Annotated in this window: 38 protein-coding genes and 1 pseudogene; 26 read left to right on the forward strand and 13 right to left on the reverse strand. The window is 60.0% G+C overall.

What is annotated here, in order from left to right:
* The 3 genes from lysS to RIFP1SYM_RS04355 all read right to left on the reverse strand — a co-directional run.
* Positions 1–1,495: lysine--tRNA ligase (gene lysS, locus RIFP1SYM_RS04345; protein ID WP_006473855.1), on the reverse strand; the 1,495-nt coding region annotated here is incomplete at its 3' end.
* A gap of 140 nt (positions 1,496–1,635) precedes the next feature.
* Positions 1,636–2,734 (reverse strand): peptide chain release factor 2 gene (gene prfB, locus RIFP1SYM_RS04350; RefSeq protein WP_138921726.1). Its coding sequence is split into 2 segments (ribosomal slippage): positions 1,636–2,658 and positions 2,660–2,734, totalling 1,098 coding nucleotides; the frame shifts between segments, so codons are not numbered across the junction.
* A 170-nt stretch (positions 2,735–2,904) separates the two neighbouring features.
* A complete protein-coding gene (locus RIFP1SYM_RS04355; protein WP_006473854.1) occupies positions 2,905–3,636 on the reverse strand; it encodes an RNA polymerase sigma factor in 732 nt (243 codons plus the stop codon).
* A 287-nt stretch (positions 3,637–3,923) separates the two neighbouring features.
* Here RIFP1SYM_RS04355 and RIFP1SYM_RS18725 point away from each other — a divergent pair, with 287 nt between their 5' ends.
* From RIFP1SYM_RS18725 to RIFP1SYM_RS04445, 19 genes and pseudogenes are all read left to right on the forward strand, one after another.
* A complete protein-coding gene (locus RIFP1SYM_RS18725) occupies positions 3,924–4,460 on the forward strand; it encodes a glycosyltransferase family 2 protein (RefSeq protein WP_005959914.1) in 537 nt (178 codons plus the stop codon).
* Positions 4,406–4,762: a glycosyltransferase family protein gene (locus tag RIFP1SYM_RS18730; RefSeq protein ID WP_338063165.1), complete on the forward strand. Its 357-nt coding sequence runs from the start codon at positions 4,406–4,408 to the stop codon at positions 4,760–4,762. Before RIFP1SYM_RS18725 ends, RIFP1SYM_RS18730 begins: the two co-directional genes overlap by 55 nt.
* Positions 4,759–5,379 (forward strand): nucleoside phosphorylase-I family protein, encoded by a 621-nt coding sequence (locus tag RIFP1SYM_RS04365; protein ID WP_005959916.1) that lies wholly within the window; start codon positions 4,759–4,761, stop codon positions 5,377–5,379. Before RIFP1SYM_RS18730 ends, RIFP1SYM_RS04365 begins: the two co-directional genes overlap by 4 nt.
* Positions 5,369–6,085, forward strand: a complete 717-nt coding sequence (locus tag RIFP1SYM_RS04370; protein WP_005959917.1) for an SDR family oxidoreductase — start codon at positions 5,369–5,371, stop codon at positions 6,083–6,085. The genes RIFP1SYM_RS04365 and RIFP1SYM_RS04370 overlap by 11 nt, the downstream gene beginning before the upstream one ends.
* Entirely contained in the window at positions 6,082–6,804 is a 723-nt protein-coding gene (gene tsaA, locus RIFP1SYM_RS04375; protein ID WP_005959918.1) for a tRNA (N6-threonylcarbamoyladenosine(37)-N6)-methyltransferase TrmO, read from the forward strand. Before RIFP1SYM_RS04370 ends, tsaA begins: the two co-directional genes overlap by 4 nt.
* Positions 6,805–6,880: 76 nt before the next feature.
* On the forward strand, positions 6,881–7,294 hold the full coding sequence (locus RIFP1SYM_RS04380) for a SirB2 family protein (protein WP_005959919.1): 414 nt from the start codon (positions 6,881–6,883) through the stop codon (positions 7,292–7,294).
* A 315-nt stretch (positions 7,295–7,609) separates the two neighbouring features.
* Positions 7,610–7,834 (forward strand): hypothetical protein, encoded by a 225-nt coding sequence (locus tag RIFP1SYM_RS04385; RefSeq protein WP_005959920.1) that lies wholly within the window; start codon positions 7,610–7,612, stop codon positions 7,832–7,834.
* 109 nt (positions 7,835–7,943) lie between these two features.
* On the forward strand, positions 7,944–8,996 hold the full coding sequence (locus RIFP1SYM_RS04390) for a V-type ATPase subunit (protein WP_005959921.1): 1,053 nt from the start codon (positions 7,944–7,946) through the stop codon (positions 8,994–8,996).
* Between the two features lie 27 nt (positions 8,997–9,023).
* Positions 9,024–10,901, forward strand: coding sequence for a V-type ATP synthase subunit I (locus RIFP1SYM_RS04395; RefSeq protein WP_005959922.1), 1,878 nt, complete (start codon positions 9,024–9,026; stop codon positions 10,899–10,901).
* A 93-nt stretch (positions 10,902–10,994) separates the two neighbouring features.
* The gene (locus RIFP1SYM_RS04400; RefSeq protein ID WP_005959923.1) at positions 10,995–11,432 is read left to right on the forward strand and encodes an ATP synthase subunit C; all 438 of its coding nucleotides are present in this window, start codon (positions 10,995–10,997) and stop codon (positions 11,430–11,432) included.
* Positions 11,432–11,680, forward strand: a complete 249-nt coding sequence (locus tag RIFP1SYM_RS04405; RefSeq protein ID WP_050798704.1) for a V-type ATP synthase subunit F — start codon at positions 11,432–11,434, stop codon at positions 11,678–11,680. Before RIFP1SYM_RS04400 ends, RIFP1SYM_RS04405 begins: the two co-directional genes overlap by 1 nt.
* Positions 11,681–11,772: 92 nt before the next feature.
* On the forward strand, positions 11,773–12,405 hold the full coding sequence (locus RIFP1SYM_RS04410) for a V-type ATP synthase subunit E (RefSeq protein ID WP_039959711.1): 633 nt from the start codon (positions 11,773–11,775) through the stop codon (positions 12,403–12,405).
* 13 nt (positions 12,406–12,418) lie between these two features.
* Positions 12,419–14,214 (forward strand): annotated as a pseudogene (locus tag RIFP1SYM_RS04415) (V-type ATP synthase subunit A).
* Positions 14,211–15,590: a V-type ATP synthase subunit B gene (locus RIFP1SYM_RS04420; protein WP_005959926.1), complete on the forward strand. Its 1,380-nt coding sequence runs from the start codon at positions 14,211–14,213 to the stop codon at positions 15,588–15,590. The pseudogene RIFP1SYM_RS04415 and the gene RIFP1SYM_RS04420 overlap by 4 nt, the downstream one beginning before the upstream one ends.
* A complete protein-coding gene (locus RIFP1SYM_RS04425; protein ID WP_005959927.1) occupies positions 15,587–16,210 on the forward strand; it encodes a V-type ATP synthase subunit D in 624 nt (207 codons plus the stop codon). Before RIFP1SYM_RS04420 ends, RIFP1SYM_RS04425 begins: the two co-directional genes overlap by 4 nt.
* Before the next feature lie 169 nt (positions 16,211–16,379).
* The gene (locus tag RIFP1SYM_RS04430) at positions 16,380–18,899 is read left to right on the forward strand and encodes a GGDEF/EAL domain-containing response regulator (protein ID WP_240992011.1); all 2,520 of its coding nucleotides are present in this window, start codon (positions 16,380–16,382) and stop codon (positions 18,897–18,899) included.
* 49 nt (positions 18,900–18,948) lie between these two features.
* Positions 18,949–19,332, forward strand: a complete 384-nt coding sequence (locus RIFP1SYM_RS04435) for a hypothetical protein (protein WP_005959929.1) — start codon at positions 18,949–18,951, stop codon at positions 19,330–19,332.
* 6 nt (positions 19,333–19,338) lie between these two features.
* Entirely contained in the window at positions 19,339–21,144 is a 1,806-nt protein-coding gene (locus RIFP1SYM_RS04440) for an ABC transporter ATP-binding protein (RefSeq protein ID WP_005959930.1), read from the forward strand.
* Positions 21,145–21,312: 168 nt separating this feature from the next.
* A complete protein-coding gene (locus RIFP1SYM_RS04445) occupies positions 21,313–23,910 on the forward strand; it encodes a methyl-accepting chemotaxis protein (RefSeq protein ID WP_039959713.1) in 2,598 nt (865 codons plus the stop codon).
* A gap of 41 nt (positions 23,911–23,951) precedes the next feature.
* Here RIFP1SYM_RS04445 and RIFP1SYM_RS04450 read toward each other — a convergent pair whose 3' ends face one another.
* The 4 genes from RIFP1SYM_RS04450 to lptF all read right to left on the reverse strand — a co-directional run bounded on the left by RIFP1SYM_RS04450 (position 23,952) and on the right by lptF (position 27,635).
* Positions 23,952–24,374, reverse strand: coding sequence for a hypothetical protein (locus tag RIFP1SYM_RS04450; RefSeq protein ID WP_006473842.1), 423 nt, complete (start codon positions 24,372–24,374; stop codon positions 23,952–23,954).
* Between the two features lie 81 nt (positions 24,375–24,455).
* Positions 24,456–25,343, reverse strand: coding sequence for a MotY family protein (locus tag RIFP1SYM_RS04455; RefSeq protein WP_039959714.1), 888 nt, complete (start codon positions 25,341–25,343; stop codon positions 24,456–24,458).
* A 121-nt stretch (positions 25,344–25,464) separates the two neighbouring features.
* A complete protein-coding gene (lptG, locus tag RIFP1SYM_RS04460; RefSeq protein WP_005959934.1) occupies positions 25,465–26,529 on the reverse strand; it encodes an LPS export ABC transporter permease LptG in 1,065 nt (354 codons plus the stop codon).
* Positions 26,526–27,635, reverse strand: a complete 1,110-nt coding sequence (gene lptF / locus RIFP1SYM_RS04465; protein ID WP_005959935.1) for an LPS export ABC transporter permease LptF — start codon at positions 27,633–27,635, stop codon at positions 26,526–26,528. The genes lptG and lptF overlap by 4 nt, the downstream gene beginning before the upstream one ends.
* Before the next feature lie 176 nt (positions 27,636–27,811).
* Between lptF and RIFP1SYM_RS04470 the strand changes: the two genes are divergently transcribed.
* Genes RIFP1SYM_RS04470 through RIFP1SYM_RS04485 form a run of 4 tightly spaced genes read left to right on the forward strand, consistent with a single transcriptional unit; the run spans position 27,812 to position 30,646 of the window.
* Positions 27,812–29,311: a leucyl aminopeptidase gene (locus RIFP1SYM_RS04470; protein WP_039959715.1), complete on the forward strand. Its 1,500-nt coding sequence runs from the start codon at positions 27,812–27,814 to the stop codon at positions 29,309–29,311.
* A gap of 32 nt (positions 29,312–29,343) precedes the next feature.
* The gene (locus tag RIFP1SYM_RS04475; protein WP_039959716.1) at positions 29,344–29,775 is read left to right on the forward strand and encodes a DNA polymerase III subunit chi; all 432 of its coding nucleotides are present in this window, start codon (positions 29,344–29,346) and stop codon (positions 29,773–29,775) included.
* Positions 29,772–30,134 carry a permease gene (locus tag RIFP1SYM_RS04480; RefSeq protein WP_005959938.1) on the forward strand — a complete coding sequence of 121 codons (363 nt, stop codon included), beginning with the start codon at positions 29,772–29,774 and terminating at the stop codon, positions 30,132–30,134. Before RIFP1SYM_RS04475 ends, RIFP1SYM_RS04480 begins: the two co-directional genes overlap by 4 nt.
* Positions 30,135–30,163: 29 nt before the next feature.
* Positions 30,164–30,646: a cupin domain-containing protein gene (locus RIFP1SYM_RS04485; RefSeq protein WP_005959939.1), complete on the forward strand. Its 483-nt coding sequence runs from the start codon at positions 30,164–30,166 to the stop codon at positions 30,644–30,646.
* Positions 30,647–30,732: 86 nt separating this feature from the next.
* Here RIFP1SYM_RS04485 and RIFP1SYM_RS04490 read toward each other — a convergent pair whose 3' ends face one another.
* Genes RIFP1SYM_RS04490 through RIFP1SYM_RS04500 form a run of 4 tightly spaced genes read right to left on the reverse strand, consistent with a single transcriptional unit; the run spans position 30,733 to position 34,141 of the window.
* Positions 30,733–31,632 carry a polysaccharide deacetylase family protein gene (locus RIFP1SYM_RS04490; protein ID WP_005959940.1) on the reverse strand — a complete coding sequence of 300 codons (900 nt, stop codon included), beginning with the start codon at positions 31,630–31,632 and terminating at the stop codon, positions 30,733–30,735.
* Positions 31,629–32,978 carry a prephenate-dependent tRNA uridine(34) hydroxylase TrhP gene (gene trhP, locus RIFP1SYM_RS04495; protein WP_005959941.1) on the reverse strand — a complete coding sequence of 450 codons (1,350 nt, stop codon included), beginning with the start codon at positions 32,976–32,978 and terminating at the stop codon, positions 31,629–31,631. Before trhP ends, RIFP1SYM_RS04490 begins: the two co-directional genes overlap by 4 nt.
* A gap of 31 nt (positions 32,979–33,009) precedes the next feature.
* The gene (locus RIFP1SYM_RS17330; RefSeq protein ID WP_050798705.1) at positions 33,010–33,282 is read right to left on the reverse strand and encodes a PDZ domain-containing protein; all 273 of its coding nucleotides are present in this window, start codon (positions 33,280–33,282) and stop codon (positions 33,010–33,012) included.
* Positions 33,248–34,141, reverse strand: coding sequence for a ChaN family lipoprotein (locus RIFP1SYM_RS04500; protein ID WP_240992013.1), 894 nt, complete (start codon positions 34,139–34,141; stop codon positions 33,248–33,250). The genes RIFP1SYM_RS17330 and RIFP1SYM_RS04500 overlap by 35 nt, the downstream gene beginning before the upstream one ends.
* A 267-nt stretch (positions 34,142–34,408) precedes the next feature.
* Here RIFP1SYM_RS04500 and RIFP1SYM_RS17335 point away from each other — a divergent pair, with 267 nt between their 5' ends.
* From RIFP1SYM_RS17335 to RIFP1SYM_RS04510, 3 genes are all read left to right on the forward strand, one after another.
* Complete coding sequence (locus tag RIFP1SYM_RS17335; protein ID WP_139042060.1) at positions 34,409–35,353, forward strand: M1 aminopeptidase family protein; 945 nt, start codon at positions 34,409–34,411, stop codon at positions 35,351–35,353.
* The gene (locus tag RIFP1SYM_RS17340; RefSeq protein WP_005959946.1) at positions 35,319–36,158 is read left to right on the forward strand and encodes a M1 aminopeptidase family protein; all 840 of its coding nucleotides are present in this window, start codon (positions 35,319–35,321) and stop codon (positions 36,156–36,158) included. The genes RIFP1SYM_RS17335 and RIFP1SYM_RS17340 overlap by 35 nt, the downstream gene beginning before the upstream one ends.
* A gap of 239 nt (positions 36,159–36,397) precedes the next feature.
* Entirely contained in the window at positions 36,398–37,387 is a 990-nt protein-coding gene (locus tag RIFP1SYM_RS04510) for an endonuclease/exonuclease/phosphatase family protein (protein WP_039959717.1), read from the forward strand.
* 121 nt (positions 37,388–37,508) lie between these two features.
* On the opposite strand, the gene RIFP1SYM_RS04515 is transcribed toward RIFP1SYM_RS04510, so the two are convergent.
* Both RIFP1SYM_RS04515 and RIFP1SYM_RS04520 read right to left on the reverse strand, forming a co-directional pair.
* Positions 37,509–39,368, reverse strand: a complete 1,860-nt coding sequence (locus tag RIFP1SYM_RS04515; protein WP_005959948.1) for a 3'-5' exonuclease — start codon at positions 39,366–39,368, stop codon at positions 37,509–37,511.
* Between the two features lie 68 nt (positions 39,369–39,436).
* On the reverse strand, positions 39,437–41,883 hold a 2,447-nt coding region (locus tag RIFP1SYM_RS04520), incomplete at its 5' end, for a DEAD/DEAH box helicase family protein (protein ID WP_039959718.1).

The raw sequence follows: 41,883 nt of genomic DNA on the forward strand, positions 1-41,883 counted from the left end.
AACCCTCCGGGCGCATGTGCGGAAACAGCAGCACGTCGCGGATCGAGGGGGAGTCGGTGAGCAGCATCACCAGCCGATCGATGCCGATGCCCTCGCCGGCAGTGGGCGGCATGCCGTGCTCCAGAGCACGCACATAGTCCTCGTCGAAGTGCATCGCCTCGTCATCGCCGGCATCCTTCTCCTCCACCTGTTTGCGGAAGCGCTCGGCCTGGTCCTCGGCGTCGTTGAGCTCGGAGAAGCCGTTGGCGATCTCGCGGCCGCCGACGAAGAACTCGAAGCGGTCGGTGACGAAGGGGTCGTCGTCGTTGCGCCGCGCCAGGGGTGAGACCTCGGTTGGATAGGCGGTAATGAAGGTCGGGTCCATCAGCTGGTGCTCCACGGTCTTCTCGAAGATCTCGATCTGTACCTTACCCAGGCCGTAGGACGCCTTCAGCGGGATCTCCAGCCGTTCGGCGATGGCCCGGGCTCTATCCAGGTCATCCAGCTCTTCTGCGCTGATATCATCGTTGAAGTGGAGAATAGAGTCCTTCACCGTCATGCGGCGGAAGGGGCTGCCGAAGTCGTAACTCTCGCCCTGGTAGGTCACGCTAGTGGAGCCGAGCACCTCCTCGCAGAGGTGGCGCAGCATATCTTCGGTGAGGTCCATCAGGCCGTGGTAATCAGTGTAAGCCTCGTAGAACTCCAGCATGGTGAATTCGGGATTGTGGCGGGTGGAGAGCCCCTCGTTGCGGAAGTTGCGGTTGATCTCGTAGACTCGCTCGAAACCGCCCACCACCAGGCGTTTGAGATAGAGTTCCGGCGCGATGCGCAGGAACAGTTCCATGTTGAGGGCATTGTGCTGGGTGGTGAAGGGGCGTGCCGTGGCACCGCCGGGGATCACCTGCATCATTGGCGTCTCCACCTCCATGAAGCCGCGGCCGTTGAGGTAGTTGCGGATGAACTGCACCACCTGGGTACGGATACGGAAGGTCCGCCGCGAATCCTCGTTCATGATCAGGTCGACATAACGCTGGCGGTAGCGCAACTCCTGATCCGTAATGCCGTGAAACTTCTCCGGCAGGGGCCGCAGCGACTTGGTCAGCAGGCGAATACTCTCGACCTTGACCGAGAGTTCTCCAGTCTTGGTTTTGAACAGCACCCCCTCGGCGCCGATGATGTCACCGATGTCCCACTTCTTGAACTGGGTGTTGTAGAACCCCTCTTCCAAGGCGTCGCGCTGCACGAAGAGCTGCATCCGACCGGTCATGTCCTGGACGTGGGCGAAGCTGGCTTTGCCCATCACCCGGCGGCTCATCAAGCGGCCGGCGATGCGCACCCGCAGGCCCATCGACTCCAGCTCTTCCTCGCTCTTGTCGTCATACTCGGCATGGAGTTCACCAGCCATGCCGTCGCGCCGGAAGTCGTTGGGAAAGGCGATGCCGTTCTCCCGCAGTTTGGCCAGTTTTTCCCGCCGCTGGGCAATGAGCTTGTTTTCGTCCTGTACCTGATCGTTCATCGTTTTATTCAAACTTTTTACTTGTAACTACTAAGGTCACAAAGAGTACGAAGTATCTACTACCTTATCAGCCAAAGCTTGCCCCGCCACCAAAGACTCAAGACAACCTTTGTGAACTTCGTGTTCTATGTGGTGAAAAATCACAAACCGCTCTTCAGACTCGCCTCGATAAATATGTCGAGTCCGCCGTCGAGTACCGCCTGAGTGTTGCCAGTCTCGACGTTGGTGCGCAGATCCTTGATCCGTGAGGCGTCGAGCACATAGGAGCGGATCTGGCTGCCCCAACCGATGTCGGATTTGGTATCTTCCACCGCCTGCTGGGTCTCACGCTGCTTCTGGATCTCCAGCTCATAGAGCTTCGCCTTGAGCTGCTTCATCGCTTGATCCTTGTTCTTGTGCTGGGAACGGTCGTTTTGGCACTGCACCACGATGCCGGTGGGGTTGTGTGTGATGCGCACTGCTGATTCAGTACGGTTGACGTGCTGACCGCCAGCACCAGAGGCACGGTAGACGTCGATCCGCAGATCCGCAGGGTTGATCTCGATCTCGATCGAGTCGTCGATTTCCGGCGAGACAAACACTGCCGAGAAGGAGGTATGGCGCCGATTGCCTGAGTCAAACGGCGACTTGCGCACCAGCCGGTGCACGCCGGTCTCGGTACGCAGCCAGCCAAAGGCGTACTCCCCTTCAAACCGGATGGTGGCCGACTTGATACCGGCTACCTCTCCTGGCGAGGCCTCCATCAGCTCGGTCTTAAAGCCGTGCGCCTCACCCCACCGCAGATACATGCGCAGTAGCATCTCGGCCCAATCCTGCGCCTCGGTACCGCCTGAGCCGGCCTGGATATCGAGAAAGGCGTTGCTCGGGTCCATCTCACCGGAGAACATGCGGCGAAACTCCAGCTCTGCGATGCGCTGCTCGAACGCGTCCAGATCGGCGACCACCGCATCGAGCGCCTCATCATCCGCCTCTTCAACCGCCATCTCCAACAGATCGACAGCGTCTGCGAGACCAACATCCAGGGCATCGATAGTCTCCACCACTGCCTCCAGGCTGGCGCGCTCCCGGCCCAGCGCCTGGGCCCGCGCCTGGTCGCTCCAGACCCCCGGATCTTCCAGCTCTCGCAGTACCTCGACTAACCGTTCCTGCTTCTCGGCATAGTCAAAGATACCCCCTAAGGGACTCACAACGCCCCTTCAGCTCATTGATTTTATTGGTGATCGGGTTGATTTCTTGCATTGCCTGGGCGCTCGCGGAAAAACCCATCATGTTACACGAGCCGTGCAGCGCAATAAACCCGGAGAGGAAGTCGGGCGATCAGGTGGGATAAGCTGGGGAGGGCGCGCCATCCTTGGCGCTAGGAGAAGGGACTCTTCAAACAAACTCCACTGAAGAGCCCCCCTCAGGCATTAGTTCCGGTATTCGATGACGTTGTAGAAGAGCTCGTGCCGGTGCATCGATTTACGGGTTGTCGAGAGGGAGCTGGCGATCTGTTTCATCCCGGAGACTCCGGGTGGCGAGATCGTTGGCTGCGCCATCGTGTACTCCCCACCCCATTCGAGCCACTCTGGCACGGAGCCAAGCACCGCCATATCCCACAGCGCCGGCGGCTTGATCTGACGGGTTAACTGATAGACCGCCTTCAACTCCAGATGTTTAGAGAACCCACTCACCTCCAGCGAGGTCAGCAGATCTTCCTCGGCCTGCGCCAGCTGATCGCTGACCTGCGCCGTCGGCTTGCCCAGTACCGCACCGATCGCGGTGGGGGTCAGGCCGATCTCGTAACGAAACAGAAAACACTCCCGCAGATGCTTTGGCAGGCAGCGCACCTCTTCCAGCAACAACACACCCCATTTGGTATCGTCATCGACCTTCAATATCAGCTCCGGACTGGTGTAGAGCATGCCGTCACAGCCACCACCGAACTCCCACAGTGCCTCATGCAACTCCCGGTAGAGCTCCACCTTATACTGCCGGATGGTCGAGCAGCGTCGGCGGGCCGCGATGAAACGGCTCCAGACTGCCCGATAGACCTGGCTTCCATAGTTGTCGGCACCACATTGGCGTGCGATAAACCGGTAGATGCGCCCCCGGTAGCGCTCATAGAAGGACTGGATCGCCTCCTCACTACCTGCAAGCATTTGTTCTAGTAAGACTTCTGTGTCAAATCGGCGCTTTGTCATATTCATCCCTTTTTATTTTGATCTACGATTGCCAACCAAAAAACAGCCGCTTAGTGTCGAATTTTCTTACAGCTGATGTCGGATTATTTTACACATTCTGTCGGGTAACTTTACACCCACCAATGAGAAATAATTCTCATTTTCCAAGACTAAAACGATTTTTTCGCCGCTGAGGAGCCTCATCTTTCTCCACCAATACCTCCTCGCTGGTTTGCCGTCTGTTACCAAACCGCTATGCTTCGCCGATGCAGGTCTCCGTCATCATTCCCACTCACAATCGTGCAGCCACCCTGCCCAGGGCGATCGAATCTGTGCTGCAGCAGAGCCATCCGGCCGACGAGATCCTCATCGTCGACGACGGCTCCGACGACGATAGCCGCGCTTTAGTCACCCAACAGTTCCCCCAGTGCCGCTATCTGCATCAGCAGAACCGGGGGGTCAGCAGCGCCCGTAACCTGGGGATCAGCGCCAGTAAAGGAGAGTGGATCGCCCTGCTCGACTCCGACGACGCCTGGCTGCCGCAGAAACTCGAGCAGCAACTGGCACGGGTGGAGGCGCAGGAGGGAAAACGCCTCTGCCATACAGAGGAGGTCTGGATACGCAATGGCGTGCGGGTCAATGCCATGAAAAAACACCAAAAACAGGGAGGGCGATCTTTGGCAACTGTCTGCCGATGTGCGTCATCTCCCCCTCATCGGCACTGCTGCACCGCTCCCTATTCGATGAGGTGGGACTGTTCGACGAAACACTGCCCGCCTGCGAAGACTACGATCTCTGGCTGAGAATCTGCGCCCGCGAAGCGGTGCTGTTTCTCGAACAGCCGCTAATCATCAAGTATGGTGGCCATGCGGACCAGCTCTCACGCCGACACTGGGGTATGGACCGCTTCCGCATCCAGGCGCTGCAGAAGATCATCGACTCGGGCCAGCTCTCGGCAGAGGATCGCCAGGCCGCGGTGGAGATCCTCGTGCAAAAGGCGCTCATTTTCGCCCATGGTGCGGAAAAACGCGGCCATCACGAACGCGCCGAACACTATCGAGGAATAGCACGACACCACCAGAAGATGGGAATCTATTCCCAATGAGTCCAGTCCGAATCAACCTGCTGGTCGCCCTGCCAGCCGAAGCCAAGCCGCTGATCCGCGGCCTCGGCCTGAAGCGCCAGCAGCCCGATGCGGGCCCCTGTCCCATCTATATAGATGGTGGTATCAGCCTGGCAATCAGCGGCCCAGGCCACGCCGCGATACAGGTAGCCTGCCGCTGGCTACTGCACAACCACCCGGCCGATCAATGGATCAACATCGGCATCGCCGGCCACCCCAGCCACAGTCGGGGGAGCCTGTTCTGCGCCGAAAGCGTCATCGAACGCAACAGCGGCCGCAGCTGGCAACTCAGCCCCGCCAGCCGCCTGATCGACTACTGCCCGCTGGAGAGCGTCGCCCAGCCGGAGTTCCACTACCCCGCAACACGTCTCTACGAGATGGAGGCAGCGGCCCTGCTGGATGTGCTCACCCCGAGCCTCCCCCTCGACCGGATTCAGATCCTCAAGGTGGTTTCCGACAACCACAGCCAGCCTGCGCAACAGATCAATGGCAAGATGGTCTCGAGCCTGATCGAGCAGAACTTGCCGTTGATCCGCAATCTGCTGCAGCAGCTACAATGCCAGCAGGAGAGACAGAGAGCGGAGTCCTATGCCGAGTAGACGAAGAATTCTGGTAACCGGCGCCAGCCGCGGCATCGGCGCAGCGATCAGCCGGCGCTTGCTAACGGAGGGCTGCGAGGTGGTCGGCATCGCCCGGGACTTCGCCGACTGGGATGCAACAGAAGAACGCTTCATGCCGATCGCCCTCGACCTGGCCGATCTCGACAAGCTGCCCCATCAACTCGGCGAGATCGCCCGCCTCCACCCGGCCATCGACGGCCTGGTGCTGAACGCCGGCTACGGCCGCTTCGGCTCCCTGGAGGAGTTCTCCTATCGGCAGATCGTGGAGATGGTCAATATGAATCTGCTGCAACACCTGTTTGTCGCCCGCGCCTTTCTGCCGCATATCAAACAGCATGGTTTTGGCGACCTAGTGATCATCGGCTCCGAGGCGGCGCTGGCAGGCGGACGGCGCGGTGCAGTCTACTCCGCCTGCAAGTTCGCACTGCGCGGCTTCGCCCAGTCGTTACGCCAAGAGACGGCCAACAGTGGCCTGAGGGTCAGCCTGATTAATCCCGGCATGGTCGATACCGGCTTCTTCGATGAACTGGAGTTCGCACCGGGGCAGGAGCCCTCCCAACACCTGCGCCCCAGCGATATCGCCGACGCCCTCTGGACCGTACTCAGCGCCCCCGCCGGCACGGTGTTCGACGAGATCGTGCTCAACCCACTGCATAAGGTCATCCAGTTCAAAAAGCGACCATGAGTTTCACCTTCGAGCCGATCGGCATCATCCATAGTTGTTTCAAAGAGAAATTCGGTATTCCACGCCAGTCCGGGTTGATCCCGGAGGCAGAGGGACAACTAGAGATACTCCCCCCCTACAACCGGCCCGAGGCATTTGTCGAGCTGCAGAGCTACTCCCACCTCTGGATCAGCTTCATCTTCCACCAGGCGATGCGCGACGCGTGGCGCCCCAGCGTGCGCCCACCGCGGCTGGGGGGCAACCGGCGAGTCGGAGTATTCGCCAGCCGCAGCCCGTTTCGCCCTAATCCACTGGGACTCTCAGTGGTGGAGCTGCAGGGGGTCGAACAGCAGGGGGAACAGATCGTACTGCAGCTGGGCGGCATCGATCTGCTTGACGGCACCCCGGTGATCGATATCAAACCCTACGTTCCCTACTGCGACGCCATCCCCGGGGCCCGCAGTGGTTTCGCCCCGGAGCCACCCGGCGCCCCCATTGAGCTGACATTCGCCCCCCAGGCTGAGGCCACCCTGGCTCAGCTGCCGCCACAGCAGGCTGAACAGCTGCGCCGGCTGATCCAGCGCATCCTGGAGATCGACCCCCGCCCCGCCTACCATCGCAACAGCGTCAAACGACGCGACTACGGCATGCGCCTCTACGACTTCAACATCCGTTGGCAGGTAGATGCAGAGACTGTCACCTTGACCCGGATCGAAGCATTTCAGGAAGAGCCAGTTTGATCTGCGACAAGGCAACATCCGGACGCCTTCAGACAAGCTATGCCAGCCGACCCGAAATGACCACAACCACCCACCCATGAGCGACCTCTACCCCTACATCAAACATATTCACCTGACCACGGTGACCATCACCGGCCTGCTGTTTCTGCTGCGCTTCATCTGGATGATCCAGGGCAGGCTGCAGCAACGCGGCCGCTGGGTGCGCACCCTGCCCCACATCAACGATAGCCTGCTTCTGGCCAGCGGGCTGACCATGGCCACCATCCTCGGTCAGTACCCCTTCAGCGCCAACTGGCTCACCGCCAAGCTGCTGGCGCTGCTCGCCTACATCGTGATCGGCAGCATCGCCCTGAAGCGCGGCCCGAGTCGCACCATCCGCATCCTCGCCGGCCCCATCGCCATCGCCTGCTACCTCTATATCATCGCTGTCGGCCTGACCCGCCAGCCGCTGCCGGAACCGGCACTGCTGCTACAGATCCTTAGCCACTGAATGGCCCGCCCGGGTCAGCTGACCTGGCTCAATGGATCGCTCGGCTAGCCCCGAAAGGGCGTGAGCATTGGCTACACTAAGGCTGAACAAGGGAGCCTCTGATTAAGTCTGGACGAAGTCGATTGTGATTCAGAATATTCAGATTCAAGGCAAAAATCGCACGTAATAGTTGGCTATTGCGAACGACTGCATGGATGCAGGAGATAGAGCAACGCATGGAGCGCTTGCCAAGATTTACAACGCAGAAGCTGGATATTCTGGGCGCAAGATACGCGTTCATGACTTAATCAGAGGCTCCCCAAAAGAGGCCCGTGAATGGACAAGACCCTGCAACGCCTGCTGGATGCCGAGATGGAAGCGGAGCACATCCATCAGCAGGCCAACCAGCGACGCGAGCAGGCAATTCAGGATGCGCTGCAGGAGGCACAGGCCCGTGAGAGCCGCTTCGAGGCCCGCATCCCGGAGCTGCATGCCGCCTTTCTGGAGAAGGCGGAGGCCCGCGCCGAGCAGACCGTCGCCGAGCTTCAAGCGGCGTTTTGAAGAGCGCCATGCGCAACTCTGGGAGTATGCCGACTCCCGCGAAGAGAAGGCATTGGACGCCGCGTTTGCACTGTTGATCAACCCAGAGATCGACGAGTAGCGGCCCTCCATGCAAGCAGCCACCCAAACCTACCTCAAGACCCGGGTGAGCATTCTGGCGAGTCGCCTGCTCGATCCACAGCAGGCTACAGAGCTGATCGACCTAACCGCAGAAGAGCTGGATCAACGCCTTGCCCTGAATGGCATCCTCAGCCAGAACCTCCGCACACAGCAGCTCAACCGCACCCTCGAACGCAGCCTCATCAACAATCTAATGCTGGAACTCGCGGTACTGACCCGGCCGCTCACCGGCAGCGCCCGTACCCTGCTGCTGTTCTGGTCACGCAAGTTCGAGCTGTTCAACCTGAAGGCGCTGATCCGCAGCAAGCTCAAAGGCCTGCCGATCGAGCAGATCCAGGAGACACTCCACCAGCTGCCGGAGAGCATCAGCCTGCCCCACGAGGCACTCCTGCAAACTGAGAATATTCGCGAGATGCTGCGCCTGCTGGAACACGGCCCTTACGCCCCTATCGCCCACCAGGCGCGCCAGGTCTATGCCGAGAAGAACGAACCCTTCTCCCTCGACGCCGCCATCGATCGCAGCTACTTCTCCGGGCTGGTGCACCAGGCGCAGCGCACCGAGCCGCTGCATCGCGACAGTCTGCGACCACTGATCGGCAGCCTAATCGACCGGCAGAACATTCTCTGGCTGTTCCGTTACCGCTTCAGCTATCGCCTCTCCCCCAGCGAAACCTACTACCTGCTGATCCCGGCGGGTCGCCAGATCGGCCGCCAGCAGCTGATGCAGCTAGCCAATCTCAGCAGCTTCGGCGAGATCATCGAGAACCTCCCAGCACGCATCCGCGCACTGTTGGCCGAATCCATCAACCCGATGCAGGTGCGACAGCAGCTCGACCGGCAGATGAGCACAGAGGCACAGCGCTTGATCCGCTTCAGCCCCTCGGTGCTGACCCGTGCACTGGCCTATCTGGTGGCGCGCCATTTCGATCTGGAGCGGCTGCAGGCGATCCTCCAGGGACGGGCACTGGGGCTGAACGGCGACCTGATCCGGCAGGCGATCGGCGTCCCTCCGTTGGCCACACGTCAGGAGACCCTGTCATGAGACATCGCCGGTCTGGGAGTCAACGCGATGTTTAGCCCGCTGCCGATGAAGCACCTGCGCATCCATCTGCTCACCGAGGATCTGCCGCTGGCATCGCTGATCCTCGCCGATAGCGCCTGTTTCAGCCCCGACTCACGTGACAGCGATGCCGAGGCGATCAGTGAGATCCCTGGCGAAAGCTACCGTCAGCTCTATCGACGCGCCCGCAGCCGCCTCGACAAGATCAGCCAGCAACTGCCGGTGGAGCCTGTCACAGTCGATTCACACAGCTTCTTTGTCGACCAGTCGATGCTCTCTGAGAGCAACGACTGGCTGGGGGAGACCTGGCAGCACTGCTCAGCCATCGAAGAGGAACGACACCGCCTGCGTGAGGCGCTGCAGAAGATCGATCAGCTGAAAGAGACCCTGGCAGACTTCCACGATCTACAGATCGACCTCGGCCTGCTGCAGCAGCGCGAGCGCTTTCTCGACATCCAGATCGGCCGAGTGCCAATCGACAACCTGAACCAGCTAGAGGACGCGGTGAGCCTGGCCGGCTATCTGCTCTACCGTTTTAGCCATAGCCAGAGCACTGCCAGCGTGGTGGTGATCGGCCTCGACACCAACCAGACCTCACAGCTCAAGCCGCTACTCGATACCGCCGGCTTTCAGCCACTCGATCTGCCCCCCGAGTTCCACTCTGAACCGGAACAGGTACAGGCAGACCTGCAGCGGCGTCGTGAGCAGCTCGCCACCGAGTCACAGCAGCTCGAACAGCGCTGCCAGAACCTGCAGGCAGAATGTCATCAGCGCCTTCAGCAGGCTGCCCACACCCTGCGGCTGGCCGCCCCCTATGTGGCGCTCGGCGCTGCCGCCCACAGCCGCGGCAGCCTGTCACTGATCCAGGGCTGGGTGCCGAATCACCAACTTGAAGAGCTACAGGCCCTGCTGGAGAAACACCTTACAAACCCGTTCATCATCGAAGCACGCGACCCACTGCCACAGGAGCAGGCCCATGTGCCAACCTTGATGGTGCAAAACCGCCTGCTGCGGCCGTTCGCCCTGCTGGTACGCCAGTACGGCACCCCCCGCTATGGCGAGGTCAATCCCACCGGGCTGTTCAGCATCAGCTTCATGCTGATGTTCGGCATGATGTTTGGCGATGTGGGCCACGGCGCAGTATTCATCGCCGCCGCACTGCTGGCGCACCGCAGGCTCGGTGAGTTCACCCCCTTCGTCGTCATCGCCGGGCTCTCCTCGATCCTGTTCGGCTTTCTCTACGGCAGCCTGTTCGGCTACGAACATATCCTGCACGCCATCTGGATCGCACCGCTCAGCGATCCACTCTACATGCTCTCGGTGGCGCTCGGCTGGGGCATCGGTTTTCTGCTGGTCATGAACCTGATCAACATCACCAATCGCTTGAAGCTGAACGACCGCAACGGCGCCCTGTTCGGCACAAACGGTCTCACCAGTCTGCTGCTCTACATCAGCCTGATCGGTCTCAGCTACCGTTACTATCAGGATGGCAGCGTCAGCACCGCTTGGTCGATCCTCGCCATCGCCTCGCTGTTCAGCCTGTTTGGCTACCAGCTGATCGAGAGTCAGGCACCGGTAGGCGAACGCATTCTGGTGGCCGCCATCGAGACCTTCGAGGCAGTCACCGGCTATCTGTCGAACACCCTCTCATTCCTGCGGGTCGCCGCCTTCAGCCTCAACCATGTGGCGCTGGCACTGGCGGTGTTTACCCTGGCGGGGATGAGCAACGGTGCTGGCCACTGGCTGACGGTGGTTCTCGGCAACCTGTTCATCCTGATCCTGGAGGGGGCGATCGTCACCATCCAGGTTTTGAGACTCGAATACTACGAGGGTTTTTCACGCTTTTTCGTGGGGGACGGGAGGGCATTTAAGCCGCTTACGCTTTGAATTTTGAATAGTAGATTTCGGTGCTCGCAGCGCAATCATTCAATTCAAAATTCATAATTTTTCTGCCATCAGATAGTAGAGAGGAGCCTGCATATGTACCTGCTGATCGGAGTGATGACCCTAGGGATCGTTGGCCTCATCGTCGCCGGCATCCTGATGGAGATGCGGCCAGCCCGGACCGGGCAACGCTGGTTCAAGCCAACCATCGTCGGCAACCTGCTGCTGTTTGTGGTGGCGCAGGCGGCGCTCATTTTCATCGGCGCGCAGGAGGTGATGGCGGCCCCGGCAGTCGCGGAGAGCGGCGGCGAGATCTCTATCGGCATGGGCCTGGCGATCATCGGCATCGGTATCCCCACCGCGCTCAGCACCATCGCCGCCGGCATCGCCGTGGGGCCCATCGGCGCCGCCTCACTGGCAGTGCTGGCGGAGAAGCCGGAGATCTTCGGCCGCACCCTGGTCTATCTCGGCCTGGCCGAGGGCATCGCCATCTACGGCCTGGTGATGAGTATCCTGCTGTTGGACAAGATCTGATGGCCGAACAGACATTCCACACCACCCGCCTGATCTTTATGGGAGAGGCCGCACTCTGCGACGGCTTTCGGCTGATCGGCTTCGAGACCCACAGCGATCCCGACCTGGAGGCCACACAACGTCTGTTGGGCGAGTTGGTTAAGCAACGTCAGCACGCCTTCGTGGTGATCGATCAGCACATCAGCCGTAGCGGTGCCTCGGTGCTGCAACAGATCCGCCACGAGGGGGGGACGCATCGTGCTCGCTGAAGTCCCCTCGCTCAACAACGCGACGGAGTTCCACAGCCCGCTCGACGAGCAGCTCAGACGCCTGATTGGCGGCNCCGCTATGGAGCGACAGCATGAATCAGGTTGAAGCCCTGGAACAGGCGATACTCGATCGCGCCAAAGAGATGGCCGCCGAGTGCAAACTGCGTGCCGAGCACGGCCGCGCCAACATCCTGCGCGAGGCGAGCGATCGGCTGCAGCTGCGCGAAGAGAAGGAGACCCTGCTGGCCAAGGCGCAGGCGGAGCGCGCCTACCGGCGCAGAGTGCAGGCGGATGAGCTGAAGCTGCAGAGCCGCATGGACCATCTGCGCTGGAATCTGGTGCAGACAGTGCTGCAACGCATCCCGGAGCGCATCCAGGCACTGCGCCAGGAGGAACCGCTCTATCTGGAACTGATGGGACGTTTGCTGGCCAGGGGGGCGACGATGATCGAGCACGACGAACTGATCGTCGAGGTCAACGAGGAGGACCATCGGCTGCTGCAGCCGATCTGGGAGACCTTCAGCCACAACGCCACCGCCGACAAACAGCTCCGGCTGGCGTCAGAACCGATCAGAATCCAGGGCGGTCTGCGTCTGCACACACCCAACAACCGCATCCGCCTCGACCAGAGTTTTGAAGGCCGGCTGGAGCGCCTGCAACGCAAGATCTATCAGGTGATCGAAGAGAACCTGCTGCCCCAGACCAGCAGCGGCATCAGGCCCTGACTCGGAAACCACGATGAAGCAGACAACCACAGGCCACATCAAAGAGATCAACGGCCCGATCGTCACCATCCATCTGCCGGGGGTCAGCGCCAGCGAGCAAGTGCGGGTCGGCAAGTTGAAGCTCTACGGCGAGGTGATCGCCCTGCAGGGTGACGAGGCGACCGTACAGGTCTATGAATCGACCGAGATGGTGCGCCCGGGGGAACCCGCCGAACGGCTCGGCCAGCCACTCTCGGTGGAACTTGGCCCAGGACTGATAGGCAGTATCTTCGATGGCGTACAGCGGCCGCTGGAGAAGATCTTCCTGCAGGCCGGCGATATGATCCCGCGCGGCATCAGCCCCCCCGCCCTCGATCGGGAGCGGTGCTGGCGCTTCACGCCGGAGAAAAACCTCGAATCCAACAACCTGATCAGCGGCGGCACCCGCCTCGGCAGTGTGCAGGAGAGCGAGACGGTGGAGCACCGCATCCTGGTGCCGCCGGAGGTCAGCGGCAAGCTGATCGAGATCGCCCCGGAGGGGGAGTACACTCTGGAAGAGACCATTGCCCGGCTGCGCACCGAGAGTGGCGAGATCAAACATCTCAAGCTCTACCACCGCTGGCCAGTGCGCCGCCCCCGTCCCTACACCCAACGGCTGCACGGCTCCGAGCCGTTGATCACCGGTCAGCGCATCCTCGACACCTTCTTCCCCCTGCTCAAGGGCGGAAAAGGCGCGGTGCCCGGCCCGTTTGGCGCCGGCAAGACGGTGGTACAACAACAGATCGCGCGCTGGTCGAATGCCGATATCGTGATCTATGTAGGCTGCGGCGAGCGCGGCAACGAACTGGTCGATGTGCTCGACAGCTTCCCCAAGCTGCAGGACCCCTACTCCGGCCGGCCGCTGATGGAGCGCACCCTGCTGGTGGCCAATACCTCCAACATGCCGGTGGTGGCCCGCGAGGCATCGATCTATGTCGGCATCACCATCGCCGAGTACTACCGCGACATGGGCTACGACGTGGTGCTGCTGGCCGACTCCACCAGCCGCTGGGCCGAGGCGCTGCGCGAGGTGGCGGGCCGGCTTGCTCAGATGCCGGTGGAAGAGGGCTACCCCGCCTATCTCGCCTCTCGCCTGGCGGCCTTTTATGAGCGCGCCGGACAAGTCGAAACCGCCGACTGCGGGCAGGGCTCGGTGACCCTAATCGGCACCGTCTCACCTCCTGGCGGCGACTTCTCCGAACCTGTCACCAGCCACACCAAGGAGATCATCCAGACCTTCTGGGCGCTCTCCAAGGAGTTGGCTGACGCCCGCCACTACCCGGCCATCGACTGGGTCGACAGCTTCTCCGCCGACGTGGCGTGGCCGCCGAGTGGTGGCACCGAGAGGTCGACCGCGGCTGGCAGAAACGCCGCGCCCAGGCGCTGGCGATTCTGGCGCGGGATGCGGAGCTGTCACGCATCGTCAATCTGGTCGGACCGGAGGCGCTCTCCTCCGCCCAACGCTGGGTGTTGGAGGGGGCCTCGCTGATCAAGGATGGGGTGCTGCAGCAGAGCGCACTCGACCCGGTGGACACCTTCTGCTCGCCAAAGAAACAGTTTCTGCTGCTCGAGCTGATCCTCAGCGTCTACGACCAGGGCGCCGAACTGATCGAACTGGGCGTACCGGTGGAGGAGTTGAGAGAGATGCCGGTGCTCTCCAGACTACGCCGTTGCAAGGCGCTCTACGATTCACAGCAGATTGATGAGCTGATGGCATTCCGCCAGCAGGCGCTAGAGGCCTTCAGCGCGATCCGTTCCGAATACGCACAACGGGAGAAGAGCGCGCCATGAGTGCCAAGGAATACCGTTCCACCACCTCCGCCCAAGGCGGGCTGCTACGCGTCAGCGGGGTGCCGGAAGTGGCCTTCGGCGACCGAGTTCAGATCACCGACCGCCAAGGCCGTCGGCGTAACGGCCAGGTAATCCGTAGCTCGATGGATGAGGTGCTGATCCAAGTCTTCGAGGGCACCGACGATATCGATATGCAGAACACCTGGGTGCGCTTTCTCGACGAGCCGATGGAGATCAGCCTCTCACCGGATATCCTCGGGCGCATCTTCAATGGCCTGGGCGAACCCCGCGACAAGCGCCCGGCGATCGTCTCTGAGCTGCGCCGCGGCATCAACGCCTCGGTCTTCAACCCGGCGGCGCGCACCTATCCGCGGGAGTTCATCCAGACCGGCATCTCCACCATCGACGGGCTCAACTCCCTGGTGCGCGGGCAGAAGCTGCCGATCTTCTCCGCCTCCGGGCTGCCGCATAACCGGCTGGCGGCGCAGATCGTGCGCCAGGCCAGGCTGCCCGATGAGGAGAGCCGCTTCTCCATCGTCTTCGCCGCGATGGGGGTCTCATTCAGCGATGCACGCTTTTTCCAGGAGGAGTTCGCCTCTTCCGGAGTGCTCGGCAACGTGGTGATGTTCGTCAACATGGCCGACGATCCGCCGGTGGAGCGCCTCACCCTGCCGCGCATGGCGCTCACCGCCGCCGAGTACCTGGCCTTCGATCTCGACCGTCACGTGCTGGTGGTGATGACCGACATGACCCACTACGCCGAGGCGCTGCGCGAGGTGGCCACCGCCAAGGGCGACGTACCGGCGCGCAAGGGCTATCCGGGCTATCTCTACTCCGATCTAGCGGAGATCTACGAGCGCTCTGGGCGCATCAAGGAGCGTCACGGCTCGATCACCCTGGTGCCGATCCTGAGCATGCCATCGGACGACATCACCCACCCGATCCCAGACTTGACCGGCTATATTACCGAGGGGCAGATCGTGCTCAGCCGCGAGCTGCACAACCAGGGTATCTATCCACCAGTGCATATCTCGCCATCACTGTCACGCCTGATGAAAGACGGGGTCGGCAAGGAGTTCACCCGCGAAGACCACCCTCATGTGGCCAGTCAACTCTATGCCCTCTACGCCAAGGCGCTGGAGACCCGCAATCTGGCCTCGATCATCGGCGCCGACGAGCTCTCCTCCCACGATCGCCGCTATCTGGAGCTGGCCGATGCCTTCGAGCGGCGCTTTGTCAGCCAGGGTGAGGAGGAGGACCGCAGCATCATCGAGACCCTCAACCTCGCCTGGGAGCTGCTCTCGATGTTTCCCCAAGAGGCCCTCACACGGGTCAGCGAGACCGAGATGGCGAAGTACCATCGGAGCCCGGTATGAACCAGCCACTGATCAAAGTGCCACCCACCAAAAGCACACTGTTAAACCTGAAACAGCGGCTGCGGCTGTTGGAAGAGGGCCACAGCCTGCTGGAGCGCAAGCGCGAGCTGTTGACACGCCTGGTCTATCAGCGGATCGGTGACTACCGGGATATCAAACGCTCCGCCCAGCGGCGGGTACAGCAGGCCTACCAGTGGCTTAGCCTGGCTCAGCTGCGCATGGGCGCACGCGCTTTGCGCCAGGCAGCGCTTGGTGTGGAAGCAGGCATCGAGCTGAAGATCCTGCCGCGTCGCAACATCGGTGTCGAATACCCTTCAGTCAGCGGGGAAATCAGGCCGATCAATCCGGTCGGCCTGTTCGGCACCGATCCCTCGTTTGACGAGACCCGCAAGCAGTTTGCCGAGCTGGCCCTGCTACTCGCCCGCCTTGGTGAGGCCGAGCTGTCGCTGGGACGGCTAATCAGCGAACAGCGCAAGGCGCAGAGGCGCGTCAATGCGCTGCGCTACAACATTATCCCCCGCTACCAAAACACCATCGCCTACATCGAAAACCTGTTGGAAGAGGAGGAGCGCAACACCCTGTTTCAGCTCAAAGTATTGCGTGAGCAACAAAAAATCTGAGCCCAACTTTTTGACGGATTTCACCCTCCCCCCCGGCTGAAGCCGGTAGACTGTGTTACCGATTTTTGCAATGCTCCCCCTTCCGCCTGACGCACCAAGTGGTTATCATCCACGGCTCAAGGGAACAGAGCGGATGACCATACTCCGCAAACGGAAAACAAGCTATTGCATGACCATCGCCAATAACGCTGCCGTCAAAGCCCGCAAGGCCGAACTTTTGCAAGCCTTCCTGCGCCAAGTGCCGGGACGAGTCGCTGCGATCCTAGAAAACTGGCACCGTCTGGTGCAGAGTGACTGGGATAGCAGCACCCTGGCCAACCTGCGTGAACGCATCTATACCCTGGCCGAAGCCGGCGGCAAGTTTGGTGTACGCCAGATAAAACAGAGCGCCCAGTCGCTGGAAACCCACCTTGGCGAGTATGCCGAGACCAACAGCAAGCCTCATCACGACGACATCGTCGCACTTGATGGGCTGATCCACGCATTCAAACAAGCTGCGCTGCAGGCATGTGATCTTTCACAAAATCATGACCTGAGCAGCAGCTCGGAATTAAACGAGATGGAGCGGATGGTCGATACCCAGAAAGCCTATCTTCTTGGGATCGACAGCAACTTGGTCCCTGGCCTGGAGAAAGCACTGACTAGTCACCAGTTCAATGTGCAGTCCCTGATCGACGCCAGAAGCGCCATCGAGCGCTACCATCGCCACGAACCTTGCGTCCTGATCAGTCACATCGACTGGCTCGACGAGCTCTACCCGGAGACCAAAAGTGGCGGCCTGTGGAAGCAGGAGGACGGCTCCCGCCAGCTGCCGGTAGCGTTTATTGCAGAATCGAGTGACCTGCAGACCCGCCTCAAGGCGATGCGCACTGAAGCCAGCGCGTTCTGGTCGACCCCGGTAGAACCCCTTGCGGTGGCCAACCGCATGCAGCAATTGGCCGCTCCCAAACGGAGCAACGCCGACCGCGTGATGATTGTCGATGACGATCCGGCACAGGCCGACTTCGCTGTTGCCATCCTCAGAAAAGCGGGCTTTGAAACCCACGCCGTCACCGATCCACTGCGGGTCATGGAGGCACTGCAGACCTTCAAGCCGGACCTGATCTTGATGGATCTCTACATGCCCGGCGCCAGCGGCACCGAGTTGACCACTGTGATCCGTGAACAACCGGAGTATGTCGACACCCCTATCGTGTTCCTCTCCGGTGAGCAGGATCTGGATAAACAACTGATGGCGCTGAGCTTTGGCGGCGAAGATTTTCTTGCCAAGCCGATCGGCCCCAAACACCTCATCTCTACCGTGCGAAACCGCATCAAGCGGGCACGTGCGATCCTGCGCAAAAGCGGCACCCCCAGCCGCCGCGACATTGCCACCGATCTCTACTCGCGCTCATATCTTTTTGAACGTATCGCCGCGCTGCAATCCTCAGGAAAAGATTCGAACGAGGTGCCGGCGGCCTTCTATCTCGAGATCGATTCTCCAGAAGAGATCCTCGACGCCGTCGGCATCGGCGGCATGGATGCGGTGCTTACAGACACTGGAAAAACCATCTCCATTGAGCTGCAACCCCACGATGTGCTGGCCCGTTTCGGCGATGCCAGCCTCGCTCTGGTGGCCAGTCGCTCTTCGATAGACGAGCTGAAGCAACTGGCCGAACAGCTCGGCCGCAAGGTCGAAGAGCAGATCATCGAGGTCGACAACAAATCGCTCGGGGTCACCCTGAGCACTGGCATCTGTCCCATCAACAATTTTAAAATGGACCCAGAAACCATCATCTCCAGGGCGTTGGGGGCCAGCCGGAAGGCGCTCAAAAAGGGGGGCAATCAGGTCCATCTCTACACCCCCTCCAAATCTGAACTGGACGCCCAGGACAAGAACGACTCAATCGCCGTTCTCATCCAGGAGGCGATGAAGAATCGCTATTTCCAGGTCTACTATCAACCCATGGTGGCACTGCAGGGCAGCGCCGCGCCCCACTACCAGACGTTGATCCGTCTGCAGGCCCCCGATGGTGAGCTGCTTACCGCCGCCGCATTCATTCCCACTGCGGAACGCATAGGGGTGATCAGCAAACTCGACCACTGGACCACCCAGCAGGCGCTGGGGATGATTCACGAACACCGCCGCAAAAATATGGCTATCCACCTGTTTGTCTCGCAATCGGTGGAGCTGATGACAAATATGGAGCGGATGGCATGGCTGCAGGATCAGCACCGCATCGGCAATCTGCATGAAGGGGATCTGACCTTTGAATTCCCTGTTTCAGCAGTGGTGCAGAATATCAAACCCGCCCAGATTTGCATCGATACCCTGGCCAAGATGGGCATCAGCGTATTGCTGACTGGTGTGCGTGGCACCCCGGATTGTCAGCGAGTGATGAAGCACGTCAACATCCGCTATATCAAACTCGACCGCCGCATGCTCGACGGCTCAGCCGAGAATCTCAAGGAGTTGATCAGCCTGGCGCACGAACTGAAGATAAAAGTAATCGCTCCACAGGTGGAAGATCCACGTAGTATCGCGCAGCTCTGGAGCAGCGATGCGGACTTTGTCCAAGGGCAACTTTGTGCAGCGCCCGGAAAACAATCTGAGCTACGACTTCAACGAATCAGTGCTCCACTAATCCGACAGCTGCGCCCCAGACTGCCACTTGGTTGGACTCTTCTCCCACAGGCAACAGGCTGTTGACAGGAGCAGGCGACACAAGTTTAGCTGAAACCACCCTGGGACACCCACCATGAGAGTCAGGCTACAACCGATCGTCCTGCTGCTACTGCTTAACCTCTCGCCCCTGCTGGCCGAGGAGAGTAAGCCAGGCTACTACTACCGTCCTGAGGGTTTCATCTTCAGGCCAGGGGACGAACAACTCAGCTGCACCGATCTCGACCGGGAGATCGCTCTGTTCGAGCCCCACACCTACTCCTACAAGCCAAAGTTCTACGAAGATCCGCTACATGGTGGCTCACTGCTGGGTGGCAGCATCTTCCATCCTGCGCTCTACGCCTATCTACCCTACTCCGCTCATGTCGAATACCAGGAACACGAACGGATTCTGCAAGCGCGCCGCCGCATTGCCGTATTGCGGCAACTGAAGGCCTATCAGCGCTGTTACGAAGATTGATCCCGGATGTCCATGCCGCCCCGGTTACGCAGTAACGACTACAGCTGGAATGAACTGACGAGCATGGTGCTTCGCCACCGGCGTGAGCTGCTGGCCGCCAATCTGATCGCCATCCTTGGCGCAATCGTCGCGGTGCCAATTCCGCTGCTGATCCCGCTGCTGGTGGATGAGGTACTGCTAGACCAGCCCGGCCGGGCAGTGGCAATCATGGATCAGCTCTTCCCCAGCGCATGGCATGGGCCGTTCCTCTACATCGGCGCCGTTCTGCTGCTGACCATCCTGCTGCGGCTGATCGCCCTGCTGTTGGGAGTCTGGCAGACTCGCCAGTTTACCTGTATCGCCAAGGATGTGGTGTTCCATATCCGCCGCGATCTGCTCTGCCGGCTGGAGCGCATCTCCATGTCTGCCTACGAAACCCTGGGCAGCGGCACCGTCGCCTCGCATCTGGTGACCGATCTGGATGCGGTAGACAACTTTGTCAGCATCACCACCAGCAAATTTCTGGTGGCGGTGCTAAGCATCCTCGGCACCGCGGTGGTGCTGCTCTGGATGAACTGGCAGCTGGCGCTGTTTATCCTGTTACTCAACCCCCTGGTGATCTGGTTCACCACCCTGTTCGCGCACAAAGTGAAGCGGCTGAAGAAGCAGGAGAACTCCGCCTACCAGCTGTTCCAGGAATCACTCCAGGAGACCCTCGATGCAATTCAGGAGATCCGCGCCAGCAACCGCGAGCACCACTACATCCAGCGCATCATCGATAAGGCCGACCAGATCCGCCACCACTCAGCGGCCTTCACTTGGAAAAGCGACGCCGCCGGGCGACTCTCCTTCGTCATCTTCCTGTTTGGCTTCGACGTTTTTCGCGCCCTGAGCATGTTGATGGTGCTCTACTCCGATCTCAGCATCGGCCAGATGCTGGCAGTGTTCGCCTATCTCTGGTTCATGATGGGACCGGTGCAGGAGGTATTGAGTGTGCAATACGCCTTCCAGAGCGCCCAGGCGGCGCTGACCCGGATCAATCGCCTGTTACAGGTCGAACTTGAACCCCGCTTCCCCCACCAGCAAGATCCGTTCACAGGCAAGCAAACCGTCTCGGTGGAACTTCAACAAATCGGCTTTGCCTACGGTGATGGCCCACAGGTGCTGCATGATGTCTCGCTGAAGATCGCTGCCGGTGAGAAGGTCGCCTTCGTCGGCGCCAGTGGTGGCGGCAAGACCACCCTGGTGCAGATCCTGCTCGGGCTCTATCCCAGCTCTTCCGGCCAGATCCTATTTGACGGCATACCCGTCGAGCAGATTGGTATGGATCGGGTGCGCGACAATGTCGCCACCGTGCTGCAACACCCGGCGCTGCTTAACGACAGCGTGCGACTCAACCTGACCCTGGGCAGGGAGATATCGGACCCAGCACTCTGGCAGGCCCTCAAGGTAGCCCAGCTGGATCAGACCATCGCTGCCATGCATGAGGGGCTCGACACCCTGATTGGCCGCTTCGGGGTGCGCCTCTCCGGCGGCCAGCGCCAGCGCTTGGCGATCGCCCGCATGGTGCTCAGCGACCCTAAGGTGGTGATCCTCGACGAGGCGACCTCGGCACTGGATACCACCACCGAGGGCAAGTTGCACGCTGCTCTGCAGGCATTTCTACAGGGCCGCACCACCATCATCATCGCCCACCGTCTGAGTGCGGTTCGCCAGGCCGACCGGGTACTGGTATTCGAAGATGGATGCATCGTAGAACAGGGCCGCCACGAGGAGCTTATCGCGAACGACGGCCTCTACTACTCGCTCTATGGACGCCAGGAAAACACCTGACACCGCACCGACCATCCAACGCCCACCTTCTCCAGCCCAAGCAAAAAAACCAAAAAACGCCAATTAAAGAATCATCAAGGGGAGTCGATACACGGCAAGAGCGTCATTCTTATATACTCAAACCGCATGGAGTCTGGCGGTGATAACACTGCGGGGAAAACCATGTTAATGGTGATCAACAACCTCTCCATTCGACACAAACTCTTCAGTGCCTTTGGCCTTGTCCTTATCGTTCTGGTAATCCAGGGAAGCAGTGCGATCAGCAGCCTTTCGGGCGTGCACGATCAGGTCAACCAGGTAGTCAACCATGCCCAGCCCGCCGTGCTACGCTCGATGGAGATCGCCACCAGCCTGCAGCGCACCAGCTCAGCTCTAGGCTTCTACCTGCTGAGCAAAGAGCCCCAACACAAGGCCGCCTATCAGGAGGGGCTGACCAAGGTCACTGAGTTATTGCAGGCACTGCGAAAGCTTCCGGCCATCCAGAACGACCCAGCCAGCATCCAGCTGGTCGCTGCGATCACATCGGATATCGTCAAATTCAAAGGGTTTCGCGAAAGAATGCTCACCCTGGCCCAGAGTGATAACGAAAACATCCCGGCCATCGCCTACGCCAGCGAACACATCAACCCCATATTTCGTGAAATGATCCAGCAACTCGGCCAGATGATCCTTGCCGAAGAGTCGGAGGATGCCAGCGAAGAGCGCAAGGCATTCCTGGCCGAAATCAATGCCCTCAGATTCAGCTGGGCCAACCTGAATAACGAACTGCGCCTCTATCTTGCGTTCCGCACCTCGTCCGCCCTCGATAACCTGAAGATCTATACCGAAAGGGTGCTCCAACAGACCGAGGCCCTCGCTGAGGCAGGAGATCTGCTCAATTTTGAGCAGGAGGAAGCCTACGCAAACTTCAGCGCTAGTCTGCCAATGTTCCTGAAAAACCTGGAGCAACTGGTGGAACTCCACGGCAGTGACCGCTGGCGTTCCGATGCCTACCTGATCCGTTCCAAACTGACCCCCCTGCTGAACCACATCAACAGCTCGATCGAGCAGCTGATCACCCACCAGCGCCAGGCGATCGACACGGCCCAGCAGGAGACCACCACGATCTACGAAGAGAGCCGACTTAGCTTTCTGCTGCTCGGCCTGCTGGTAGTAATCTTGGTAGCGCTACTTGCCTGGTTGCTTGCCAACAACATCACCCGCCCACTAATGCGCGCTGTCGGGATCGCCAACGGCATCGCCAAAGGCAATCTCGATAACCGCATCGATACCAGCCGGCAGGATGAGACCGGTGCTCTGCTCAAATCCCTCAATACCATGCAGGCCGATCTGCGCAAGCGGATCGAACAAGAGCAGCAGATCGCCGCGGAGAATCTGCGCATCCGCTACGCGCTGGACCACGTCTCCAGCCCGGTCACCGTCTCCAATGACCAGAACAAGCTGATCTACATCAATCAAGCCGCAATCAGTCTATTTGAAACCATGGCGCCTCAGCTGCAAGAGCAAGTGCCTGAATTTGACCATCGACAGATGATCGGCAGCTCACTCAGCAGTCTGTTTACCGACTCCGCCCTGGTGAAGGCCTATCAATCCCGCCTCGACACTCAACAGCAGTACGACACCGAAATCACCGGCCACAAGCTGCACCTGATCGCCTCGCCAGTCTACGATGATCAGGGCGAATATCGCGGCCGGGTCACCCAGTGGGTGAACCGAACCGATCAAATCCTGGTCGAAGAGCAGATCGACGCCCTGGTGGAGGCCGCCGGTCGCGGCGATCTGCAGCAGCGCATCGACCTGACCGGCAAAAACGGTTTCCTGCTGCAACTCGGCACCGGTTTCAACAAACTGATGGAGCAGCTCTCCAACGTTTTCAGCGACATCGAGCTCGCAATGAGCAAGATGGCCAAGGGCGATCTCACCCACTCGATCAACGGCGAATACCAGGGCACATTCGGCACCGTCAAAGAGGACGTAAACCAGACCCTGGACAATCTGCAACAGGTGATCAGGGAACTCCACACCTCCACCGACATGATCGCCGCGCAGTCGGCTGATATCACCCGTGACAACTCGGCACTTTCGAGCCGCACCGAACAGCAGGCCTCCTCCCTGGAAGAGACCGCCTCCAGCATGGAGGAGCTCACCAGCACCGTGCGCAACAACGCCAACAATGCACAACAGGCCAACCAGCTGGCTGCCAGCGCCCGGCAACACGCTGAAGAGGGAGGAAAGGTTGTCAGCGAGGCGATTCAGGCGATGCAGGAGATCAACATCGCCTCCAACCGCATTGCAGAGATTATCGGCGTGATCGACGAGATCGCCTTTCAGACTAACCTGCTGGCACTCAACGCCTCGGTGGAGGCGGCCCGCGCTGGAGAACAGGGCCGAGGATTTGCCGTTGTCGCTATGGAGGTGCGCAACCTTGCCTCCCGCTCTGCTACCGCGGCAAAGGAGATCAAGACGCTGATCCAAGATTCAGTCGAAAAAGTACAGAGTGGTTCTGAACTGGTAAACCGCTCAGGCTCCACGCTGGAAGATATCCTTGGCGGGGTAAAAAAGGTTGGCGACATCATTGCGGAGATCGCCGCCGCCAGCCAGCAACAGGCATCGGGAATCGATCAGATTAACCATGCTGTCACCAACATGGACGCCATGACCCAACAGAACGCCTCGCTAGCGGAACAGACATCCAGCGCCTCTGCCGCCATGAAGCAGAAGGCCCTGGATATGCAGCAGCGGATCGGATTCTTCCGCATCCAGTAATCCTGAGGGGGCCGGGTTACACAGGCAAAGGTCGGCGAACCTCACTCGTCAGGGTCCAGCCGTTCCAGGCGTCTGCGATGGAACAGGGAATAGTAGCGAACATCGCCAGTCGCATGGGAGATCCAACCTGACAGAATCACAACCAGGACCACCAGCCAGGGTGCCCACTCAGGCCAGAGCGTCGCCCCATAGAGCAACAACAGCTTCAGCATGATCACATGACCACGCAACTGCAGCAGCCAGATGCCGTTGGCATAGATGAAGAGCAGACTGAGCAACAGGCCGCTGACCAGGGTCAGCCAGAGAAAGGATTTCCATAGATCCCCCTCGGCAGCATAGAAAAAGCCACCGCCGATACCGGCAATGCCAACCAGATGCAGGGTACGCAGCGTGATATTGATCCAGCGATGTCCCGGCAGATAACGCGACTGCGCAGGAAACAGCCAAAATAACCGACTCCCCATGCCAACCTCCCAGAAAAGGGAGCATTGTGCTTGAGCACACGGCAGATGCAAACCGTCCGGCAAGGTTATCCTGCCGCGCCCCTATTTGCTCAGGAGAATCTCCACCCGGCGGTTTTTCGCGCGGGCCTTTTGGCTGCGGCTACGGACCTTAGGACGGGACTCCCCGTAGTGGAAGGTTGCCAGTCTTGCTTGCTCCACCCCCTGTTCGACCAGATAGGCTTTGACCGCCATGGCACGACGCTCAGAGAGCTTCAAATTATATTTTCTGCGCCCCTGATCATCGGCATGGCCTTCAATGCGCACCGATTTCACCCGCTCATCCCGATTAAGGTAATCGGCCAGCTCCTTGAGTAGTGCCTTGGCGGACGCATCCAGATCGTGCAAGTTAAACGCAAACCGAACCTCGCTATAGCGATAGTCAGCAAACCCCTTCTCCGGCAACGCCTTCAAGCACTTGCGAAACTCCAGATAGGGACGTTGAAAATTGACCGGTGAGAGCCGTAGCTGCACCTGCTTGCGTTTATCATCCCAATCGGTGAAACCAATGCTGCCAATCTGCCCTTTTGCAAGGGATGCAAGCAACCAGGAAGCTGGCTGTCGCTGTAGTAGCACCGGTCTCAATCCAGGCTCAATCTGCAGTGTCTGCACCAGAGGATCAGGCGTGCCCGGCTCCCAGCTGGGGGAGATCTCCCACATCTCTGCACTCCCCTTTCTCGGAACCGGCTGATAGCTGTCGATCAAAAAATGGAACTTCTCACCGGCAATCTGTAGAAAGCGTGCAACTCCAAACCCAGGGATCTCATGTTTCAGTTCACAACTGATCTGGCTGCTGACAAACGCCCACTCCGCATAGTTCACCTCCGCCATATAGATGACATCATCTACCGGCGCGGCATGCGGCCTGCTGACCACAGCAACCAGCAGGATCAGGAGAAACAATCTGTAGAGTGAATTTAGTCGTTGTTGCATCAACTGATGGTGACCTTACATGCATTCCAACCCTGCTAACCTATATCGGTTAGGGATGCACTTTCTTTATCCGGGCACCAACTCGCACGAAGGGATGAAAGAAACAGCCAGTACGCCAGACTCAGGTGACGCGGCGGAAAAACAACAGCGCCACCAACAGGAACAACAGCGTGGGAAAGGCCGCGGTAAACAGGGCATTGAACTCGTAGACTACGCCAAGGTAAGTGAAGACTCGGTTAAACATGAAGAACAGCGTACCGACCACCGCGCCAGTAAAAACCCGCTGACCAATCCCGACACTGCGCAGCGGGCCAAACACGAACGGGATGCTGAGAAACAGCATCACCAGCGTCACTAGCGGCACCACCAGCTTGCTCCAGAACGCCACCTCATACTGGGCCGCACTCAGGCCGTTCTGCTTGAGAAACGCCACATAGGCCCAGAGATCCCAGGCCGGCAGCATATGGGGTTGCACCGTCACCACATCCAACAACTCCGGCTCCAACAGCCCGGGCCAGCGCAGCCCCGCCAGCTTCCGGCTGAAGATCTTCTGCTCCCAGAAGTCACTCTGCGCCAGATCCTGCAACTCCCACTCTCCATCGATCAGCACCGCCCGTCTGGCATGGGTGATGCGCCGCATCGAGTGGTCCGGGTCGTACTCATAAATATAGACATCAGCGAGACTCGAATCTGGCAGAAAAGCGCGGATATTGATATAAGTATCCCCATCCCGGGACCAGAAACCATAGCGCGTCTGCAGCGCGACCTGGCTCGACAACGCTTCCATCTTCATGCGCTGGGCTCGTTGCTCGCTCAACGGTGCCAGCATCTCGCCCACCGCCACCACCACCACCAGCAACACCAGACCGGTCTTCAGCACCGAGCCGACGATACGCGACACTGATACCCCAGCCGCCCGCATCGCGACCAGTTCAGAACTGCTGGCCAGTGACCCCAACCCGATCAGACTGCCAAGCAGGGTGGCAACCGGAAATACCTCATAGGCAAAACGCGGCAGGATCAGCCCCACATAGCTGAACGCCATGGCGGTGGTATAGGCTCCCTTGCCCACCTCCTCGAGCTCATTGACCAAGGAGAAGAAGGCGATCAGCACCAACACCAGGCTGAGTGTCAGCAGCATACCGAAAGCGACCGCACGGCCGATGTAGCGATCGAGCAGATTCATCCTGTCTTACGTCCCCTGAGACGCCGCCACCAACGTCGATACCAAACCTGCTCCGGCAGCATCAGTGCCAGCGCCAGCAGCGCGGTGCAGACGTGCACCCACCACATGCCGAGCCAGCTAGGGATCTTGCCATCCACCATCCAGTTTTGTGAGGCTCCCTGCAGGCTCAGGTAGAGCGCATAGATCAGAAATGCCAGCAGGATCCGTCCGGACGGACCTTGCCTGGGCAGAGAACGGCTCAGCGGCAGACTCAGTAGAGTAAATACCAACACCGCCAGCACCGGCGCCAGTCGCTTTTGGAATTCGGCACGAAAACGAATCTCATCTGCTGCCAGCAACATCAGCGTTGGCAGACTGCTGCGGGAGCGGACGCCCACCGCCGGCGGTGCCTCACCGATACGCAGAGCATAAGAGGCAAATTCACTCACGGTGTAATCGGCCTGCCCAGGCTCTCCCTGGTAGCGAAAGCCCTTCTCCAGCACCAGATAGCGGAAACCGCTCTCTGGATCCACCCGTTGATAGCCTTCAGCCGCGCTGATCACATCAAGATTGCCGTTATGGCGGTGCTGCGCAAAGATCTTGTGCATGCGGCGACCATCTGCAGAAAATGACTCCACATAGAACACCAGGTTGCCACGACTGTACTCATTGAAACGCCCCGGAGAGACCCCCGCCAGGGCGCTCGTCTGCCCTTTTTGGGCCGCAATAATCTCCGCCTTCAGACGAGTCCCCCAAGGTTCCACCACCATCGACAACCAAGCCACCAGCAGCGCCATCGGCACCGCCGCCATCAGGATCGGTCGAAACACCCGCCAGCCACCCACACCGCAGGCCTGCAGCGCGATCATCTCGCTATCCCGATGCATGCGTCCCACCGCATAGAGCACAGCAAAGAAAAAGGCCGGTGGAATCAGCCGTGCCTGAAAACGCACCATCTGCAGACCGAGCAGCTTAAACACCACATCCTGATTAAACTCGCCCACTGCCACCTGCTTGAGAAAGGCGACAAAACTCTGGCTGAGCATAATCAACAGCAGCACCAGCAGGATCGCAAACAGCGCCTTGAACACCTCCAGCAGCAGATAGCGGTCGATTCGGGAAATCACAGGGCGATGGTAAAACGGTAATGATTCGGTAGACTACGCGTCATATTGGCTTTCCGGGATTGGCCCCGCGGGCAATATGCTCAAGGGGGTAGACCAGAGGCTCCCCAAGCCGCCTATCCTACCGGATTCCTCCGCAGGATATGAGCAGAAGACGAACAAATAGAGGCCTGATCCGAATGGAATACAGCATTAAATCGGGAGACCCCACCAAACAGCGTACCGCCTGCCTGGTGATCGGGGTGCACTCACGGCGCCAACTCACCCCACCGGCGAAGCTGATCGACAAAGCCAGCAAAGGCTATCTCAGCCAGCTGCTGAAACGGGGCGAGATGGATGGCGACGCCAGCCAGCAACTGATGCTGTTTGATGTACCCGGTATCCAAGCGGAGCGTCTGCTGTTGGTGGGACTCGGCAAGGCTCGGGAGTTCGACCTGAAGGCCTACCGCAAGACGATCAGCGGTGTGGTCAAAACCCTCGACAAGGGACAGGCCAGCAACGCCATCTGCTGCCTGAGCGACCTGACACTCAACGACGCCTCGCTCTACCAGGCGGTGCGCGATGGGGTGATCGCTGCAGAGGAGGCCCTCTACCACTTCGACCAACTCAAAAGCGACGCCAAAAAGAACCCCCGCCCGCTGAAACGCCTCACCCTCTTCCTCAACGACCGGCGCTACACCAAAAAAGCCCAGCGGGCCCTGGCCCACGGCCAAGCCATCGCCAACGGCATGACCCTTGCCAAAGATCTGGCGAACCTCCCCGGCAACATCTGCACCCCCAGCCACCTCGCCGCGCAGGCCCAAAAACTGGGGCGCGGCAATACCAAGCTGAAGGTGCAGATCCTCGAAGAGAAACGCATGGAAGCGCTCGGCATGGGAGCGCTGCTCTCGGTCAGCCGCGGCAGCCGCCAGCCAGCCAAGCTGATCATCATCGAATATAAGGGCGGCAAGAGCGGCAGCAAGCCGGTGGTGCTGGTCGGCAAAGGGCTCACCTTCGACGCCGGCGGCATCTCCCTCAAGCCTGCCGCCGCGATGGATGAGATGAAGTACGACATGTGCGGCGGCGCCAGCGTCATCGGCACCCTGCAAGCCTGTGCTGAGATGGAGCTGCCGCTGAACGTAATCGGCGTGGTGCCGGCCTCCGAGAACCTGCCCGACGGCGACGCCAACAAACCCGGCGACATCGTCACCAGCATGTCGGGCCAGACCATCGAGGTGCTCAATACCGACGCTGAGGGAAGACTGATCCTGTGCGACGCCCTCACTTACTGCGAACGCTTCAAGCCGGCGGTGATTATCGACATCGCCACCCTCACCGGCGCCTGCATCGTTGCCCTGGGCAAACACACCTCAGGACTGCTGGCCAACAACGATGCCCTGGCCGACGAGGTGCTGGCCGCCGGCACCCATAGCGGTGACCGCGCTTGGCGGCTGCCACTGTGGGACGACTACCAGCCACAGCTCGACAGCAACTTTGCCGACATGGCCAATATCGGCGGAAAAGAGGCGGGCACCATCACCGCCGCCTGCTTTCTCTCGCGCTTCACCAAAAAACTCAAGTGGGCCCACCTCGACATCGCCGGAACTGCCTGGCTGAGCGGCGCCAAAAAAGGCGCCACCGGTCGCCCGGTCCCCCTGTTGAGCCAGTTTCTGCTCAACCGGTGTAAACTGAGTGACTGACAACAGCAGCATTGCCCAATCCGGCCACGCCCATGACCCAGGTTGACTTCTACATCCTCGACGACAAGGCGCGCATCAACCGCTACAGCCTCGCCTGCCGGCTAACCGAGAAGATCTACCATCAGGGGCGCCGGGTTTTTATCCACACCGTTTCAGCCGACGAGGCACGCCACATGGAACGCCTGCTTTGGACCTTCCGCCAAGGCAGCTTCATCCCCCACGGCCTGCTCGGCAGCGCCGATGCCACCACCACGCCGGTAATCATCGGCAGCAGCGGCGATGCCGGCGAAGAGCAGGATGTGCTGATTAACCTGGCACCCGAGGTGCCCAACTTCTTCAGCCGCTTTTCACGGGTTGCCGAGCTGATCGACCGCGAACCCGAAGTAAAACGCAGTGGCCGGGAGCGATTTCGCTTCTACCGCGATCGGGGCTACCCCATGAACACCCATAATATCGACTTATGAACGACCAGAACCAGGATATTCCCCTGCTGAGCGATGTGGTGGAGCCGGAGACACTCCCCACCGAGCCGCCCCGGCTGGAGCAGAAAGCTACCGCCGCCGAAGAGGCGGGGCCGCTGGGGCTGCCCGGCAACCCCACCCTGGTCGCTATCATTCGCGAGGGAGTCACATCACAGCTGATCCGGGAGTTGCGCCCGATTGTGCAGAATGCCATCGACGAGTCGATCGACATGGCGCTGGAAGAGGCGCGACGCATCCTCCACGAAGAGCTCGACACAAATCTGGAACAGCGCCTGCGCGAGCTAATCGAAGAGAAGATGGAGGAGCAGTTCAGTCGTCCAGAAGAGGACGAGAAAATCTGACTCGCCGGACCCCCAGAGCCAGGACCAGCGTGAAAAAACAGGAGATCATCGACGCCCTCGGTCTGGAGCCTCATCTGGAGGGTGGTTACTTCCGCCGCAGCTACCAGTCAGCCGGTGAGATCCAGACCCCCAACGGCCCGCGCCACCGTCTCACTTCAATCTACTACCTGCTCACCGACGACGCCCCTGTCGGGCATCTGCACCGCAATCGCTCCAACATCCTCCACTACTTCCACGCCGGTGCACCTCTGCGCTACACCCTCATCCAGCCGGATGGCCGGCTTGAGCAGCGAATCATGGGTACAGAGGTCAGCGCTGGTCAAACACCGCAGCTAATCGTCGAAGGTGGTTGCTGGAAAGCATCGGAGTTGATCGATGGCGAGTTCGCCCTGATCAGCGAGGCGGTCTCCCCCGGCTTCGACTATGCCGACATGGAGCTGGCCCGAGCCGAGGCGATCCGGCAGCGCTTCCCTGACTTGTGGGAACAGGTCCGCCACCTGATCAAAGCGTAGGAGCACTGCTTGCAGTGCGAAGCAAGCATCCGCTGGCACCCCCAGCATCGCGCCGCTAGCGGCGCTCCTACAGGCCCATTTCGAGATCACTCCAGCGGCAGACTCTGCATCGCCAGATAGCCGGGCCGCCCCGTCACCTCACCCCAGCCGACCTGATGGCGCGGCAGCTTTTCCCGATCGAGGGCATCATAGAGCTCCCCCAGCGTCAGGGGTTCATCACTAGAGCCTTTCCACATCACCAGCAGCTTCTCCATCAGCGACAGCTGGCTCAGCCCCTCGCACTCGGCCCGCAACGAATAGATGTGCCCATTGGGCAGCAGGTGACGACTCTCGGAGAAGATGAACTCGTGCAGATTATCCAGACTGATGCCGGGCTGGCCAATCAACTCATCGGCGGTCGGCAGGGTGGTGGGCAGCTGCACAACCCCGCTCTCCACCCCCTGCAGCACCGGCAGGAAGGCCGAGCGGCCCCGCGTGTCACTGGCAAAGCGCAAGCCCTGCCCGGCTTGCCACGCCAGCAGATGGGGATTGAGCTGCCAGCCCGGCGCGGCGCTGATCTGTGCCGCCTCACCCGTGATGTCTCGCAACACCTTGGCGGCACGATCCATCTGCTGCCGGGTCCAGCCAGCATCCGCATCGGCGGCATCCGCCAGCCACGCCAAGCGGTCATCACAGGCGATACCCACCTCATGCCCCGCCGCAGAGACAGAACGGATCAGATCCGCTGCCCTGTTGGCAATCACCGGCGGGGACGTAAACAGCCGGGCCAAACCGACCTTGGGCAGGTCGAGCGGGGAGGTACGTCGCCGATACCCCCATTGTTGCGGGTTGAACCACCGACCCCCTCCAACACTCGCACGGTCGGCGCCCAGTGAGAAAAAGAAACTGGCTCGCAGCTGATACTCATCGAATAACTTAAGCAGGCGTGGCACACCCTCCAGCGCGCCCTGCAGGGTCGCCACCTCGACTCTCAGGCCAATCTTCATGCACGGCTCTCCTGATCGAGAAACCGGCAGAGCAGGCCCAGCTCGGCCCCCTGCCCCGCCTCCAGCGGCAGCTGTACCCGCACCTTGTAACCACCCCCCGGCGCTTCCTGCATCGGCCCACCATCCAGGTCGGTCATCTCCTCGAGTCGAAACCGCTGGTTACCCTGCGGGGTGAGCAACTCCACCTCATCCCCCAGTCGCAGTTTATTTTTGATGTCGAGCTCGACCCAACCATCAGTCGCCCCTCCGATCACCTCGGCGACAAACTGCTGGCGCGTTGTCTGGGAGCTGCCGAAGCGGTAGTTCTGCAGCTCCTGGCTCTCATGGCGCTGGTAGAAGCCGTCAGTGTAGCCACGGTTGGCGAGACTCTCCAGATCGGCCATCAGCTCAGGGCGGAATGGGCGGCCAGCGACGGCGTCATCGATCGCCTGACGGTAGACTTGGGTAGTGCGGGCGGTGTAGTAGTGGGACTTGGTGCGCCCCTCGATCTTCAGGCAGTCGATACCGATCTCCACCAGCCGCTGCACGTGCTCCACCGCACGCAGATCCCTGGAGTTCATGATGTAGGTGCCGTGTTCATCCTCGAACACCGGCATCAGCTCGCCGGGGCGGCCCGGCTCCTCCAGATAGTAGATGCCATCCGCCGACGGGTGACGCGGCTGGCTAGTATCGGAGAGGCTCGGCGCGGCCACCGGCTGGCCCACCCCATACTCCCAGCGACAGGCGTTGGTACAGGTGCCCTGGTTGGCATCGCGGTGGTTGAAGTAGCCGGAAAGCAGACAGCGCCCAGAGTAGGCGATGCAGAGCGCGCCATGCACGAAGACCTCGATTTCCATCTCGGGGCACGCCTGGCGGATCTCCGCCACATCCTCCAGCGACAGCTCCCGGGAGAGGATCACCCGGCTCAGCCCCTGCTGCTGCCAGAAGCGCACCGCCGCTGCATTCATGGTGTTGGCCTGCACCGAGAGGTGGATCGGCATCTCTGGCCAGCGCTCGCGCACCAGCAGGATCAAGCCGGGGTCGGACATGATCAGCGCATCTGGCCCCATCGCCACCACCGGTTCCATGTCGTCGATGAAGGTCTTCAGCTTGGCGCCGTGAGGCATGATATTGGCGGCGAGAAAGAACTGCTTGCCCAACGCGTGAGCCTCGTCGATGCCGATCTGCAGATTCTCCGGGCGGAAGTCGTTGTTGCGCACCCGCAGGCTGTAGCGCGGCAGGCCAGCGTAAACCGCATCAGCGCCATAGGCGAAGGCGTAGCGCTGGTTCTTGATGGTCCCCGCCGGGGAGAGTAGTTCAGGTCGCTTCATGGATAAAAGGGTCGTGCCGATAAAGCGGCGCAGCATAGCACAGCGCCAGATCGGCAGACTTCCTGGCTCAATGCAACTCCACTTCCAATGAGTGGGTCATCGTGCCGGTAAAAAAATTGTCCCGCTGAATCTCGACCTGCACCCGCTCTCCCGGGCTGTGCTCCATCAGCACAAAGCGGATATCGGCATAGCTCGCCACCGGCTGTCCGGCGACACTGAGCAGCCGGTCGTCCTCTTGCACACCCGCCGCCTCTGCGCCGCTGCCATCAGAGAAGCCGCTGATCCTGACCGGTGACTCCTCGGTATCAAGATAGACACCCAGCAGACCACTGCGCGGCAAGGGTCTGCTTGCGGGTCACCAGCATGTAGTCGCCCATTGTGGGATCGACGCCCGCCTCACCCAGCGGCAGCACCAGCGCCAAATCGCCGTCGATGCGTCGCTTCAGACGATTCGGGATGCCTGAGCCGTAGATGATATGCCCGGCCCCCGCCAGCACCACCATGCGGCTGCCAGGATGCGCGTTGAGCCAGCGAGCTGCGCACTCGGCCATGCCCTCATCCCACAACAGCTGCACCTCATAGAAGTGGTCGAAGTTGCGCTTTTCGGGATGGGCGTGATGCTGGAATATCTCATTCAGGCGAGCCTTGTAAGCATCGTCGCTGCGGTCGATCTGCTGTGGAATCCGGCTACGATCCACCTCGCTCAGGCTCTCTATGCCGCCTTTGGAGACCTTGCCGGTCAGCTCAGCCTCCAGATTGAGCGCGATCAGCGGGATGCCCTTCTCCCGCGCGAACTGGAAGATTGGTCGGTAGAGGCGGTAGTCGTAGCGCCAGCGTTCAAAATACTCGCTCTCCCGCACCAGGCCCTGCTCGTCAATCTCGCCAGCGATGAAACGATCCAGCACCGCCTGGAACGGCTGCTGGAAAAACTCCAGGCCGATCGCCATATCGGGGTTCTGCGCATACATCCCCTTGATCACCTCCAGCTGTGCCAGATGGTGATCGTAGCGGTCGTGGGTCTCGCCGACCAACACCACGCGCCGATCCCGCAGCTTCTCCAGCAACCCCGTCATATCATCCAGAGCGGCCAGATCGAGCACACCGGCGCTGGTTGTCTGATCGCTCTCACTGCTCTCCTGTGCCTGCAAAGCAGTGCTCATCACTATCAAACCGAACACCAGCACTCTCACCATCTTCATAAACATCATTTGTCCTTCGACTGTTGCAACCCTTTAGTTTCGCGGTAATCTTCCAAGCCTGACTCACCACATGGGCTCTCCGACCTTGAAAAAACATCTCTGTTCCCTGCTTATCTTGCTGTTCTCGGCCAGCTGGGTTGAGGCCGCTATCATCGACCATCAGATAGAGATCCAACTCGATCCGGCAAGCGGCAGCCTGCAGGTCAGAGACCAGATCACCCTGCCCGCAGGCTCGCCGCCGAATTCATCCTGCATGGGGCGTTGCAGGTGGAGATTCTAACCCCCGGCGCGACACTCTCCCAGCTCAGCAGCCAAGAGGGCGAGCTGCCGCTGACCCACTACCGGGTCAGCCTGCCGGAGAAACAGCGCCGTTTCACCCTCAAATATTCGGGGAAGATCGTGCACGACTTCAGCCAGCTGCAGGAGAGCCCAGGGCGTTCCCGCCAGCAGATGCGCGGCACCATCTCCGAGGACGGAGTCTTCCTCGACAACGGGGTCGCCTGGTATCCACTGTTTGGCGATCAACTGCAGACCTTTTCCCTCCAGGTGGAGCTGCCCGACGGCTGGCTGGCGGTGAGCCAGGGCGACGGGCCTGAGACCAACGCAGAGAGGCAGATCCGCTGGCAGGCCAGCCAACCGCAAGACGACATCTACCTGATCGCCGCCCCTTTCCAGCTCTACCGAGAGCAGTCGCAGGGTGTTGAGGCCCAAGTCTATCTGCGCCAGCCCAACGCGGCGCTAGCACAGCGCTATCTCGAGGCGACGCATCGCTATCTGGCGCTCTACAGTGAGCTACTCGGCCCCTACCCCTACCGCAAGTTCGCCCTGGTGGAGAACTTCTGGGAGAGCGGCTACGGCATGCCGTCGTTCACCCTGCTTGGGCCGCGGGTAATCCGTCTGCCGTTCATCATCCACACCTCCTACCCCCACGAGATCCTACACAACTGGTGGGGCAAGGCGTCTATGTGGAGTATGCCGGCGGCAACTGGAGCGAGGGCTAACCAGCTATCTGGCCGACCACGCCCTCAAGGAGCTGCACGGCAAAGGGGCCGAATACCGCCGCGCGGGGCTGCTGCGCTATGCCGACTTTGTGCGTTCCGGCAACGACTTCCCGCTCAGCCAGTTCCGCTCCCGCCACTCTGGGGCAAGCCAAGCGGTCGGCTACGACAAGAGCCTGATGCTGTTTCACATGCTGCGACGCAGCCTGGGTGACCACTCCTTCATCGAAGGGCTGCGCCGCTTCTATACCGACAACCGCTTTAAACAGGCCGGATACCAAGAGCTAAAACAGGCCTTTGAGAGTGTCAGCAAGCGGGATCTGGGGGAGTTTTTCGAGCAGTGGACCGGCCGTACCGGTGCCCCGCGGCTTGAGCTGCGCGATCTACAGCTCAGCTCTCAGAAGAACGGTAGCTACCTTCTCCAGGGGAAGGTTGTCCAGACCCAGCCAGAGCCGCTCTTCATCCTAGAGGCACCTATCCTGACCCATTTTGCCGACGGCGGCTCACGCCGCACCCGGCTGCTGATGAAACAGCGTGAGCAAGCATTTGAGCTCAAGCTCAGGCAACCACCGGTGCAGGTCGACCTGGATCCCTGGTATGACCTGTTTCGCCAGATCCTACCCGGTGAGGCACCACAGACCCTGAGCAAACTGTTCGGCAGTGAGGAGGCTCTGATCGTGCTTCCTGCCAACGCCCCGCAGTCGTCAAATCTGCCTACCGGCAGCTCGCACAGCAGTGGGCAGCGGGCTATCCCGACATCGAGATCATTGCTGACGAGCAACTCACCACTCTGCCTAAGGATCGCCCTGTCTGGCTGCTGGGCTGGCACAACCGCTTCCTGCCACAGCTCAAGGCGCTGCTGCCAGCGGGACAGGCGCAGCTCAGCGATAACACAATCCGGCTGCAGTCAGAGCGCCTGCCCCGCGCCGGCAGCAGCCTTGCGCTGGCCTGCGCCACTCCGCAAGGCGGCACGATCGGCTGGGTTGCCAGCGACAATAGCAAGGCACTGGCCGGTCTAGCCCGCAAGCTGCCCCACTACGGCCGCTACAGCTTCGTCGGTTTCACCGGCAGCACGCCAGACAATCACCTCAAGGGGCAGTGGCAGGTTACAGACTCACCGCTAACGGTTATGCTCACCCCCGATGCCGCTGTGCACCACACTGCAGGGCCGCCAGCGTTGCTCGATCGATTGAAAAACAGACCCACAAAGTAGGCTCCTACCGCTGCGCTACACCCACCAACTTTGGAAGGAACCAAGATGATCAGAATTGCCACCTTTAACATCGAGAACCTCGATGGCAACCCGGATCAGCACAACCCGCAACTGGAAGCGCGCATCCCGGTCCTGAGGAGTAGCCTGAAACGTCTGCAGGCCGACATCCTCTGCCTGCAGGAGGTACACGGACAGGAGCTGCCAGGGCACACTGCGCATGATCCAAAACGCAACCTCTCCGCCCTCGACCGAGTGCTCGAGGGGACCGACTACGCCGGCTACGAGCGGGCCTTCACCCGAACCAGCGACGACGCTCCATATAACAAGCGCAACCTGGTGATCCTGTCGCGTTTCCCGATCACCCAGGTCCAGCAATATCGCAACGACCACATCGACAAACTGCAGTACCGCAAGGTCACTGCCCTACCCCCCGAACCAGAGGCCAGGGATCTACGATGGGAACGGCCGATCCTACATGCACAGATCGAGGTGCCCGAACTGGGCCAGCTGCACCTGATCAATCTGCATCTGAAATCCCGCCTGGCAACTAAAATCACGAATCAGACAGAAGGCTACTACGGCTGGAAGAGCGCAGCCGCCTGGGCCGAGGGCTACTTCCTCTCCTCGATCAAGCGGGTCGGACAAGCCCTGGAGACCAGAATCTTGCTCGACAAGCTGTTCGATCAGGAGCCGGCGGCCAACATCCTGGTCTGCGGCGATTTCAACGCAGAGCCAGGCGAGGTGCCAGTGGAGGCGATCGCCGGGCGGGTGGAGAACACCAACAACCCCGAGCTGCGTTCACGGGTGCTGATACCCTGCAGCCGCTCGATCCCCGACTCGGTACGATTCAGCCACTACCATCACGGCCAGGGCAACCTGCTCGACCACATGCTGATCTCCCAGTCCCTGCTGCCCCACTTCCAGGGCACCGAGATCCACAACGAAAACCTGCATGACGAGAGCCTGCCAGCCAGTAGCGACAGGAAATTTCCCGAATCGGATCATGCGGGGTTTGTTGCTGCCTTCGACTATTAAGAATCGACCCTGTTCCTGGCTAAAAAGGCCGCTGAAGAAACCACCCGTGGTAGCAGTCGATCCGACTTGGAAGGCAGCAACGACCGCAGGGGGTATCGAGATGGCGTATCTCGTCCAGATGCTAAGCCGCCGACACATCCAGTAACCTGCGGCTAAAGAGACTATCCGCAGAGGTCGTCACTAGCAGACACTCTTGTGCCCGTGTCATACCCACATAGAGCAGGCGGGCGTTCTGTGGTTGCCCCACCTGTTCGTCACCCAACTGGCCGATCCCCAACATGATGACGCGGGGAAACTCCAGCCCCTTACTGCTATGAATGGTCAGTACCGTAACCCGGTCGTCGCCCGGATCGTAGGTGCTCTTATACTGTTTGCTGCCCAGCCAGACGTGGGGGATGTCGGCCACCCGCAATTGTGCCGCCACCCCATGTCCCTGGTTCCCCGCAGCATACAGCACTGCCATATCGCGCCAGGGTACACCCTGCTGATGCCATTTTTTCAGACACTTGAGCGTGTAGTGGATCTCATCCGGCAGGCTGTCGAACCGGCGCACCACCGGCTCCGGTCCACTATTGCCTGCCGCCTCGGGCTCGATCAGGGGGATGTGGTCATCGTCTGCACTTTTCGGATCGAGGTAGTGGCTGGCGAAAGCGTAAGCAAAGCGGAGAATCTCACGAGTATTGCGGTAGTTGAGGCGTAAAATTGTGGTGCGTCCTTTTGCCTGGATGCCCACGCTGGAAAGACTGAAACCGAGGCCGGAGCCCTTTTTGTAGATCGACTGGGCATCGTCGTAGAGCAGCAACAGGGAGTTCCTTTCGGGGTCGACCATCTGTACCACGAGCTTCAGCCACTCCTCCTCAAAATCGTGGCCTTCATCGATCAACAGGGCACCGTACTGCCCCCTGGGGATATATCCTTTGTCGACCGCGTCGATCACGCTCTCCACCTCGCGCTCCCAGAAGGGCCTGTCCGACTCCAGCAGCTCCACATGGTAGCTCTTGAGTTGCTGGCCACACCAATCATGGAAGTGGTAGACCTGCACCTGCCCGCCAATCCCCTTGGCAGAGATAAAGGCTCTCAATTTGGCTGCGAGGGTAATGTTGAAGCAAAGTACCAGGATCGGCTTGCTCATCACCTGCGCCAAGTGCAAACAGCGATAACCCAGGATTAAGGTCTTGCCTGAACCCGCCACCCCGTGGATCACCCGGTGCCCCTCGCCCAAGCTGCGCGCCAACTGCTCCTGCTGGATATCCATGATCTTCACGATATCGGGCAGGGTCTGTTCCAGTGGTTGCGACTCCTCGTCCCCTTCGGTAAATAGGTCAGCCTGGCCACAGTCATCAATACGGATCTCAGGAAATAGGTGCCAGCGGATGCGGTCAATCTGCGGCAGGATTAGGGTGCCGCCAAACTGATAGTGGAACATTCCCCATAACTGTTCCTGGAATTTTTCGGCATCGGCGCTTTCGGTGATCTCGTCCTTGTAGATCATCAGATGATCCGGCAACAGCCCCTCGCGCATATCATCGGGGATTGCCTTCTCGATCTGCCTTCGGGTGATATTGGTGAACACAACACCCCAGCCATAAGGCATGATCAGATTGCCCTTATAGGCATCTGATGACTGACAGAGTTGAGAGTCGTGCGACAGCATCGCTACCACGTTATAAGTGTACTGCCGGGCCTGTTCCAAAGGATGTGGCTTGGTAACCAAACCAGCGTTTGTCAGCAAAGTCACATCAGATTTGCTGATCTTCTTCAGGGTCGCGGGCTTCCAGTCCTTCACCTCCAGAAACAACAACCCCCGCGAAGGATGTAAGATGATGAAATCGGGATAGCGACGCTTCTTGCCAACGGGAATGTCGTACCAAACCAGATAATCATCTTCCAGCAGATTCTGTAGGCGCCGTGCCACGCGCTTTTCCCCGGAGGTCATACGACCGAGGAGTTGCCGGTTCAGCGGGGGGATGATCTCTGCCATAGGTTGCCGCTATCCTCTTATTTTCAGTGCCCAATGATTCAGAAGTTCGAAACTCCCCTTCTTCCCGCTCATCCTTCTACCACTTCTCCCGGTGCAACCACCCCACGCAGACGCGCAAAGGGGCGCATTCCCTCTGTGGCATCAAAGTCTGCATAGTCGGGGTTGTTCGCCTGAAGATAGTAGTCACCATCGCCGCGTTTTCGCACCACTCGCAGGACATATTGGTCGTCGCCGCTCGCATCCTGTCGCTCTACAGCCATGATCTGGTTGCTGATCGAGCCAGCTTGGTCGGCGCTGACTAGCTCCAGCAACAGATAATCGCCATCGCGGATCGGGTTCTTGCCGCCGTCCATGGAGTTACCCGAGGCGCGGGCGATGAAGTGGCGGGAAGGATCGGCACGATAGTGCGTGGGGATTTTCACCAGGGTCTCGTTTTCGCCATCTGCGTCTTTGAAATGGCCGCAGGCGATCTTGAGGCTGGGGAAGAGTGGGAGCTCGTCCCAGACCACACCGGCCTCCACAGAGGCAGTTGGCGTCTTTACCTCGCTGGCTTTTGCGCCCTCCTGCTCCCGGTCCATATACATGGCCAGCTTGTAGTTCGCCAACTCCTGGACCATGGCGTGGAACAGATCACGATCTTCGACCGTCAGTTCAAAATTAGGCTTCAATCGATCCGCGTCCAGTTCAAAAAATGGCTTGCCCTGTTTCTTATTGCCGCCCACAAAGGCATTCACTGGATTGGAGTTCCAGTAAGTCAGCCATTGGCCAGATTTGGAAGCGAGAACCGCGGCTAGATTCTGAAAACGTGCTGGCAAATCCTTCCTCATCAATGGCGGGCGATGCAACAGAATCTCGGCGGAACGGATCGCCAGATTCTGGGTGGTCTGCGGGTGGATGAAGCCATCGAGCTCCAGTAGCGCCTCCAGCAGTACCATTTTGTACGACTTGGCCATGGCGGCCTTTTCGACTTCAAGGAAGTAGGGGCGATGGCGCTGCAGCACCCTTTGCTGTGCTTCGTCCAGCCCTCCACGATCTGCGACCAAGTCAAACCATGAACCAAATCTGCTCCTGATGTGTGTAAAGTTCACCCCGGCACGATACATCTCAACCGCACTCGGCTGCCGCTGCTCCACTGACTTCAGCAGCTCGTAGATATCAACAATCCCTTTGGGCAGAGTCTTGATCACTTCGTTTAGAAAGTCGATCACACCCAACTCATAGTTGGCATAACAGCCCTTGGGCAGTGGCAGATTGCCATTCTGTTGCCGCCGCAGAAATTCACGCAGGGAGGAGACTCCAAATAGGGACTCCGGCTTGTTCAGAAACGCCTTGTGATTACCGATGAAATCCAGTACCCGCAGATGATCCTTGCCGGGATGCAGCCGCAGGCCGCGTCCCAACTGCTGCAGGAACAGGATCTTCGACTCCGTCGGTCTGAGCATCATCACCGTATCGATAGCGGGCAGGTCGGTGCCCTCGTTGAACAGATCGACCGAGAAGATCACCTCCAGACTACCAGCCTCCAGTTGCTTTAATGCCGCATTACGCGGCATTGCCGACTTGGCGTGCACCGCCGCCGCTCGGATACCCGCACGAGAGAAATAGTCGGCCATAAACTCTGCGTGAGTACGAGAGACGCAGAATGCCAGGGTGCGACTCTGGCGTAGTTCCCGCCACACAGAAAGCGCATGTTTGGCGCGGGCGCGGGTCGCGAGTTTGTTGCTCAGATCACTGGGATCAAAGCGCCCGTTGCGCCAAGGGATCTCCGTATAATCGACGGCTTGGTCATGGATGCCGTGGTAGTGAAACGGACACAGCAGATCTGCGTTGATGCCCTCGACGAAATTCCGCTCAAACACCAGATTGTCATCACACAACGAAAGGATATCCGCCTGATCTGTGCGCTCCGGCGTGGCCGTCAGGCCGAGCATGAAACGAGGTTGGAAATAGTTGATCAAGCGACGATAGGTAGTGGAATCGGCATGATGAAACTCATCCACCACGAGATAATCAAAGCAGTCCGGCGCAAACTGCTGCAGGTGTTCATCCCGTCCCAGGGTCTGGACCGAGGCAAAGACAAAATCTGCCTCCCCCTCCTTCGCCTTGCCGGTGTAGTAACCGATGCTCGCGTCGAGGTGAATGCGGGAGAAGGTTGCTTCCGACTGCATCAGAATCTCTTCCCGGTGGGCAACGAATAGCACCCGCCTGGCCTTCACCTGCTGCACATCAAAGGCCGCCAGCCAAGTCTTGCCCAGACCAGTGGCCAACACCACCAACCCGCGCCGATAACCGGCACTCCGGGTGGCCTGTAATGCCAGCAGCGCCTCGGCCTGGATCTCGGTTGGCGTGGCTGGCAGCGGTTCCTCTTCCGGCTCACCGCTGACCATCTGCAATGACACCTTGCGCCGTGCTGCATAGCCGTCGATCCAGGCATGACAGAGTGGAAACACCCGCGAGTCGGAGAACAGCAACTCAAACTTGCCGATGATCTCCAGAAACTTCGCCGAATCCGCCG

This window comes from endosymbiont of Riftia pachyptila (vent Ph05), assembly GCF_000224455.1.
GTDB lineage: Bacteria > Pseudomonadota > Gammaproteobacteria > Chromatiales > Chromatiaceae > Endoriftia > Endoriftia persephonae.

Bases quoted from the DNA above. Each gene is read 5' to 3' on its own strand.
- RIFP1SYM_RS04510 (WP_039959717.1), top strand. From the start codon at position 36,398: ATGATCAGAATTGCCACCTTTAACATCGAGAACCTCGATGGCAACCCG.
- RIFP1SYM_RS04500 (WP_240992013.1), bottom strand. From the start codon at position 34,141: ATGAAGATGGTGAGAGTGCTGGTGTTCGGTTTGATAGTGATGAGCACT.
- RIFP1SYM_RS04380 (WP_005959919.1), top strand. From the start codon at position 6,881: ATGAGCGACCTCTACCCCTACATCAAACATATTCACCTGACCACGGTG.
- RIFP1SYM_RS04385 (WP_005959920.1), top strand. From the start codon at position 7,610: ATGGACAAGACCCTGCAACGCCTGCTGGATGCCGAGATGGAAGCGGAG.
- RIFP1SYM_RS04390 (WP_005959921.1), top strand. From the start codon at position 7,944: ATGCAAGCAGCCACCCAAACCTACCTCAAGACCCGGGTGAGCATTCTG.
- RIFP1SYM_RS04490 (WP_005959940.1), bottom strand. From the start codon at position 31,632: ATGAAGATTGGCCTGAGAGTCGAGGTGGCGACCCTGCAGGGCGCGCTG.
- RIFP1SYM_RS04430 (WP_240992011.1), top strand. From the start codon at position 16,380: ATGACCATCGCCAATAACGCTGCCGTCAAAGCCCGCAAGGCCGAACTT.
- RIFP1SYM_RS04420 (WP_005959926.1), top strand. From the start codon at position 14,211: ATGAGTGCCAAGGAATACCGTTCCACCACCTCCGCCCAAGGCGGGCTG.
- RIFP1SYM_RS04475 (WP_039959716.1), top strand. From the start codon at position 29,344: ATGACCCAGGTTGACTTCTACATCCTCGACGACAAGGCGCGCATCAAC.
- RIFP1SYM_RS04480 (WP_005959938.1), top strand. From the start codon at position 29,772: ATGAACGACCAGAACCAGGATATTCCCCTGCTGAGCGATGTGGTGGAG.
- RIFP1SYM_RS04450 (WP_006473842.1), bottom strand. From the start codon at position 24,374: ATGGGGAGTCGGTTATTTTGGCTGTTTCCTGCGCAGTCGCGTTATCTG.
- RIFP1SYM_RS04440 (WP_005959930.1), top strand. From the start codon at position 19,339: ATGTCCATGCCGCCCCGGTTACGCAGTAACGACTACAGCTGGAATGAA.
- RIFP1SYM_RS18725 (WP_005959914.1), top strand. From the start codon at position 3,924: ATGCAGGTCTCCGTCATCATTCCCACTCACAATCGTGCAGCCACCCTG.
- RIFP1SYM_RS04445 (WP_039959713.1), top strand. From the start codon at position 21,313: ATGGTGATCAACAACCTCTCCATTCGACACAAACTCTTCAGTGCCTTT.
- RIFP1SYM_RS04395 (WP_005959922.1), top strand. From the start codon at position 9,024: ATGTTTAGCCCGCTGCCGATGAAGCACCTGCGCATCCATCTGCTCACC.
- RIFP1SYM_RS04410 (WP_039959711.1), top strand. From the start codon at position 11,773: ATGAATCAGGTTGAAGCCCTGGAACAGGCGATACTCGATCGCGCCAAA.
- RIFP1SYM_RS04355 (WP_006473854.1), bottom strand. From the start codon at position 3,636: ATGCTTGCAGGTAGTGAGGAGGCGATCCAGTCCTTCTATGAGCGCTAC.
- RIFP1SYM_RS04425 (WP_005959927.1), top strand. From the start codon at position 15,587: ATGAACCAGCCACTGATCAAAGTGCCACCCACCAAAAGCACACTGTTA.
- tsaA (WP_005959918.1), top strand. From the start codon at position 6,082: ATGAGTTTCACCTTCGAGCCGATCGGCATCATCCATAGTTGTTTCAAA.
- RIFP1SYM_RS04455 (WP_039959714.1), bottom strand. From the start codon at position 25,343: ATGCAACAACGACTAAATTCACTCTACAGATTGTTTCTCCTGATCCTG.
- trhP (WP_005959941.1), bottom strand. From the start codon at position 32,978: ATGCTGCGCCGCTTTATCGGCACGACCCTTTTATCCATGAAGCGACCT.
- lptG (WP_005959934.1), bottom strand. From the start codon at position 26,529: ATGAATCTGCTCGATCGCTACATCGGCCGTGCGGTCGCTTTCGGTATG.
- RIFP1SYM_RS04470 (WP_039959715.1), top strand. From the start codon at position 27,812: ATGGAATACAGCATTAAATCGGGAGACCCCACCAAACAGCGTACCGCC.
- RIFP1SYM_RS04370 (WP_005959917.1), top strand. From the start codon at position 5,369: ATGCCGAGTAGACGAAGAATTCTGGTAACCGGCGCCAGCCGCGGCATC.
- RIFP1SYM_RS04435 (WP_005959929.1), top strand. From the start codon at position 18,949: ATGAGAGTCAGGCTACAACCGATCGTCCTGCTGCTACTGCTTAACCTC.
- RIFP1SYM_RS04405 (WP_050798704.1), top strand. From the start codon at position 11,432: ATGGCCGAACAGACATTCCACACCACCCGCCTGATCTTTATGGGAGAG.
- RIFP1SYM_RS04515 (WP_005959948.1), bottom strand. From the start codon at position 39,368: ATGGCAGAGATCATCCCCCCGCTGAACCGGCAACTCCTCGGTCGTATG.
- RIFP1SYM_RS04365 (WP_005959916.1), top strand. From the start codon at position 4,759: ATGAGTCCAGTCCGAATCAACCTGCTGGTCGCCCTGCCAGCCGAAGCC.
- RIFP1SYM_RS04400 (WP_005959923.1), top strand. From the start codon at position 10,995: ATGTACCTGCTGATCGGAGTGATGACCCTAGGGATCGTTGGCCTCATC.
- RIFP1SYM_RS17340 (WP_005959946.1), top strand. From the start codon at position 35,319: ATGCTGTTTCACATGCTGCGACGCAGCCTGGGTGACCACTCCTTCATC.